Below are 57,671 nucleotides of genomic sequence, written 5' to 3'. Positions count from 1 at the left end.
TCGTGAAAGGGTGCAGCATGTTAAGGCGGATGCAATATCTTGGCGGCACTGGCTTACTGACTATCTTGACCTTGTGCTACGGCGCGCCTCCTGCGTGCAGCGACGAGCCCGCCATCACGCAAGGCGACATTGAAGCGACGCTCGTTCAATTCGAGGCCGAACAGCGTGAGGGGCGTCCGGCCCGCGAAAGAGAATCTGCTCAGCCGCGGGAACGTGCCCGCGAGCGTCTCGAACGCGAACGTGCGGAACAGGACCGGCCCACGCGCGACCGACTACAGCGTGAACGCTCTGATCGCGAAGAAGCAGACCGAGAGCGCCTCGAGCGTGACCGCTCGAGCGAAACGGATCGCGAGGAGAGGCTGGACCGGATAAGAGAGTTTCGGGCTCGCATCCAGGGCCAGGCACGGGAGCGCGAGCGAGATGCCGGATCCCGGCGCGATGCCCGCTCACCGGAGGTCGCTTCTCCTCACCCCCGCATCGTGGCGGTGCTCCAATCGCAGCAAAAAGAGCTGCAAGCACTCACTGCCCGCGTCGAGCGGATGGAGCAGCAATTGCGCCGGCTCCAGTCGTTCCACAACCAGCGGGACCGCCCCCAGCCGCAGCGTGAGACCGACCGCCCCCGGCGTCCCCGAGACCTTGAAGACCGCGGTGGCGACCAGCAGCGCATCGCCCAGCGCAATCGGGACATGCGTGAAGCTCGAGAGCAGGCGCGGGCGCAGCTGCAGGAGCAACGCGAACGCATGCGGGCGCAGCAGGAAGAGTGGCGCGAGAAGAACCGCCACCTCTTACGGGAAGTCGACGAACTCTCCGAACGCCAGCGCGACCTGCAGATGGAGCGCGAACAAGCCGAACGGCGGCTGCATCAGGCCCAACAAGAGCTAATGGAGAAATCCCAGCAGCTTCAGGAAGTGGAAGTCTCCCTGGCGCAGATGAGAGCTCAAATGGCACAGCACGCCGCGGAGGTGCATCGCAGCGAACTGGAGCTCGACCAACTCGAGCAGCGGCTTGAGTTTATCGAGCGTTTGAGACCCACGAGCCGCGAGGTCGATCGTGCGGAGCGCGACTCGCCCAGGCCACGAGAAACTCGCAAACCGCACGTACCGGATGACGCCATCTAGCGGAACAGCGAAGGCTCGCGGGCTAAGTCGAAATCTCGTCGCTCGCCAGTGGGCGGCATCAATTGCCAGTTCGATAGCGGCAGATCCTGGTTCCACTGCTCACCGGAGGCGGGAGCCTCGCTGGCAGGGATCGGCAAGACGCCCGATGTTTGCGGTCGCATGCGGTGCACTTCGTCGGCCGCGGGCTCGATGACCGAAGTAATCGGTTTTTCGACCGTGGTGGTTTCCAGTCGCGGCGTATCGGCCGCCCCGGTCAGCAGTCGCAGCACGCCAAACCCCGATAGCAGCAGCACGGTAGTAACCAGTGCCAGCACTCGGGTGTGGTCGTAGACGCGGAACGGCCGCGCTCGCTGCGCGGTGGAAGAAGAGTCGGTCGTGCAAGCGGCGGGCATCGTCATGGCGGGGCGGGCGGTGGGCGTGTCGTCGGTTGGATGGGTTGGATTCAAGGTCTTACAACTTCTATCGGCACATTCGGCACGTCCGCTACGGAGCGACTCGCTCAGCTACACGCAATTTTGCACTTCTTGATCTGGGATTAACAGCTTGCTCGGCGGCCGTGGCTACAAGTGGCTTACGAGTGACCACTTCCAACTGTTCGCTGTCGCGAAACGCTAGCTTCACCATCCGATCTTCCAACGAATGAAAGCTGATCACCGCCAACCGGCCGTGCCCAGCTAGCACCGATGGCATCCGGGCGAGTGCCACCTCCAGATTGTGGAGTTCGTCGTTTACAGCAATTCGCAAAGCTTGAAAAGTGCGAGTTGCCGGGTCGATGCGATGGTTCTTCGACCTCGGTACACAGCTCCTCACGATCGAGGCCAGATCGGCGGCGGTCTCGATCGGCTCTTGCCGCCGCCGCTCCACAATCTTCCGCGCAATCCGCCGGCTAAGCCGCTCTTCGCCGTACTGATAAATGATGTCGGCCAGGTGCTCGGCGCTGAGTCGTGCTAGCAACTTGCTGGCCGGCTCGCCGCTAGTGGGATCGAACCGCAAGTCGAGCGGTCCATCGGCATGAAAACTGAAACCCCGCTCGCGATCGGCCAGCTGATCGCTCGACAGTCCCAGGTCGAGCAAGATACCGTCGACCGATTCGACCCCCAGTTCACTCAACACCTCCGGCAGGTGGGCGTAGCTGGCGTAAATCGGCGTGACGTGCTTGAGGTCGGCCAGCATCTCACTGGTTCGCTCCACGGCGCCGGGATCCCAATCGAGCGCAATCACCCGCCCGGTGGGTCCGACGGCTTCGGCAAACAACCGCGTGTGCCCCCCGCCCCCCATGGTGCCATCGACCACCGTGGCCCCCTCCCGCAGTGCAAGCTGCTCCAGGCATTCGGCGGGCATCACGGGAACGTGTTCAGTCGAGGGCATGGAACTAATTGGGAATGCGGAATTCGGAATGCGGAATTGTTGATTACCTGGCGGCAGGACTATGTCATTCTGAAACCCATGTCATTCTGAAAGGAGTCCAGCGACCGAAGAATCTCGCCCTGCCATGCGTTTGGGTTTTGTCGCAGGTAGTTTTGTCGCAGGTAGTTTTGTCGCAGGTAGTTTTGTCGCAGCGGGTTTTGTCGCAGTGCGCGGCAAAACGATTCGCTGCGGCAAAACTCCGCTTCGACCAAATCAGCCACTCCGCGTAAGGTGTTGATACTTCATAGGTTGCGACATTCGATTGTGTTACGCCGCAGCGAATTGTTGCGCGCCTTTCGCCGCAGGTGCGACAAAACTTGTTTGAGTTCGGAATGCGGAATTCGGAGTGCGGAATCACGCGCAAGCGATCCACTTAGCTGATTGCGCATTCCGAGTTCCGAACTCCGCATTCGCAACCCTGTATCTTCCCACACCGGGTGTAAAATTCCTACCACCGCGGCTGAGAAAGGCGGAATCTGCCGCGTATCCCCCAACGTCATCGAAGCTGGATTCGCAAGAATTCAGGGTGTCTCTAGCGCGTCCGAATTCTTGCGAATCCGGCTACCTGGAGAATTCACTGCCTAGCTGGCGGCAGCCCGAACTCGCAAATAAACTGGAGCCGTCAATTGGCAAGTATGTGAACCACACCATTGAACGTAAACCCATACAGCTCGCCGCAAACCTCTTCGGACTCCGCAGGAGTTGTCGGCGTCGATACAAACCTGCTGCCCATTACGGTGCGTTATGTATGGACGGCCGACGAACTGGTAAAGGCGACGCAGTTTCATCGGCGATCCATACTTCGACGAGGGTTCGCCATCGCGATAGAAATTTTCTTAGCAGTCCTCGCCCTTATCGGGCTGGCCATCGTGGTTAGCGGTCACTATGCAGGATACTTATTGCTCGTCGGTGGTGGCCTTGCGCTGCTTCTGTCTTTGGTTGGCACCACCTGGCTACTTCGCTGGCAGTTCCATCGACGGCCCGACAGGCATACCGAAATCACCTGGATCATCGACGCCATTCAACTGAAGAACCAACACGACTTGGGCCGCACGGAATTCACTTGGGCCGCTATCTCCAAGATGACACACACGCCCGAAGGCATACTGCTGTACCCGAATGACCAGGTGTTCTACTGGCTGCCGCGACACGGCTTCGCAGGCTGTCAGGAGTTCGAAACACTCGTAGAACTTGCGAAAACGAACGTCGCCAGATGCTCCGCTATCAAGTAACGACTACAGCCTGGTGCGGTTGCCGAATGATATAGCCACAAAGAGGAACAGAAGACACGAAAAGCGCTGACGATACTCCGCCAAAACAACCCTCCCTTTTCGTGCCTCTTCGTGTCTTCTTTGGTGGCGATCGTTTCTCTCAGTTTGCTCCTGTTCAAGAATGCGAAACTGCGAGGGACGGCCGAAGTAAGCCAGTGGAGTTCTCGCTAGCATATGACGCGACCACGGCCCTTACGGGCCCCGCTCGCCACAATTCGTTCTGTCAAAGTCTGCCGGTCAGGCGATCTTCTCTATGTCGGTAGTCCATCGGGGACATGCCAGTGGCAGCGGTTGAAACTAATTGCCCTTAGTTTCCGTGCGCAGCGAACCGATCGAATGTGCTAAGTACCCTGCAACAGATCGAGGGGAGCGAGACGGGGCCGCCGGCGCCCATCGCCCCACGGTTAACGGCCGCGGGCCAGCGAGCCGTACTTTCCGACGGACTCCGCTTGGCAGACCCCGTACAGTGAGGAATTTGACGATGTTGTCCACACAATTACTGCTCTCGAAAAGCTCGACGTTAATTGTAGCCCTCGTGATGGTGTCTGGATCCGATGCGCCGCTAGCACAGGCCCAGAACTATATCGCGGTGCTGCAGGACTCGTTCGCCTTGGCGCCGGAGCCGATCGAGGCCGACGCCATTAAACCGATGGAAGGCAAACCCAAGATCGAAGTGTTCCGCGAACGCTATCCCAACGGCGCGATTCGCATCGAACGCGAAGTGACGCTCGACAAAAATGGCAACTACGTCAACCACGGTTCGTGGCAGATGATGAATCAATCGGGCACGTTGACCGCCAGCGGCCAGTACGACTTTGGCAAGCGGGTTGGTAACTGGACGTTGAGCCTGGATCGCAACGACGCGGCCATCCTTCGCGAGACGCCTTTCAACATGTTCAAGGCCCCCTTCACGTCGAATGCCAACTTCAATAACGACAAGATTGACGGCGACTGGCTGATCGTCGATGCCGAGCAACGCAAGGTGAGTCAGATCAGCTTCGACAACGGAGTGCGCCACGGTTTGGCCATGACCTGGCTGACCAACGGCAGCGTGCTGCGTCAGGCCGAGTACAACCACGGCATCCCCGTGGGCGAAGTGCTGCAGGCCAATACCTCGACCGGCGAACTGCAACGCAGCGCCACCTACCTGGATGGCCGCCGCATCACGACGAACATCGACTACTTCACGCGGGCCAAGCGGCAGAAGAGCCTGGAAGAGATGTACCTGGCGCCAAAGACCGTGCAGAAGACGCCTGACGACTTCTGGAACAGCACGTTCGCCACGTACGACCACGAAGGCGAACCACTTCGCCATGGCTTGAGCAAGACGTGGTTCAAGAATGGCCAGTTGGAGTCGGAAGGTCAGTACGAGTACAACAAGCGAGTGGGCCACTTCCGCTTCTGGCATCCCAACGGCCAGATTTCGTCCGAAGGCGATTTCAAGAACGACGAATACACCGGCCACTGGGTCTGGTGGCACGAAAATGGCCAGAAGGCCATCACCGGCCGCTACGATGAAGGCCGCACCATTGGCGAGTGGCGGTGGTGGAACGACAAAGGCCAACTCTCCGACCGCCTGAACTACGACGGATCGGAGTACGCGGACACTTCGGAAGTGCCGCACACCAGCCAGAACCAGGAACTGGAGCTACGTTTGACCAAGTAACGCAGCTACCATTAACTGTTTGAAAACCATCGCGAAGGGCAAGCCGGTGAGAACCAGCTTGCCCTTCGCGTTTTCTACCCTACACCGCCACTACTCGAGCATAAAGTCGGCGTAGTCCTGCACCGTGCCAGCCGCATCGGCAAGGTACACCCGGGCGATGGTGGGCTTGGTGAGTTCTAACTCGGGCAGTTGAATCGTGACGCGGCTGTCACTCCACTGCAGCGACCGGACCAACAACGCCCGTCCGTCCACCAACAACACGGCCCTGCCCTGTGCGTCGCCAGCACCGCTGGTATTGAGGTCGAGCGGCTCACCACTGCGAAGCGAAGCCAACTCGTCGACAGGTGTCGCCGGTGTGCCCCAGGGGTCGAGATTCATCCAGCGGCCATTGAAGAACCGGGCCGGTGCTGGGGGCAGCACCGCTTCGGCCGGAATTACTGTTTGCGGCCCCTGCGCTCCAAGCATCGCGCTCACGCTGCCAAAGAACGGATCGGGTGGCAGCGGAAATCGTGGTACCGGAGCCAGCGGTTCGACTTCTTCGGCTATAGCCTCTGCGACAACACGCTTGAGCACCGAACGTTCTTCGATGGGAAGCTGGGCCTTGGCCGGCTCGGGCAACAGCTGCTCGGCTGGAGTGGGCTCCAGGGCCCCCTGGTTGCCGAGCAGGCCGCCGGCCAGCGGATCCGGTTCGATCGGCAAATTCTCATCGTACTGAAACTCGAATTCCTCCTCGCTGAACTCCTCAGCGGGCGCTTCCACCGCCAACTCGTCGGAAGAGAGGGCATCCGGCTGCTCAGGTAGCTCTGGCAGTTCCGGCAACGTTGGCGTAGCCGCCAACTCGGCCTCGGAAAGGGCTCGATCCTCGTCGTCCGCCTGGGGAGACTGGGAGTCGCTCGGCGAGCGCTCGCCTACCAGCGCCCGATAGAGCACGCTGGAGGGTAGCAACCGCAGTAGTTTGGAACCTTCGGCGCGAGCCGCGCCCGGCGCCGAAAAACTGCCCAATATCGCGGCCAAAACCGCCAGCGTGAATACCGTTTGCGCCCGCATGGTGCACCTCGCAATTCCCGTATATGAAGTTAAAAGGCCACACCAGCGGTGGCTTCAGGATCACATACGGGGGAGAGGGCGGGGTGTTACAGAATTTCTCGTCACTTTTTGTGCATCTCGTTCCCACGCTTTGCGCGGGAATAGAATGGTCGAACCGTCTGCGGTTATCGCCGCAGAGGGGCTCTTCAGCCTGAAGTTTTAGGTCCCCGCCTCCGAAGGCGTCGCTCCAGATATCCCAGCAAGATCGTGCCGGCCATTCCCAGCAGGAACCACACAACGATCAGTATGGCGATGGCCCCCTGTCCAATTTCGATCATCGGCTCCACGTCCTCGGGATGCCAAATGCGATAGAAGCGCGCCGATACCCATAAAGCTGCCAAGCCGCTGAGGATCCACACGCTGGTGAGCCACAGAATGCTAAACAGCCAACCCAAGGAAGGAACCGGCCATCGAGGGGCTCGTGGCACACTTGGACCGCCAACTGGCTCGCCCGACTCAGGAGACTCATAGGGGTTCTCGGATGCCATGATCGTCCTCGAGCGTTCCACTCTATCAGCGTCTTTGCTTCGCCCCGCTGCGTCTCTGCGTCGGCCCTTTTGCTTGCTGCTGAGCGGCACGTTGGCGTTTGACGAAGTTCTCGGCCTGGCCGGTCATTTCGAACAGGAACCGGCTGGGGATTGTCTCGCGCGGCTTGCCCCATTTACGGCGGGTGAGGGCCATGGTCATCGTGAGCTCGTCCTGCGCACGGGTCACGCCCACGTACGCCAGGCGGCGTTCTTCGGCAATGTCTTTCTCGGTGCCTTCAAGGCTCCGTTTGTGCGGCAAAATACCCTCTTCCAGGCCGACCAGGTACACAAAGGGAAACTCCAGGCCTTTCGAGCTGTGCAGTGTCATCAGGGCGATGGCGTTTTGCGAGAGCTGCTTTTCTTTCTCGCGGCTTTCGTCCTGGTTGCCAACCAACAGGTCATCGAGGAACGCGATAATGCGGTCGCGGGGTTTCTTTTTGCGCGATTTGCGGCGGGTGTCGTAGCTGGCCGCGGCGTTGGTGATTTCTTCCACCGTGGCCCAGCGGGCATCGCGGTCGTTGGGGTCTTCGTACAACCGCCGGATTTCCGCCTCGTACTTGGTGTCGTCCAGGATGCGATGGAACATATCCTGCAGGCTGAGCCGCTCGGCCAACTCCTGCCAGGTCTGCACCATGTTGCGGAACTCCAGCACGCCCTTCATCGCCGCTTTCGAAAGGCCGGTCACGCCCGTGGGACTTTCGATCATGTCCCACACGTGCTTGCCGCGGGCGGCGGCCTCGGTCACCAGGGCCTTCCGCGCCGCGTCGCCAATGCCACGCGGCGGCGTGTTCAACACCCGCAACACGGCGGGATCGTCACCCGGATCGGCCACCAGTCGCAGGTACGCCAACAGGTCGCGCACTTCGCGGCGATCGAAGAAGCTCATGCCGCCGATCAGCACGTACGGCAGTTGGGCCGCGCGAAGCTCGGTTTCGAAGGCCCGCGGCTGTTCGTTGGTGCGGAATAGAATCGCAAAATCCTTGGCCCCGCGGCCCATGCCCATCAGCCGCTGGATGTCTTTCACCACGCTAACGGCTTCGTCCTGCTCGTCCTTGAACTGCAGGATGCGAGGGTTCGGCCCTTCGTGCCGCGCGGGCTTGAGGACCTTATCGTGCCGCTCGGAGTTAAATGCAATCAGCGTGTTGGCGTGCTGGATGATCGAGGCGCTCGAACGGTAATTGTCCTCCAGCCGCACCACCTTGGCATCGGGCCAGTCCTTGGCGAACCGCAAAATGTGCGTCACCTCGGCGCCCCGCCAGCCGTAAATCGATTGGTCGTCGTCGCCCACCACGCACAGATTGCGATGCCCCATCGCCAGGCCGCGGACGATTTCGTACTGGCTGTGGTTGGTGTCCTGGTACTCGTCGATCAACACATGATCGAACCGCGCGGCCTCCTTGCGGCGGACCTCGGGATGCTTGGTAAACAATTGCTCGGTCAGCAGCAGCAGGTCGTCGAAGTCGACGACGCCGGAATTTTTCAGCGACTTTTGGTAACGCCGATACGCGGCGGCGGCAAGGTGCTCGCGGTCGGTCTCGGCGAGGCTCATCGCACCAGACGGTGAGACGCTGGCCATCTTCCAGCGACCGATGAAGCCCAACAGGTCGCTCGGCTTCAGGCTGTCGGCCGGGGCGCGAATCTCGCGGAGGGCGGCCCGGGCGGCGCTCTCCTGGTCGCCTCGGTCGCAGATGGCAAACCGCTCGGGGTAGCCCAACACCGGGGCGTGGCGGCGAAGGATGCGGACGCACAGGGCGTGGAACGTCGAAATCTCGGGCCGCGGTGCGTCGGCCTTGCGATACTTGCCCGGCAGCAGATCGGTGGCCCGCTCCTGCATTTCGCCCGCCGCTTTGCGGGTGAACGTCACCGCCAGAATGCGTTCGGGCTTCGTGCGGTGGCGAATCAGGTTCGCAATGCGGAAAGTCACGACCCGCGTCTTACCCGTCCCTGCGCCGGCCAGCACCAGCAGCGGGCCGCTGAGCGTGTTGACCGCATCGCGTTGTGGGGGATTCAATCCGTCGGACATCGGGGCATCATGCGGGGAGGGACAAAGGGGGCATGGCATAATACCCGGGAGAGCCCAAAGCGTCAGCGCCCGGAGCGAGCCATTCGAAGTCCGGGCGCCGACGTATGGGGCTCTCCAGCGGAAAATCCTCCGCTTGACGTTAAACCGCTACAAATTCTACACTTACGGTTTCTCAACTAATCCAGAACGTCCGCCCAGGCGAAAACGATGAAATCCGAAGAACGTCACGAGCTGGAAACCAACTCGCTTGCCAAGTTTCTGTCCGAAGGGAGCGACAAACTCGGCCCCTACGCCTCGTATCTTGTCTACGGTGTGCTGGCCGTGGTCGCCCTGTGGGCCATTATCAGCCTGACCACCGGCAATATGCGTGCGAAACAGGAGCGCGAGTGGGATTCCTACACCATTGCGACCCTGCCCGGCATGTACGACGCCGTGGCGCTCCGCTCCGCGGCCGAAGAGTACCCCAACCAGCCCGTGGGCGAGCTGGCCGATATCGCCTGGGCCGATGGGCAACTGACCGACGGGTGCAATACCTACTTCAGTAACAAGACGCAGGCCATGGAATCGCTCGATGGCGCCGCCGAGGCCTACCAGCGCCTGGCCAAATCGACCTCGAACAAGGTGCTCAAGAGCCGAGCTCAATTGGGCTATGCCAAGGCCCTGGAGGCCAAGGGCGAGATTAAAGACGCCATCGCCGCCTACGAAAAAGTGACCGGCACCTTCAGCGAGATAGCGGACGAACGAGTCAAGGAACTCGAAGCGGTGGATGCCGAAAAGTATGGCGATTGGCTGGCGCGTGCCACGGGTTCCACCCGCGCGCCAAGCTTTGGTGCGGGTGGCATGCCGGGCTTCTCGCCCGACTCCCTAGGCCTGCCGGGCGACGACACCGCTGCCCAGCGGCAGGAGACCGAGCGGCTGCTGAACGAATTCGACCGTCTGCAGGGCATGTTGCCCGATTCGCCCGCAGGGGATCGCTACGACGCCACGGAAGAAGGCGACGATGCCCCCAAAGCCGACCCCTTCGCCGACATCCCCTCGCCCGGCGCTGCAACGGAAACTCCTGCTGCCGAAGAATCGAGCAGCGAAGAGCCTGCCACCGAAGAGCCGATGACCGAGGAGGAGTCCACCACCGAAGAAGCCGTGGTTGAGGAGCCGACAGCGGAGGAGCCAGCTGCGGAAGAGCCTGCCACGGAATCACCGGCGGAGGAGACTCCGGCCGAAGAGCCTAAAGACGAGTAAGTGCTCGGGACATCTGCTGCCCCCGCTTCCAGAACCAAGATAGGCCGCCGGCCAGGGCCGTTCGGAACTCGTAGTGAGTCCACTGTCGCGATGACCGACGCCGCGCAACCCGAATGGCCGCAAGTGCTCGTGGTCGACGAGACCGCGGCCGGCAAGCGGCTCGACGCGTATCTCGCCGCCCAGCTCGATGGCTACAGCCGCGTCGCCGTGCAAAGGGCCATAGGCGCTGGTCAGGTAACAGTCGACGGCCATGACGTGAAACCGTCGATGCACGTCGAACCGGGCTGGACGATCCGCGTCGCCGGCATCGAAACGGTTCGCCCCGGCCCCGAGCCCGAGGAGATTCCGCTCGACATTCTGTACGAAGACGACTGGATGGCGGTCGTCAACAAGCCGGCCGGCATGGTCGTCCACCCGGCCAAGGGTCACTGGAGTGGCACCCTTGCCTCGGCCCTGGCGTTTCGCTTCGGCCAGCTCAGCACGACCGGCGGCCCCCAGCGGCCCGGCATCGTCCATCGGCTCGACCGCGACACGACGGGCGTAATCGCCGTGGCCAGGAACGATCGCTCGCACGAGGCCCTGGCCGCGCAGTTCAAAGAGCGGACCACCGAGAAGGAATACTGGGCCATTGTGCGCGGCGTGCCGGACCGCGACGCCGACGTAATCGACCGCCCCATCGGCCCGCACCCCAAACTGCGCGAAGCGATGGCGATCCGCCCCGGCCACCCCGACGCCCGCGAAGCCCTCACGACGTTCCAAGTGATGGAACGCTTCGAACGCTTCAGCCTGCTAAAAGTGCTCCCCAAGACGGGCCGCACCCACCAAATTCGCGTGCATTTGGCGAGCATTGGCTTGCCGATCTTGTGCGACAAGCTTTACGGCGGGTCGCTCCGCGTCAACCGTGGCGAACTACTTCCCAAGATGGCGGCGTACAATGAACGTCGAGAGGGAAAAGATCCCTCGGACGCTGTGATCCTCGAACGCCAAGCCCTCCACGCCCGGCGGCTTTCAATCAACCATCCCGGCACGGGGGAACGGATGACGTTTGAGGCGCCGTTGGCGAAGGATTTTGAGCAAGCACTGGAATGTTTGCGTTCTGCTTAGTCCCGTTTTCTCACGCAGAGACGCAAAGACGCAGATGTGACGCCGATTCTACAGAGCCACTTCGTGGATGAGCCTGTCCTCGGCTTCATCGTACTCCGCTGACACTTCGCAGCTGATCCGCACGGCAGTCCCCGCCTCTGCGTGACAACCTGCTTGCCAAGCCCCCGCTCCGCGGTACGATAGTCTCGCCTCACCTTTTGAGGTTTCACACAAGCTTATCTAGCAACGGAGGTACGAGATGGGTTTGCTCAAGGAGTTTCAGAAGTTTGCCATGCGGGGCAACGTGGTCGACATGGCCGTGGGCGTGGTGATTGGTGGGGCGTTTGGCAAGATCGTCACCGAGCTAGTGGGCAAGATCGTGATGCCGATCGTCGGCTGGATGACCAGCGGCGTGAATCTGGCCGAGGCCACCTACGACATCACGATCCCCGCCATCAAAGAAGGCGCTGAGCCTTCGACCATCGAAATCGGCTGGGGGGCGTTCGCGCAGTCGATTATCGACTTCATCATCATCGCTTTGGCAATCTTCCTGGTCGTCAAGCTGATGAACAAAGCCCAGGAGCAATTCGCCGCGAAACCTGAAGCTGAAAAGCCGGCCCCGCCAGAGGATATTCAGCTCTTGCGCGAGATTCGGGATGAGCTCAAGAAAGCATGACGCTCGTTCCCACGCTCTGCGTGGGAACAGACTGGATAGCCGCTCTGCGGCGAATGCCTGAGTGGCAGCTCGGACTTGGTATGGTAGCGGAGTGACCGCAGAGCGGTCGGATAGGTATTCCCACGCAGAGCGTGGGAACGAGGGAACACGCTACAACAGCCCCATCAGATCCTTCACCCCCACCGCTCGCGGGCTCGAAAGCCGCTCGCCCCAGTGGAAGCCGGCGGCTTCGCCGAAGTAGTGGGCCATGGCCTCCAGGCGGGCGAAGATGTGCTGCTTCTCGGGTGGGAACTGCGTGGCGTAGGCCTGCACCGAGGCGATTTTCTGTTCGTAGGTACTGCTGATGTCCATCACGAAGCTGTTGCCGTGCGGGGGTGGCTCGAGCGAGTAGAAGTTCAGCGAGTAGTACAACAGGCCGTCGATCTTGTGGGGCGGCAGGTGGTCGAACTCGTGGTCCCACTTGGTGAGCCGCGAGTAAAACATGGCCGCCTCGGTTAACTGCACCGCCTGCCAATGGTCGGGCGATGCCGTGGGGGTGCGGTCGCCCAGGGCCAGGATGAGCCGCGGCCGCCACCGCCGGAACTCCTTGGCCAGCGCCACCCGCGAGTCCCAATCGTCCATCAAGCGTCGGTTGACCAAATCGAGCGTCGTGCGGTGCTGCACCCCCAAAATGCGGGCCGCCTCGGCCGCTTCCTCGGCTCGGACCTCGGGCCCGGGCGACATGGGGGTCGGTTCGCCGTCGGTGAGATCGACGATGCCGACGCGGTAGCCCTGCTCCACCAGCTTGGCCAGGGTGCCGCCGCAGCCGATTTCCACGTCATCGGGGTGGGCCCCTACGGCAATCACGTCCAACGGATCGATCGAGAGTTCGTCGCTCATGAGAGGTCTATTGGCTGTTGGCTACTGGCTGTAAGCGAGCTGAATGGGGTCGGAAGCCTAAAGAATAGATCAAGAATAACTTCCGCTTACTCTCCTGGGCCCCCTCACCTAGCCTCTCCCCGCAAGGGGGAGAGGGAAGTATCGAGGAAGTTATTCTTGATCCATTCCTGCGTATCGCGGAAACTCCAAGCCCCCAACCACTTTACGCGCTTGACAGACCGCCCGGTGGCCCGTGAAAATCGTCGTTTTCCAGTTGTGCACCGTACTTCACCCAACATGTTTCCACAAGGTTGGCAGGAGGTGAGTAGGTTAGTAAGTGAGTAGGTGGGAAAGTCCCAATTTTACTTGCTCACCTACTCACTTACTCACCTACTACCCCCTTCCCCAGGCCCATGCTCATCGACTCCCCGCTTAATCCCCTCGAGAACACCATGCCGCTGGGCGACGAACCTTCCGCCGCGCCGTTTGGTCTTCCTGACAGTGTCCCTCCCCATGAGTCCGAGGTGGCGTCCGATCCGTTTGACGATTTCGACGACGACGACTTCGACGATGACTTCGACGACGACTTCGAAGAGGAATGGGACGACGAAACCATTGAGGACGAATTCGCCGACGAGTTCGAGCCCGATGAAGAAGAAGTGGAAGAAGAGATCGGCGAAGAAGAATACGAAGACGAGGACGAGAAGAAAAAGGACGGCGACAAGTTCAACGACGACGAAGACTTCGACGATTGAGCCCAAGGGGGAAGTCGGAAGGGGCAAGGGGGACGCGGAGCGAATTGTGTCATTCTGAAGGAGGCTCGCCGACTGAAGAATCTACTCGCTTCCAACTGAGATCCTTCAGTCGCTTAGGCTCCCTCAGGATAACATTCGCTCCAACCTCTAATCCACGCGATACAATCCCCACTCCCCTCCGCTATGTTCAAACCTGTTCCCGGTTCTGTATCTTTCCCCAAGCTCGAAGAAGAAGTCGGCGCGTTTTGGAAGGCGAGCGAGATCTACCATAAGTCGCTCGCCAAGCGCGAAGGGGCCCAGCCGTTCGTGTTCTACGAAGGCCCCCCCACCGCCAACGGCATGCCCCACCCGGGACACTGCCTGACCCGGGCCATCAAGGACCTGTTCCCCCGCTACAAAACCATGCGGGGCTATCGCTGCGAACGCAAAGCGGGCTGGGACACGCATGGTCTGCCGGTCGAGGTCGAGGTCTGCAAGCAACTCGGCATCCACAGCAAAGAAGAAATCGAAGCACACGGCGTCGAACCGTTCATCCAGCTCTGCCAGAAGAGCGTCTGGCGGTACATGCAAGAGTGGGAACGCATGACCGAAAGGCTCGGCTTCTGGGTCGATCTGGAGAAGGCGTACGTCACCTACCACCAAAGCTACGTGGAAAGCGTGTGGTGGAGCCTCAAAAACCTGTTCGATAGGGACCTGTTGTACCAGGGCCATAAGATCGTCTGGTGGTGGGCCCAAGGCGGCACGGCGCTCAGCTCCGGCGAAGTTGGCCAAGGTTACCGCGAGGTGGCGGATCCGAGTGTGTTTGTGAAGTTTCCGCTCTTGGATGACGACGGGAAGCAGACGGATACATCGCTGTTGGTCTGGACCACCACGCCTTGGACGCTGCCGAGCAACCAGTTTGCGGCCATCAATCCCAAGCTGAGCTACTGCAATGTCTTTGATGAAGAGACAGAAGAAACGTACATCGTAGCGACCGATTTGGTGGAGACGCTGGAAGGAAAGCTGAAGCGACCACTGAAAAAGGTCGCCGAGCTCGATACAAGCGGGCTGATTGGCTCCCACTATCGACCGCCCTTTGACTGCTATTATGACAAATCACGGTCGGATGAATGGAAAGTCGTTGCAGCCGACTTCGTCACGACCGATAGCGGATCGGGCGTCGTTCATCAAGCGCCTGCATTTGGCGAAGTCGACTACGACGTGCTCGTTCAGCAGCGAGAAGTGTCGGGTAGCGACATCCCGCTCATCAACGCTGTCGGTCCCGATGGCAAGTTCACCGACGAAGCGCCCGAGTTTGTGCGTGGTCGCTGGGTGAAGGAGTGCGACAAGGACATCATTCGCAACCTCAAGGAACGCGGACTGCTTTACCACCAAGAGCAGTACCTGCACGACTATCCGTTCTGCTGGCGGGCCGAGGACGATCCGCTGATCCAGTACCCGCGGGAGAGCTGGTTCATCAAGACCACCGCGTTCAAGGACGCGATGCTCGAGAACAATCAGCAAATCAATTGGCTGCCCGAGCACATCAAGGGCGGCCGGATGGGCAAGTTCCTGGAGTCGAACGTCGACTGGGCCCTCAGCCGCGAACGGTATTGGGGCACTCCACTTCCCATTTGGGAGTGCAGTAGCTGCGGACGGCAGTCCGCAGTTGGCGGCTACGATGAGCTCGAAGCAAAACCGAACGTTTCCGGCTTCGAGGTCTGGGAAGCGGCGAAGAAGAAGAATCCCGAGCTTCCCGAAGACCTGAAAATCCACAAGCCGTACATCGACGCGGTCGAATTCGACTGCGAGCATTGCGGCGAAGGTCGCATGCAGCGCGTCACCGAAGTAATCGACTGCTGGTACGACAGCGGCGCGATGCCGTTCGCCCAGTGGGGATACAAGGGCCAGGACATCGGCGAAGCGAAAGAGCGGTTCGAAAGCCAATTCCCCGCCGACTTCATCAGCGAGGCGCTCGACCAAACCCGCGGCTGGTTCTATTCGCAACTTGCCATCTCCACCATGCTGTTTGGGGAGGATCGAGGGTCGAGGGACGAAGGACGAGAATCCGACGCCAGCCCTCGCCCTGCGCCCCCTTACCCTCACCCCTTCAAGAACTGCATCGTGCTGGGCTTGATGCTCAGCGAGTGGTACGAGGACAAGAAGGACGCGAAGAAGCTGTATCTTACCGAGGAAGAAGCGAAGGCCGCCTGCGGCAAGAAGGGTTTCAGGCATGCCGTCGGCAAGATGTCGAAGAGCAAGCGGAACTACCGCGAGCCGAACGAGATCTTCGACCGCTACGGCGCCGACGCTTTGCGGTGGTACCTGTTCGCCAACCAACCGCCCTGGACTTCGATCCGCTATAGCGAAGAAGCGATCAAGGACAGCATCCCCGAATTCCTCCTGCGGCTGTGGAACTGCTACAGCTTCATGGTGATCTACGCGAACATCGACGAATGGGATCCGGCGGAGGAATGCGGAGTTCGGAATTCGGAATGCGGAATGCTTGACGCAAGCGTCTTTGCGAAGGCTGAGTCGTACCGACCGGTGTTCGATCGTGATGAGATCGATCGCTGGATCCTCAGCGAGCTGAATCGCACCGTGGCGCTGGTGACTGAGCGAATGGACGCCTACGACAACTTCGGTGCGTGCGGGGCGATCAACGAGTTCGTCGACGCCCTGTCCAACTGGTACGTCCGCCGCAGCCGCGACCGGTTCTGGGCCAAGGACAAACGGGCTACGGACAAGCTCGACGCCTACTGGACACTGTACGAGTGCCTGCTGACCACCACCAAGCTGATCGCGCCGTTCGTGCCGTTCCTGGCCGATGCGATGTGGCAGAATCTGGCTGGTGTATTTCAAGAAGGGGCTAGGAGTGAGGGGCCAGGGGCGAGTGCCAATGAACCCTCGTCCCTCGACCCTCGATCCTCGATCCTCTTCCCCGAATCGGTTCATCTGTGCGATTACCCCGAACCTCACACCGCGCTGGTGGACGAAGAGCTCTCGGAGCGGATGGCGCTGGTGCGTTTGATCTCGTCGCTAGGCCGCCGCGCCCGTGAGATGGAGAACCTGAAGGTCCGCCAGCCGCTCTCCAAGGTGGAAGTGATCCTGGCCAACACCAGGCAGCAAGCGTGGCTCGAAGAGCACGCTGGCGTGATCGCCGACGAGCTGAACGTGAAAGCGGTGGAGTACTCGGACCAGCCCGAGAAGTACGTCGACCACCAGGTGCTTCCGAACTTCAAACTACTGGGCAAGAAACTTGGCAAGTTGATGCCGAAGGTGAAGGCCGCACTCGACCAGGCCAGCGGCAGCGAACTGCTGGCCAATATCCGCGACAACGGCCGTATCAACCTCTCGGTCGACGGCCAAGAGATCGAACTATTGCCCGAAGAGGTCGAAGTCCGCATCACGGCCAAAGAAGGATACGCCTCGGCGAACGATAAAGGCGTCGTGGTGGTGCTGGCCACCGAGCTCACACCCGAGCTGGTGGCCGAAGGCACGGCCCGCGACCTGGTCCGCGCGATCCAGGACACCCGCAAGGAAAAGGGTTGCGAGTTCACCGACCGCATCGAGGTGGGCATCGTGTCCGACGACGAAACGGTCCTCGCAGCCGTGGACCAGTTCGCCGACTACGTCGCCGGTGAGACGCTTTCCGACTCGGTGAAGCTCGGCGAGATTGCTGGTGTGACGCCGATCGAAATTACCCACGGTGATGTGACGGTTAAGCTTTACATCAAAGTCAAGAAGTAAAAAGGAACACTAATAACCACTAATCTTCGCTAATTTCGATTAGTGTTTATTAGCGTCGATTAGCGTTCCCAAAAGAAGAACCAATCGAGTCTCCCTTGAAAATTGCCGTCCTTATTTCTGGCTCCGGCCGGACCCTGAAGAACTTTATCGACCTGGCGGCCGAAGGGTCGTTGGACGTGGAGATCGATTTGGTGATCTCCAGCACCCCGGCGGCGGGTGGACTCGAGTACGCCAAGCAGGCTGGCATTGCATCGGTCGTCTTGGAGCGCAAGGACTACCCCACGCACGACGCCTACGGCGAGGCGATTTTCGAATCCGCCCGTCAGGCAGATGTCGACCTGGTGGCGATGGCGGGCTTCCTGAAGCTGGCCCCAGTGCCCGACGACTTCGCGGGGCGGGTGGTGAACATTCATCCGTCGCTCATCCCCTCATTCTGCGGCCACGGCATGTACGGCCACCACGTACATCAGGCGGTCCTGGACTACGGCTGCAAGATTACCGGCCTCACGGTGCACTTTGTCGACAACGAATACGACGCGGGGCCCATCATCTGGCAGCAGCCGGTGCCGGTGTTCGACGACGACACGGCCGAGGTGCTCGCCGCGCGGGTGTTCGACGCCGAAAAAGAAGCCTACCCCCACGTGCTCGGCCTGCTGGCCGCAGGGCGGATCAAGCTCGAAGGGCGGAAGGTGACCATCGGCCGGCGGTGAGCCAGTGACAAGTGGCTACTTCACGTATTGCACGTCGTCCAAGTAAAACGTCACCGCTCTGCCCTGCCCCGCGAGCGAGAAGCCAAATCCGTTCTTGATGCGACCGGTATCGAGACCCGTCAGTGGCACACGGTAACGTTTCCACTCAGTGGTGAGCTGGACGCCGGAGAGCTCGGTCTTGCCTGAGTCATGATAGACACCGTCGGTTGTGTTGAGGCCAACGAGAAAGTTGACCTTTTCCGCACCGGTCTCTCCGCGAGCCCAGAACTCCAGCGCAGATGCCTGGCTCAAGTCAAAGCCGCCCGCCTGCTCGCCATCCCAATCATTGGCCGGCGACTGCCACGCCACACCGCCCCATTGATCGGCCGCGTTGTAACTCACGCGAAGGCACGTCTCGCCCGAGTGCGGCTGGTCGGTACAGTCAAGGTCGAACTCAATGGCCGCGATGTTACCCATGAAGCCGGATGGCGTGTACGGTGCGTTGGCCAAGTCGTCGGCGTAAATCACCAGCGGCAGTTTCGGCTTCGTCGCGGCAATCGCTTGGATTGGCGCATCGACATACAGTGGCACATTCGCCACAGCCGCACCACCATGGCCATCGCGGACGTAGACGAACAGCCGATACCCGCCTCCGCCCGTCGGCATATGAACTTCCACCTGATTGCCGGAACCAACAATCGCATCGGGTATTTCGTTCTCGGCACTCTGACTGTCGTTGCCGTTGGCCACCACCACGGCGTCGCTCCGCAGCACCCACTGATAGGCGAGTTGATCTGGTTCGGCATCTTCGGCCACGACGGCAGCCAGCAGCTCCTGCCCCGGCCGGACTTTGCCCACCCCACCCACATTCAACTCGTGAATCTCGGGGCAGCGATTTGCAACTGGGCGTCCGGTCCAATGCTCGCTCATTACGTCGGCGGCAGCCAAGCGAGTGCCGTCGGGCAGCAGCATGCCAAACCACGTGGCGGTGGTCTCCTGCTTGTTGCCCCACAGGAAGGAGTAGCTGCCCAAGCACTGGCTGGGGTTCTCGGCGACCGCACGGCGATACCCCAGGTCATAGTGCTCCGCCTTTTTGGTGCTGGTTGGTTCGATTGGCGCCCCCCAAGTGGTCTTGGGCGACTCCCACGGGCCGCGCGGGCCGTGCTCGGTGATGATGTACGGCTTGGTGCCACCCTGCTTGCGATACCGCTCGGCCACCGTGCCGATGCTGCCGTACGAATTGATACCGACGATGTCGACGTGCGGGCAGAAGCGGTGTAGGTTCTCGACCTTGTGCTCGCCAAGTTCGGCGATGACGGTCATGGTCGGATGATCGGGATCGATGCGTTTGATCTCGCGGGCGATGTGATCGACCGCGTACCAGACGGCCGGGTTGTCGCCGCCCTCCTCCATCTCGTTGCCGATGCCCCACAGCAATACAGCCGGATGCGACTTGTATCGCTCCACGGTCTTCAGACACGTTTCGAGCTGCCCGACAACAGACCGTCGATCGTTATAGTCGAATCCATGCCGCGGATGCCCGAGCCACATGCCGACGCACACGGTGAGCCCGCGTTGGTGAGCCGCGTCGAGCAGATGCCCCAGGTTGTCGGCACCCCAGGTGCGGATGGAGTTGCCGCCCAGCTGCTTGAGCAAGTCGAGCTTGACCTGCCCGCCGGCACCATGGATCGCGTAAGGCTGGCCGTTGCGGAGCAATTGGAATGTGCCGGTTTCGCTCTCTCGATCAAGAGAAACAGTAGTCTGCGCTGGGAGCTGGCTGGCACACATCAACAACAACGTACAGGAAAATATCTTGCCTGCAATAATGCTACGCACGACGTTGTTTCTCCCACTTCGGCAATGGAATCAAAGGCGACAGTTCGATTATACTTGCTCCGGGGCCCACTGGAAGAAATGGGCATGCAGCTCGCCGAAACACTTGGTCGGTAGTCCGTCCTGGGAGCATTGGATTGCAGGAATCAAATCCGTACGCATCGCCAACGTCTGCGCCATCGGCTCCTACGAAGGAAGCTCGGGAAGAGCGCGGCCCAGTCTTGTTATGGAGCTTGCGTGCGGCCACGGCCATCGCGTTCGCCGCCGGCTTCGTCAGCCGCATGGTGCGTCCAATGATCGAAGGGCCCGTCCACTACGAGGCCCTTGCCGAGTTGGCCTTCCTGCTGATGCTGCTTGCCGCACTGCTCGTTTTGTGCTGGCGGAGTCCACTGCGCAACGCGGACAAGCTCGCCCAGCTTGGCAACCTGGCATGCTGGGGCGGTTCTTGGCTGGGCTGGTCGGTGGCCAATCTCGCTCCGTGGGGCGATATGACCGGCCTGAAGCTGGGCTGGGGACTTGGATGTGCCGCAGCTATCTGGATCGCATTTCGATTCCGCCGGCAGCCTGCTTAGGCCGCGCGGCGTAGTCGCATCGCCTTGGGCAGGGCTACAATGTCGAAGTGCTTGGTGGCGGTCATTTCGTCGCGGTCCATCTTCCCGCCGGGGCCCTCTTCGATGCCCAGGTAACGTACGACGTCGTACCCCAAGTGGGTGAAGAAGTCGAACAGTTCGAAACGCTCGCTGGCCACGAGTTTGCGGAACACTTCGCAACGCACCACCGGACGGCGTTCGCTGAGCGTCGGCAGTAGTGTCTTGAGAATCTTCAGGTCATACCCCTCGGCGTCGACTTTGACGTAAGTGAGCTTCTTGAGCCACTCGGGATAGCGCGTCTTGAGCACGTAGTTCAGGTTGCGTCCTTCGACCATCAGCGGGTGGCGGCGGCGGAATAGCGGCCACTTCTGCTGTGTCTTGAAACCGCCGTTGCAGTACATGCCGTCGGTATAATGGAAGGTGAATTTGCCGTCGTCCTGCGTGGCGGCGAAGTTCAGTGCATCGATCCGCGTCGACTCGGGATTGAGCGAGGCGTTCTTCGACAGGATCTTGTAGACGAACGGATTCGGCTCCAGGGCCAGCGTCAAACCGCTGGGGCCAGTGGCCAGGGCCATAGGCAGCGTGGTGTCGCCGGTGTGGGCGCCGATGTCGATGACCAGATCGCCAGGGTTGACGAATTGCCGCACTGCGTCGACCATCGGCTGGGTGATCGACTTCTGCGTTTCCTTGGGGTGTTGCCACTGAGCGTATTCAACGCGTCCCGCGTGCTCGAGCTCGAACGACTTGAGTTCGTAGCCGAACTCCTGCACATTGCGCGGGGCGTCGCGGCGAAAAGGTAGCAGATTGGTTAGCGACATGACGAGTCCTGGGGTACGATGCTAGTATGGGCCGACAAGCGTGGCCGACATTTAGCAAAACTGCCCTGCCACGCCTACATCTATCGGACTCGAAACGACGATTTATCCACCTCGGGCACCCTACCTTGCAGACTCTCGCACAGAAAATTGCCGCCTGCGTCCCCACCGCGGACCGCCCGATCGGAGTGGTGGTGGTCGATCACGGTTCTCGGCGCGGCGAAAGCAACGATCTCTTGCTAGCGGTGGCGGCACTGTTCGGCGAACGGAGCGGCCTGGAGATTGTCGAGCCCGCGCACATGGAGCTGGCCGAGCCAACCATTGCGCAGGCGTTCGCCAAATGTGCCGAACGAGGCGCCAAGACCGTGGTCGTGTTTCCTTACTTCCTCTCGCCAGGCCGGCACTGGTCGGAAGACATCCCCCGCCTCGCAAGTGAGGCGGCCGAGAATTTTCCGGGCGTGAAACACCTGGTTACGGCGCCTTTAGGACTGCACTCGCTGATCGCGGACGTGATGGCCGAGCGGGTGGAGACTTGTCTGGTGCATCAAACGGCGGACGGCGAGACTTGCGACCTCTGCGACGGCGATTCGCGGTGCCAGCTTCGCTAGCAATCTTCGTGTACACAAGCAGGCCAAATCCGCTGCAGTGACGAACGATGCCTGAGTGGTATTCCAAAGTCTGGTGACTTCGGCGCTTGCAGACTGATGAGGTTGAACTACGTCTTCGATCTGGTCGATACGAGAAGTGCAATCATTTTTTCTGCTCCATCGCCTATGCGGCAAAGGAATGCTGTAATGCGTCGCTACTTCGCTATTGCCGGTTCGCTCGCTCTCGCCCTTCTGCTTGCTGCTCCGGTGACCGCAGACGAAAAAGATGACTCGATTGCCGACACCGCGACTGAGGAAGAGGTAAACGAAGAGCAGACCCGGGAACAGCAACGGCCCGTTGCACCGCGCAGCGCATTCGTTCCTGGCTCGGGTTGGTTCCTGCCTGGATGTAGCGACGACTTCGAAGACGAGAGCTGGAGCTATTCGCTCCGTCTGCCCAAGAGCAGCTACGAACAGGATGACAAACAGCGTGGCCCCGGCGGTATCTCACGCAACGGCCTGTGGCACGAAGGGGCCAAGCGAGGCACGCCTGACATCGTTCGCCGTATTGCCACGCCGCCGGGCGGCATCGACGGGAGCATCGGCGCCCTGTTGTTCCAGACCAAAGACTCCGGCATGCCGGGGCGGACCACGAACGAACAGATGCAGGACGACCTGCTAATGAAGTTCGACTCGAAACTGGGACGATCGATCCCGGTCGAGTGGGAACCGAGTTGCACCGTGCGGGTCTATCTGCCCGAGTTCGACAAGTGGGAAAATCGCACCGGGGCATCGTTCGGCATGCGAGCCGACTGCCGCGGCCGCACCCCACAAGGCGAAACCGACGCTTTCTGGCCGGGCATGTTCTTGCTGTTCCGCAGTTCGACCTCGCGGAATATCCAACAGGACTACGCCCAGATTTCGATCCGCTCGAACAACCGTGGTCAGGACATTCGCAGCTTGAAAATCACCGAACCCGGCTGGTGGACCATGGGACTTTCGTTCTCGAAGGACGGCATGGTGCATTACTACGCCAGCCCTGGCGTGGATGACCTGACCGAGGAGGATTACTTGGGTTCGAACTACCCGTACGGCTACAAGTGCCTGTGCATGCGGAACTTTTTCTTCAACGTGGCCAACTGGGACAATGGCCGCAGCTGGAGCACACCGTGGGTGATCGACGATCCGATGGTGTTCGTTACACCTCCCACCGGGATGGCGGCCGAAGACATCTACCGCAAGAAGGGCCAACGGGTGCCGACGTACCCCATTACCAAGAAGAAAGATAAGGAGCACGGCAAGTACAGCAACCGGGGCTTCTTCGGGCTGTTCCGGTAGAGAAGTCGTGGGCTGTACGCACTTAACACGTTGGGAGTGGCTGGGGTCGAGTCCAGCGAGCCCCCTGTGGCTGGAGTGCTGGGGGTTCGCGGAGCTCGACCCCAGGGCACCCTGCCATGGTGGTCGCCGGTAGCGGTTCATTCGTAACTAACCAGTTCGGTTCGCATGATTTCGCGTCGCCAATGGGGCTCGTGCACCGGCCAGCAGCGGACGACCGCCCGAGCCCCGTCGGCAAGATCGACTTGCTCGTCAGTCGCTGTGGCCCAGTGGTGACACTGCTGCCAGCAATCGTGCTCGGCCGTGAGCATCGCCGCGGCACTACGCCCAAGGTTGCTCCTCCGCCAGGTGACTCGGCCCTCGTCGAACAGGGTAATCACCACCGGCGGCGCGCAGTCCAGCAGCCGCCGAGCGATGAGTTCGTGACTGGCGGTCCAGTGCATTTCTTTCAGGACCGCCAGGTCCCACTGGCACATCTCACCCGACTTCTGCAGCCACCGCTGCGGCAACAGCAACCGTCCGGCCAGGGCATTGGCCACCTGCTCGCGACTGCCGAGTGGCATCTGACGGGGGTTGATCGCCAGATGTTCGCACACCCGTACGGCCGCGAACTCGCCGAGTTCGTGCGCCACGGCAAACTGCCGCCGCTCGAAGCGCAATTCCTGGCCCAGCACGATGGTGGGGCTGGCGGTCGCAAGCTCGACCTCTCCCCCTGCCCTGTTGGCCGCCGCCAGCCGATCGTCCAAACGCACCAATTGCGCCCGCCCCGGCAGGGCCACGTCCTCCGTTACCACGACGCCCAGGCGCATGGCGATCAAAAAGGCGTCGACTGGTGGCTCGTGAACACCTGCCTCCCACAGCAGCTCTTCCGCCACGGTGTCGAGAGCAGAGTTGTAGTCGCGTACAGGAACGTCGAAGAACATGGGTGCCCCCCTTCGGCATGACCGACACATGAACGTGCGTTTAGTATACACGCGACCAGTATCACTGCAAGCACTTTTGGGAAGAAACGGACAGAGTTTGCCCGCGGCGTATGCCTGACTTGTTCAACCCGTGCAGCTACAGGACGTTTCCCAAGAAGTGGGCGGCATAGGCGCCAGCGGGCTGCTATGCTCTGCACTTGCGTCGTCGCGGAGAATTAAGTTCGAATCCAAGAGCCACGAAGCTGGCACGAATCACTACTAGAATTCCACCCCCCGCGTGTGATTCGACTCGAACTGGAGGTCCGGCGATGTCCTACCAACACACCCAACATGGTTACTTCCATCTGCTCATGTATCCATTGGCGGCGGCCATGCTGGTAGCCGCATGGTGGACACGAGCGGAGATGGCACCAACCCTGATACTCGGACTGGCCAGCCTCCTCTTTGTGCTCGTCGGATTCTGCTTCCAGACGCTCACCACAGTCGATCTCGGAGATCGACTGGAGCTGCGTTTTGGTCCGCTGCCAATGTTCCGCAAGTCGATACCCTACGCGGATATCCAAACAGCGGAAGCGGGAAAGTCGCTGTGGATTGACGGCTGGGGCATCCACTGGGTGCCGGGCCGGGGCTGGACCTACAACCTGTGGGGCTTCGACTGTGCCGTGCTCCGCGTCGATGGCCGGACCGTCCGTATCGGAACCGACGATCCGGAGGGGCTGGTAACCTTCCTCCGCGAGCGGATTGGCCGACCTTAGCGGATAATACGCGCCTTTACCCACTCGCCTAAAGTGACGTTGTCGCGTAACTTAGCAGTATGGACGAATTACCCATTGCCTCTGGTTCGACGACGCCCCTGCAAGACGCCACGCCCGGCGAGAAGGGGAAGTACGCGTTCATCAGTCTCGGATGTCCGAAGAACCTGGTGGACAGCGAGCGGATGCTCGGGCTGCTGCAGCTGGACGGGTACGAATTGGTGCCATCGCCCGAGGACGCCGATTTCGCGATCGTCAACACCTGCGGTTTCATCGAATCGGCCCGCACTGAGTCGTTTGCGGCCATCGACGAGATGCTGGAGCGCAAACGCCAAGGACTGTTGCGGGGCGTGATTGTCAGCGGCTGCCTCGCCGAGCGACAGCAGGAGCAGCTGCTGACCGACCGCCCCGAGATCGACCATTTGGTCGGTGTGTTTGGCCGCGAAGAAGTCACCAAGGTGGCCGACCGCTTGATCGCCGGGTTGGATGAGCAGCGGCTGGTGTTCAAGCCGGCTCCTGTGCGGGCCTTGGCCGACACGATGCGGATGCGGGTCACGCCGCGACACTTTGCCTACCTGAAGATCTCCGAAGGCTGCGACCGGCTCTGCACGTTCTGTGCGATCCCCAAGATGCGGGGTAAGCACGCCACGAAGCCGATGGAAGACGTGCTGACCGAGGCCCACGAACTGGCCGCCGATGGCGTGAAGGAACTGGTGATCGTGGCCCAGGACACCACCTACTACGGTATGGACCTGTACGCCAAACCGCGGTTGGTGGAACTGCTGAACGAACTGCAGAAGGTGGACGGCATCGAGTGGATTCGCTTGATGTACCTGTACCCGATGTACTTCACCGACGAACTGATCGACACGATCGCCCAGTCGGACAAGATTCTGCCCTACCTGGACATGCCGCTGCAGCATATCAACGACCGAATGCTCAAACGGATGCAGCGACGCGTGAATCGGGCGCAGACCGAAGAGTTGGTGGGCAAGCTTCGCGAACGCATTCCGGACCTGGTGCTCCGCTCGACCATGATCACGGGCTTTCCCGGCGAGACGGACGAGGAGTTTGCCGAGCTGCTGGAATACGTGGAGCGCGAACGATTCGAGCGACTGGGCGTGTTCACCTACTCGCTAGAGCCCGACACGCCAGCGGCACGGTTGCCGAATCATGTGGACGAGACGGTGAAGGATGCCCGCCGCAACGAATTGATGGCCCTGCAACAGGAAATCGCCTTTGAATTCGCCGACCGCCAGCTGGGCACCCAGCAACCCGTGATAATCGACTCGCCCGTGCCCGACGAGCCGACCGCCTGGATCGGCCGCACCGTGGCCGATGCCCCGGACGTGGACTGCGTCGCCTACGTGACGGGCGAGAATCTCGCCCCGGGAATGATCGTCGACTGCGAAGTCGTAGCCCGAAGCGACTACGATCTGGTGGCAGTGGCGCTGTAGAATCTCGCTGATTGCGTTAAACTGTCGGTTTCGACGCTCGTACGCTCCGCAACGCAGTGGTCAGCAAGTCACGATATGGCAACCGCAACAGACGGCATAGTTTGGAACGTTCCCAACCGGCTTTCGGCCGCTCGCATTGGGTTCTCGCTCTTATGTTTCGTGGCCATTTGCCTAGAGTGGTATCTGGTCGGACTACTGTTGTTTCTGCTGTCCGCCGCCACCGACTACGTGGATGGATGGTGGGCACGAAAGTACAACCAGATTACGCAGCTCGGGCGGATTCTGGATCCATTTGCCGACAAGGTGCTGATCTGTGGCACCTTCATTCTGCTGGGTGCGGCTCAGGATTCGCTGATTCCGGCGTGGGTCGCCGTGTTGGTGACGGCCCGCGAACTGCTTGTCACCGCGCTGCGGAGCTTGCTCGAGGGCCGCAGCAAGGACTTCTCGGCCAAGTGGGCCGGAAAAGTGAAAATGGCCGTCCAGTGCCTGGCCGTGGTGCTGAGTCTGTGGCGAATGCACCGACTCGAGAGCGGCCTCGACACCACCCCCGTTTTCGACAATCTGCTGGTACTGGTGGTTATCGCGGCCGTGGTATCGACCGTCTATAGTGGATGGGGTTACGTGAAGCTGGCCATCGGCATGCTCCGCGAGGCGAGCTAGGCGACTGTTTCGTCGAGTCGAAAGCTTGACGGACCACTAGTAGCTCCATCATTTCTCCTACCCACCCGCTCCCGTAGATGCGATGAACGACCCAGAAGCCCAGGTGCCGGTCCTCGCCGGGCTGCTATCGCTGTTTGTGGCGTTCGCCGCCATCGCCGCATTCGTGATGTGGATTCGACGCTGGTCGCGATTGGGCTACATGCTGGCCTACGAGCCGCGTCGTCGCACACCCTGGGGGCCTTTGGCCGGGGTGCTGGCGGTATTGATGACCGGACTGGGCGTCTGGAATGTCCTGATGCTGCGAACCACTCAGGGCGCCGCACCTCAATGGACGGCCGACGAGTTCGCCCGCGCTCAGCTAACAATGAGCGTCGTGCAACTCGGGTTCGCCATCGCGATCGTGGCGGTACTGGTATTCGTCAATGGCGCTAGCTGGCGAGACTTTGGCCTGCCCACGTCGTCCGATCAGGCCATGTACGACATCATGCTGGGCTTCTGGATTGCCTTTGCGGCAATGGTGCCGCTATGGCTGCTGCAGGTGGCCGGTATCATGCTGTTGGGAATTGAGCCGGGCCATCCATTGCTCGACCAGATGCAGCAGACACCCAACTTGTTGCTGTTCGCTGCGGCCATGGTCACGGCCGTACTGGCGGCGCCAATCTTCGAGGAGCTGGTCTTCCGCCTGCTGCTGCAGGGGGGATTGGAGCGTCTGGAAGACGAAATGGTCGGCTGGAAATACAGCCTGCCCCCTCTGAAGGAACAAGTGCTGCTGACGGATTTGGACTCGGAATCGACAGTTCAGCCAGCCGCTACGGATGCGTCGTATGAGGAGGCTCCGCTGGAAGACATTCCTTTGCAGCCCGATACCGATGTCCTCCACCGCAGCGTTGGCCCCCAGCGAGCGGCCGGCGAAGAATTGTGGGTCGATCGACTCGAGCCAGAAGACCTGCCGAAGCTGCCCCCCTGCGGAGAGAGCATCGCTCCCGGCCTGAACCATGGATGGACCCCCATCCTGATTTCATCGTTCCTGTTCGCGCTGGCACACCTGGGCAACGGCCCCAGCCCCATCCCGCTGTTCGCCCTGGCCCTGATGATGGGCTACGCCTACCAGCGAACCCACCGAATTTTGCCGTGCATTGTGGCCCATATGGTGATCAATGCGGTCTCCGTGGGAATCCTGATTCTCATGCTTTCCCAGGCAGGAGCCCCCGAGCAGTAATGATCCAGCTGACCGAACACCCCGAGGGCACCCTGCTGGCAGTCCGAGCCCGAGCCGGCGGTCGGGTGAACGGTGTAACAGGGATCCGCCAGGGCGAATTGATGGTGTCGGTCACCCAGGTGGCCGAGCGGGGCAAGGCGAATCAGGCCATTGTCGGCGTCCTGTCCAAGCTGCTGGGCTGCGGCAAACGTCAAATCGAGCTAGTCCGTGGGGCCACGTCCGGCAGCAAACAGTTTCTGTTGGTGGGAATCGATGCCAAGACGGCTGCCGAGCGCATTCGCGCCGCAGTGGACAACGCATAACGTCGTTGTCGAGTCGCCCTGAGCGGGCTATGATACACCTGTCGTATGCGCCAGATCTCCGGCCCTCTTTCGTGCTATTCCCGCCCCCTGTTCCCACCTTTCGAGCCACCTCATGCCCCAGTGGACGCAGCACGTCGCCCGCTACATCGCGCTGAGCGTCATTACGCTGCTGGCAATCGGCATCATGGCGTGGGTCAGCATGCGCGACGACTCGGCTGCCCGCCGGGCGCGCGAGCAGCTCACCACACCGGTTCCGGTCGCGGCTCAGATCAAACCTTTGGTGGCGGCCCAGGACGTTGAAGCGTCGGTTTGCGAGGTCACCTCCAAGTTCAGCGGCAAGATCAGGGCCTGGGAAACCTACTCGCTGGGCTTCGAGCAGCCGGGCCGCATTGTCGAGCTGGGACAAAACGAAGCGGGGCAGCCGCTGGACGACGGCAGCCGGGTTGCCAAGGGACAGGTGCTCGCCCGCCTGGACAACCGTGTGTTGCAAGCCCGTGTGGCCGAAGCCACGGCCAACCTGGAGCAGGCCTCGAGCGACTTGGGTCGCGCCCGCCAGGTAAAGAGCAATGGCTATGGCGCAATCACCGAAGCGGAGTATCAGCAATACCTGACTCAAGAGGCGCTGGCCAAGGCCGCGCTGGAGATCGCCGCCAAGAACCTGCAGGACGCGGTGCTGTACGCCCCGGTACAAGGAACCATCGCCCGTCGCCTGGCCGAACCGGGAGAATTCGTCTCCGCCAACTCCACCGTGTTCGAGTTGGTTGAGAACGACCAACTGCTGCTAGTCATCGATGTTCCCGAATCGCAAATTCGCGAGCTCCAGAGCCGCATGCGAGCGGTGAAGCAAGCTCAACAGGATGGTTTCACCGATCCGGAAGCTGGCGTCTTCCGAGCTCGCGTGAGCCTGGAATCTCTGGATCAATTTGGTCAACCGTTTCCCGAAATCGATGCCGAGGTCTACCGCATTGCCGAAATAGCTGATACTCGCACCGGGTTGTTTGAAGTCGAGATTCGAGTCCCCAACGAAAACCACCTGCTCCGACCTGGAATGGTCGCCACGGCAGAGGTGGTGACCGACCGGATCAGTGCCTACAGTGTTCCTGAAGCGTCCGTCCTGTTCCGCGATGAAGAAACGTACGTGTTCGGGCTGGAAGAGGTACAGGAACCGTTGCAGGTTATGTTCTGGGAGGTCGACGAAATTCCGCTCGCCACGGCTCGCAAGATCCACCTCACGCGGTGGATCGACCAGGGCGACCACCTGCTGATTCCTTCCACATCGGTCGATATGGACCGAATTATCGTGCGTGGCCATCAACGCCTGAACGATGGACAGCATGTCCGCGTTACCAATTCGGCGTCGACGGACGATTCGCAGTACGTGAGCCCCGAGAAGAAGAACGGCAAAGTGGCAAAGGCGGACTCTTAAGAGGCGTGGGGCGCGTCGTGCCGCAGGGTGAGTTCTCCAAAATTACGCCGGCATCCGTTCGGAGTGGTACAACGCAGGTTGGCTTTCCGTGAAAATCAGCAACTTCGCTATTGAACGACCGCGACTGGTTACCGTCTGCACGGGCATGACGCTGCTGCTCGCCCTGTTCGCGTGCCTGCTGACCCCGGTGCAGCGAGCGCCCGCTATTAGCAAAGCGGTCATCCTCGTGGCGATTCCCTATCCCGATTCGCAGCCCAGCGAGGCGGAGAACGAAATCGCCCGCAAGGTGGAAGAGGCGCTCACCGAATTGCAGAGCGTCGACTACATCGCATCGACGAACGTCCGCGGTTCTTCCGTCACGCAGATTATCTTCCTCGATGGTGTCACACCGGACGAAGGTCGTCGTGAGGTGAAGGACCTGGTCGATCGCATTCGCAACGAACTTCCCACAGGCCGGGAGGTTCAACCGGTCATCACGGATATCGACTTCGAGAATGCTCCGCTGATGCTGGTAAGTATCACCGCGCCAGATGCAGTGGACGATCGCACGCTGAAAGTCATCGCCGAGGACGTTCAGGAGCAACTCGAGACCGTCGATGGCGTGGCCAACACCCAGCTATTTGGTGGCAAAGAGCGCGAGATCCATGTCAACGTGTTGCCCGATCGCATGGTGCAGTACGGCATCACGCTCGGCATGCTGCGTCAGGCCTTGTCGGACTTTCACGCCGAAGTTCCCGCCGGTGCATTCACCACCGGCGAATACGACCGGCAGGTTCGCAACGAATCGAAGCTACGCGACGTAGACGACATTCGCGAGGCGGTCGTCTCCAGCCAGGAAGGTCGGGTGATTCGCGTCCGGGACGTCGCCCGGGTGGTCGACTCGCATCGCAAGGTCAGGAACCTGGCCCAACTGAATGGTCAAAAATCCGCCACCATCGTCGTCAACAAAGAAGCGGACATCAACACCCTGGGAGCCGCCGACAAAGTCAACCTAAAGGTGGAAGACCTGCGCAACCAGTACCCGGATCTCAGTTTCTATACGTCCAGAGATGCCTCGAACGAAATCTGGGTGATGTTCCGTGTGCTTGGCTCCAGTGCCTTGTTTGGCGCCATGCTGGTACTGATCATCCTCGGCTGGTCGATGGGCTTGCGGATCTCGCTGTTGGTGCTGATCGCCATTCCGTTCAGCACGGCAGTGGGCCTCGTTTTCCTGTTCTTCGCCGGCATTGCCATCTCGAACATGGTGGTCTTCAGTTTCATCCTGGTGCTGGGCATGGTCGTCGACGGGGCGATTATCGTCGCCGAAAACATCCACCGCCACATCGAGCGTGGTGAGTCGCCCATGGACGCCGCCAAGACGGGTATCGAAGAAGTGGGCATGCCCGTCATCGCAGCCGACTTGACCACCATTGCTGCCTTCCTGCCGATGGTGCTGGTGCCGGGCATCATGGGCGATTTCATGGGGGTAATGCCCAAGGTGGTCAGCGTCGCGCTACTAGGTTCGGTGCTCGTCGACCACTTTGTGATTCCGACACTCGCCGCCCGCTGGTTCAGTCGCCGCGAACCGGTAGCCAACGAATCGCAGTCGTTCGCGGTGCTCACTGCAACGCACGACAGCCACGAGGCCAACGAAGCCGCCCGAGTTCGCCCCAACGTCGGCATGTTCACGCGAGCATACGCCTGGGTCCTGCGGCAAGCCCTTACGGGTTTCACGCCCTTTTTTGTGCTCATCTGGTGCATAGTCGCGATCTTCGCGGCCGGCAAACTGATGGGCTACATCGGTTTCAACTTCTTCCCTGCCAGCGATCGTGGCCAGTTTATCGTCAAGTACGAATTACCGCTGGGGTACAGCATCGAAGAGACCCTGGCCGCATCGCATGTGATCACCGACAAGCTAGATGACTGGGAGGATACCGGCATCCTGGTCAACTATGTCACGTCGGTTGGATCGGCCTCGGGCATGGCGACGCGTGTGGACGACGATCCCGCCACGGGGCCGGAGTTCGGTCAGGTTCAGGTTGAACTCGTGCCGCCCATGGATCGCTCCATCCATACCCGCGAGGTGATGAACTACCTGCGCCGCAACGTGGAGTTGCTGCCCGGCATGAAGATGACCATCGCCGAGGTGCAAGATGGACCGCCCGGAGGAGCCAAAGTCTCCGTGCGATTCACGGGTAAAAATCTCGACCAACTGGGGTACATCGCCAAGTCCACCCGCGATCGGATGAAGCAAATCTCGGGCACGGTCGACGTAACCACCGACTACCGCGACGACGCCCCCGTGCTGATTATCGAACCTAAGCCGGACGTGGTGGGCTTGTCCGGCATGACCGATATGCAGATCGCCCGGGCGGTGCAAACGGCCATCGCCGGCGACACCGCGGTGCAGATTACGATGGACGACGAAGACATCAATCTTCGGCTGCAACTGGCCCCCGAATACCAGGAACACCCCGAAGACCTCAAGCGTTTGCTGCTCACGGGTCCGGACGGCCGCAGAGCTTCAATCGGTTCGCTGGCCGAAATTCGCCGCGATGTGGACTTGTTTAGCGTAAATCGTTACGACCGCAATCGAGCTGTTGTGACCAAGAGCGATGTGGACGACTCGAAGCAGCCTGCCGAGGTGTTTGAATCGCTGGCCAAGGATATCCTGCCCGACTTGGGCTTTCGACCGGTCGAAGGAGCCGAGAAAACGGTCGAAGGGTTTGCCAAGCAGTTCATCGGCAAAGCCGCCACTGATGCCGAAGGCGTGCAAGCGGAGTTTGCGGGCGAGAACGACGAACGGGACAAGAACTTTGGTTACCTGCTTCGCAGCATGATGATTGCTGTAGTGCTGATCGCTGCGATCTTGGTCATTCAGTTTAACAGCTTCCGGCAAGCCGCCGTGGTGATGATCACGGTGCCACTTAGCTTTATTGGCGTAATACTCGGCATGTGGGCCACTGGTTTCGCCTTCAGCCTGGCGACGTTTATCGGACTGGTGAGTCTGACGGGCATCGTGGTGAACGACGCCATCGTCTTGGTGGACTTTACCAATCAGGCTCGCAAGCGCGGCTTGCCAGTGCGACAGGCACTGGTCGAGGCGGGCGTCAATCGGTTGCGTCCCGTGCTGCTGACCACCGTTACGACCTGCGGCGGACTGCTGCCGCTGATGCTGAATATCTCCGGTGGCGCCGAGTTCTGGCAGCCACTGACTGGCGCGATTGTGTTTGGGCTGATATTCGCCACGATTCTTACGCTGGTCGTGATCCCCTGCGCGTACTACTTCAGCTACATGTTCCCCGCCTGGATGCAGACGATGTTCTTCACGCTGCTGGCCACTGGCATGGTGTGGAAGATACTGTCGAGCATGCCAGCATCGTCCAAAATGCAGATGCAGATCACGACGCTCGAGGGCACCCTGGCCGTGCTGGCGATTGGCTCGGCAGCGGCCGGGCTATTCGCCCTGCTCTCCTGGCGACGAGGTGAATCGCTCGTGCTGCTCGATCGCTGAGACGTTGTCCGCTGGTCCAGCGCACCCGGCGCTCCAGAAGTGCTTGCGGCCCCGCTGCATGGGGGCAAAATGTCGGAACCACACGATGAGATGGAGCGACTACTGTTCGTCGAAGCGGATTTCGAGAATCTCGAACTTGTTCAGACCGGCCGGTACTTCCACCTCGGCCACTTCGCCCACCTTCTTGCCGACTAGACCTTGGCCCAGTGGGCTGGCGACATTGATCTTGCCGTTGTCGTAGTCTTCGTCGCCCTCGCCTACCAGCGTGAACTCTTCCTTGTCGCCAAAGTCGAGGTCTTTCACGGCAACCGTGCAACCGAAGACCACTTCGTCCTTGGGCAATTTCGAGGTATCCACGATGTCGGCCCGCTTCAGCTTGTCTTTCAACAGGTTGATCTTCGCCTGCAACATGCCTTGCGACTCGCGAGCACCATGGTACTCGGCGTTTTCCTTCAAATCGCCTTCCGCCCGAGCTTCGGCAATCCGTTTCTCGATCTCCGGCATCTGCTCGTTTTCCATCACATCGAGCTCTGCTTTGATCTTTTCGTAACCCTCACGGGTCATGGGAACTCGGCCACTCATGGCGATCTTTCCGGTGTCTGGGCGATAAGAAGTTTAGGGGTGAACAAAACAAAGACGGGCACCCGGCCGGGGCGCCCGTCTTGAATAACCCCATTTTGGCGAGCCGGCCGGAAAGTGTAAACCCCTTCTTGCCCGGCAGTTTGCCCCATTTCCGGCCGCAATCAGGACGGCGCAGTCATCAATCAACAATGATGAAGCCGTTCTGAACAAACATCATCCAAACCACATAGCACCCGGCCGCCAGCCCGGCGGCGATCAGGTGATGCGGCCACTGGCGATTGTCGTGCCACCACCACACGAAGGCCCACAGCACCTGGTAAACCGCGACTCCCCAGCCCACCATCAGCCACAGCGAAGCGGGGATCGCCAGTACCGCTAGCGGGGTAGTGAGGACGCCCGGTCCGTGCCGAAATACCGCGGCGCACAACACGTATACCGCTGAGGATATCGCGAGACCGATCCCGTTGATATAGATCTTCCAGCGTGCGACCGGCATGACGACTGGCGACTTCGTGCGACTCGAGTTCGCTGCTTGCGGATGAGACGACGATTGATACGGGTTATCGCCGTCACCGCGCATGAGACACCTGCTCGCATTCACTCCGGCAGATACAGCAGCCGGCCACAGGCCTTACAGAAGGTGGGGCGATTCAGCAGCAGATCGTTCTGCATGTTAGGGGTAATCTTCTGCCCACAGCCGGTACACACCCCGTCTTCGGCTTCGCTGAGGCCATCGGCCCCCTTCATATTGACCACGCGGTTGTAGTCGCCGCGAAAATCGGCCGGCAGTTTTTTCTCGGCCTCGGCCAACTCGGCCTCCAAACGGACGATGTCCCCCCGGATCATCTCGGCGGCCGACTCCACCTGCTCCTTCACCTTTGCCATCTCGTCCTCGGTTGCCTTGACGGCCGACTCGGCGGTGGCAGTCTTTTCGCCCATTTTGTCGATTCGCTCCAAGCTCTCGAGTATCTCGTCGGCCAGGACGCTGTTGGCCATCTCGGCTGCCGCGATTTGTTCCTTGAGTGCCTGATACTCTTTATTGCTGCTGGCCAGATTGAGCTTCATTCCCCAATCGACCAGGCGTTGCTCGGAACTCTTGAGGTCGAGTTGCTGACGGTCAGCTTTCAACTTGGCTTGCTTTTCCGCTTCGCGTGCAGCGGCCAAATCCGCTTGCCGCGCCTCGACGTTCTTTTGACGCAGGGCGACCTGCTTGGGTCCTCGCTCCAAGCGGTCGCGAAGATCCGTTAACTGGAGATGCAAACGATGCAGCGTGCGAAGCAAGTCGGCGGTAATGGCCATAGAGTGCCCGTGGTGCGAGATTTATCGGCGATGTGCTAAAGAGCTACTTCCGTTATCTCGCCAAACCGCCACGTTGCCAAGCCCCTGAAGTTTCCTACATCCATGTCAATCGGTCATCCGTCTGCCATTGAAGAGCTGACGGTAGATTGCCGAACGCACAAAGAACGGCCGCAGGAGACTAGCTCCCACGGCCGTTGAAGTATTTTTCGGCGGGTAGATTTCCGGGGCAGCGTTACGCGGCGACGGGCAACTGTGGCACGAAGTTGGCCAGCATCTGGCTGCGGACCGGGTGCTGCAGCTTAGCCACCGCCTTGGCTTCAATCTGGCGAACCCGCTCGCGGGTCACCTTGAAGATGCGGCCCACCTCTTCCAGCGTGTAGCTGTAGCCGTCGTGCAGGCCGTATCGCAGGCGGATGATCTCCCGCTCGCGGAAAGTGAGCGTCTTCAATAGCTCTTCAATCTGGTCGCGAAGCAAACCATTATTGGCCAGCTTGTGCGGGCTCTCGGTGTGCTGATCTTCGACGAATTCGCCAAAGCTGCAGTCCTCGCCATCGCCCACAGGGCGGTCGAGGCTCACCGGGTGGCGGCCGATGTCCAGCACGCGTTCAGTCTCGTCCAGCGGCACTTCCGCAGCCATGGCGATCTCTTCGATCGAGGGTTCACGCCCCAATTGTTGCTGCAATGCCTTGGCCGTGTTGCGCAGCTTGGTGAGCACGTCAATCATGTGCACGGGGATGCGGATCGTGCGTGCCTGATCGGCAATCGCCCGGGTGATCGCTTGACGAATCCACCACGTGGCGTAGGTGCTGAACTTAAAGCCACGACGGTACTCGTACTTATCGACCGCCCGCATCAGGCCCGTGTTGCCTTCCTGAATCAGGTCGAGGAAGCTCAGACCGCGATTGCGATACTTCTTGGCGATCGACACCACCAATCGCAGGTTGCCGCTGGAGAGCTCACGCTTGACGTTCTCGAACGCCTTGTACTGTTTCTTCAACAGATCCACCCGGCGGTGAAGCGTCGAGGGGCTCTCGAGCACGTTGCTCAAGAGGGCTTTGAGTTCCGCCTTGACCGAAGCAATCTTGTCGGCCGGAGCGTTCTCTGCCTTCAGTTCGCGAAGCTGGTCGCGAACCAGATCGATCCGCTGGCAGAACTGTTCGAGTTCCTTGATCAATGGCTGCACCCGGCGAGTACGCAGGCTCAGTTCTTCGACCAGCACCAGCATCTTCTCGCGGCGACGCAGGAAGCGGCGACGTACCGTGCTTCGCTCGTCGTCAGTCAGGCCACGTCGAGTCAACTGAGCGAAGTCGGCCTTCTGGGCTTCCATTAGGTGACGCAGCGTGGCCAGGTTGCCCGGCATACGACCTTGAATCTGCTCTTTGGTCAGATTTTCGGTCAGCGAAACCTTGATCGTGCGATCGAACGGCAACTCTCCATTCTCGACGCGTTCCAGCGTCTTGACGGTGGCCTCGAGGGCGTGGAACGACCGCAGCAGATTGCGGCGGAACTGCCGGCGGGTCAGTTCAATCTTCTTGGCCAGCGAGATTTCCTCCTCGCGAGTCAGCAAGGGAATCTCGGCCATCTGCGACAGATACATGCGAATCGGGTCGCTCGTGTACTGCGGCATGGCGTCGGCCAGTGCCTTGGCCCGATCGTCGGCACCTTCGACAATGACGGGCTCGTCAACGATGTTGAACTTGCGGACGTTGGGATCATCGACTATTTCGATGCCCATCGAATCGAGTGCCTCGAGCAATCGGTCCACCGGTTCGGTGCCGTAAGTCTCGTCGGGAAGATAGCTGCTAACTTGCTCGTAGGTTAGAAAACGTTGCTCTTTGGCGATAGCGAGCAATGCGCGAAGGTCCTGGGCGGCCTGCGGGGTCATCGTCGTACTCCTTGCATGCTTCATGCATGCAGTTGGCGGGAATGACGTGTGGCGTGCCTGGTCGTACGAAGTGAAAAACCGAGGCAGCCAGTCGCCGGGCAACCACTCTAACCATCCGTGGAGAGAGACCCTGATTGCCGGCGTTTCAAATTGTCGAAGAATTTGCTAAGCAGTTGCTCCTCTGCGTGCTGGTCGAGATTGCCATCGCGAAGGTTCGCGATGTCGGCTCGACGATTTTGTTCCTCGTGGTGTTTCCGGTAGTGCTCTACTAAATCGGTCAGTCGTTGATCGTGGTCGCTCTCGCGTTTCTCTCCGGCCGACTCATCTATATCAATGAGCAACTTTTGTTGTCGCTCGTGTGTGGCCTTGGCCATCAGTTGGTCGAAGGTAACCGGTTGGTGAGCCGAATGCAATTGGTGGCATAGCTCGTACAACCATTGGGCGGGGCGACTCTCCATTGCCGTTTCAGGAATGTTATCAAGGATTGGACCGACGAGCGCCGAATCCGACAAGACCAATTCAAAGATTTCTTGCTCCCACCGTGACAGCACTGCTGGCATCGCATGATCGACGACAACGGGAGCTTCTTCCTCCGAAGCGTGCGTCAACCGAGTCGTTGCGCGGCGCAAAGTCTTCAAACGCTCGCGTAAATCGTCCTCGCGCAGATAAAATCGCCGCGCGATGCGCCCCAGCGCTTGCTGCTCTCGCAACAATGCCGACGAACTTGTCTGCCCGGCCGAAACTTCCACTTTTGCCAGCACCGCCAGAAGTTCTTCCACCGCTTCAGCGGCAATGTGCGTGGGGGGATTCATACCGACGCGTTGTTCGACCAGCCACATTTTGTGATCCAACGCATCGCGGGCTGTGGCGATCAATGCATCCCACGCCTCACGCCCATTGGCTTGCAAGTAATCGCACGGATCGAGCCCTGCAGGTAGCGTGAGCACACGCAAGTCGACCTGGTTGGCGACGAACAACTCCAACACTTCGCTGGTGCGCTTCTGCCCTGCTTCGTCGCCGTCGAGCACCAACACCACTTGGTCGGTAAAGCGACGCAGCAAATGCAGATGGCGTTCGCCCAACGCGGTGCCACAACAAGCCACCGCGTTGGTAACACCGTACTGATGTGCCATGATGACGTCGGTGTATCCCTCCATCACCACGATGTTGCCACGTTCGGCGACCGCTTCGCGTGCGATGTCCAGGGCGTACAGTTGTTCGCTCTTGCTATAGAGCGGGGTCTCGGGCGAGTTGACGTACTTGGCCGAACGGTCGTCGGCGAACTGGGGCAGCACCCGACCACCAAACGCAATTGGCCGACTGCGGACGTCGCGAATCGGAAAGATCAACCGGCCGCGAAACCGATCGTAGTGCCCGCCGCCGTCGCGACTGCCGATCAGGCCTACCCGTTCGAGTACGGCCGGCGAGAATTGCGTCGCGCGGGCCTGGCGGACCAGCCACTCCCAGTCGGGTGCGGAGAAGCCAATCTGGAAGTGGTCGCGCATCTGGTCGTTGATACCGCGATCGGCCAAGTACTGCTGGACGTCGCGAGACTCGGGAGCGGCCAGCAGATGTCGATGAAACACATCGGCCGCCCACGCCAGGGCGGCCAGTTGGGTCTTCTTATCGCCCGGGCTGCCGGGTTCGACCTTGGGTCCCGGCGTACTGGCGAGCTGAATGCCCGCGCGTTCGGCCAGCATCTCCAGGGCTTCGCGGAACTCCAGCCGCTCCATCCGCATGGCGAAACTAAAGACGTCGCCGCCGATGTCGCAGACCCAGCATTTGAAAGTCTGCCGCTCGGGATTCACCTGCAGACTGGGGCGGGTATCGTCGTGCCACGGGCAGTGGGCCACGTAGCCGCGTCCCTGCCGACGGAGCTGCAGATAGCTGCCCACCAGATCGACGATGTCGACCGCCTGGCGGACTTGCTCCTTCGAGTCGTGGGCCGATCCGTAATCCACCGCGGTGATCCGTCAATAATGAGTTGCTTGTCCCTCAATCGACATGACGAGAGAAACATTGCGGACCGGGTTCAATGCCCAGGAATCCGCGCGAGCCATATAGGACTAGCTTACTGCGAGAGCCGCTCGAGTCGAGGGGCGGCGCCGACTGTCACTTCGAGGTCCAATTCCTCGGGCTGGCTGCGTACCAGGCGGCAGATCTTCAGCCGGGCCTTGGAACCCACTGGCGTATCGGCAATCGCTTGGGTCAGCAGGAACGGATCGCTGGCGTTGTGCTCGTTCCACTTGAGGATCACATCGCCCCGTTGCAGGCCCGCGCGTTCGGCGGGGGTGAACGCCGACACCGTGGCAGCCAACACGCCTTCGCCATCTTGGAGGCCCAAACGGCGGCGAAGTCGATCGTCCACCGGCTGTGGCGAAACGCCCAGGTAGCCACGCTCGATCCAGCCATCGGTCTTCAAACGCTCATAGGTATCCTTCGCCAAATTGCTGGGGATCGCCAGGCTGATGCCCTGGTAGACCTGGCCAACAATGGCCGTGTTGATTCCTACGATGTTGCCATCGAGGTCCACCAACGGTCCGCCGCTATTGCCGGGATTCACCGCCACGTCGGTTTGCAGGAACTCCTGGAACGGATTGCTCTGTAGGCCCCCCTGCAAGGAACGTTGGGAGAGCGTGCGACGCTGCTTGGCACTGACAATGCCGAAGGTCACGGTGTGGTCGAGTCCGAAGGGGCTACCAACGGCCCACACCAGATCGCCCACCTGCAGTTGGTCGCTATCGCCCCAGTCGGCGGCGATCAGGTCGGACTTGTTGATCTTCAGTAGCGCCAAGTCGATCCGCATGTCCCCTCCGACGACCACCGGTTCGTATTCCACCCGGCCATCGGCGAGAATAACGTGCAGGCCCGTGGCGCCTTCGAGCACATGGTAATTGGTGACAATGTAGCCCTCGGGATCGACGATCACTCCCGAGCCCTGGCCTTCGATTCCCTGGATATCGGCGCGGTGAATGCTGACCACGCTGGGCGAAACGCGCTTGGCCACCAAGCGTGAGGCAGTGACCAGGTCGCTTAGTTCCGCGCGGACCTTGGTCAACTGCGTGGAAGCCACGTCGACTTCGGCCTGCATCCGGGCTCGGGTATCGGCGTACCGGAAGCGGCTGAGGAGATAGGGGCCGGCCAGAATGACTACCAAAACGGCTAACAACACCACCAACAGACGCAGACCGCGGGTGCCGTCGCCATTGCTCGGGTAGTTATGTCGTGGTGGTGGAGGGTCCGGCAGGGGGTCATAGTCGGAGGCGCTGGCAGACATAGGCGGGCATCTTGAGGACAAGGGGGCAGCAATGCGTCGCTCGAGTCCATTATAGCGAAACGTGGCCGCCGTGGCGATTAATTCGCTGCGAACAAGAAAAACACCCTGATATCCCGCTTTACCTAACCAGTCTGGATAACCCGATCCTGGCGTTTCAGAACTCTAGCAGCTCCACCCCACTGCGGCCCGCCGCGGAAGCTAGGGTTCCGTAACTTCCTGGTTTCCCGCAACCCGCCCCATTTCATGAGTGAGCAGATCCGCATGTCGACTTTCGATAAGCTGGAAGATAGCAATTCGGCCCTTCTCGATGCACCTGAACTCGAGGGCATGGAGTTCGAGTCTCTGGAGTACGAAGGTCCCGTCTGCTCGAAATGCGAGACTCCCATGGCGGACGACCAGATGGTCTGCCGCAGCTGTGGCTGGTATCCGAGCCTGGGAATCATGGTGGAAGTAGACTCGGAGTGGGAACGAGCGGCGGATCCGGAGTCGGTGGCTCCGGCGCCGGCCAAGAGTCCGATGGAAGAGGTATGTACCTCCATCCCCTCATGGACCTGGCCTCTGGCCGGATCTAATCTGCTGATACTAGTGGCCACCGTGGCGGGTCGCCTGCTGCTGCCGGCCGGCTCGGTGGTGTTCGAATTTTGGGGCGTATGGCAGTTGGTTGCTGGCCTGGCATTGGTAACGGTGCTGCACGTGTTGTGCTTTGTGATGACCGCCTCGAGCGACACCTCAATTGGGTTGTTCGATATCATCGTCAGCCCGCTGAAGGCCTGGTTCAAGGTGTGCTCGCGGCTGCCTGAGCGAAAATGGCTGGTGATCGGGGCCACCAACGGCGTGATGTTGTCCCTGACCGCCGTATTGGTGATTGGTGGCATCAACTGGGACCGGCTGTGGGATTGGAATATTGAAGCCCATACCAAGACCAGCCTGGTGGAAGCCATTGCGTCGGCCGCCGCCAATGGCCCCGTAGAGGGAGATCTGGAAGACTCGATCGAAGACTTCGCTGGCAAGGCCGGACAAGTCGATGGCGAACTGGGTGCAGTCGCCGACAACAAACCGGACGAGCCTGTGGAACGCCAAGAGACCGACTGCCTGATCATTGGTTTCGAACTGAGCGACTTGGACCAGATCGACAAGCTGTACCTGGCCACTGAAGCGAACGGCCGCCTGTACTACGCCGGCAACGTAGTGCCAAAGCTCGACCCCGAAGACGCAGCCAAGCTCAAGCGAGGCTTGATGCGGTCGATTACCGCCTCGCCACTGGTGAAGACCGGCCACGTCGCCACGTGGGTCAAACCACGTTTCCCGGTGCGTGTTACCTATACTCTGCAGGCCGACGACGGAAAGCTACGCGACTTGGAAATCGAAGAACTACTACCCGAAATCAGCCTGCCCTGGTAGCTCGCGGCTCGCTGGCCTGCGGCAAACTGGCCCCAGTCAATCGACGTCATAACTGGGCGGGCAAAATTGCAGATGTTATGGCGTTAGCAGGACGACACCGGCAAGTTTAGTCGCTATGCTCATAGTCTATGAGCGTCGATCCTCCCAATCCACGCCCGGCGCGGCGACCACGGTTCTTCCCGCCCCCCGAATCGGCCAGCCCCGAAGGGGCCCTGGTCATGGGAGGCGACTTGAACGCCGAGTTGCTGCTGGATGCGTACTCACACGGCATTTTTCCGTGGCCACACAGCGACGACGAGCCACTGGTGTGGTGGTCACTCGATCCGCGAGCCATCTTTGAACTCGGGGAATTCCGTCCCCAACGGCGGGTCCTGCGACGATTGCGCAGTGGCCAGTTCGTTCCGTCTGCCGATACCGACTTCGCAGGCGTCATGCGATGCTGTGCGGTAGGGCCAGGTCGCGAGGGAGGAAGCTGGATTACACCCAATATGATCCGCGGCTACACTCATATGCATCGACTCGGGCATGCCCACAGCATCGAGATTCGCTCCGATGGAGAGCTGGTGGGCGGCGTCTACGGCGTGGCCATCGGCGGACTGTTTGCTGCCGAGAGCATGTTTCATCGCCAGCGCGATGCATCGACGGCCGCCCTGGCTGTGCTGATTGCCCACCTCAGGGCTCGCGGCTTTGGGCTGCTGGACATCCAGCAGTGGACCCCCCACACCGGCCGGCTGGGGGCGATTGAAATACCGCGCCGCGAATACCTGGCGAGGCTTGCCCTGGAGGTCGACCGCCCCGTCACGTTTGGGCACCGCTTGGAAGGGGACGTACAATCGCTACGCGATTGAAGCTGCGCCCCATTACCTCTGGGTAACCGACCACAGCGATTCTACCTGGGCGGCCAACTCGTCGAGGCGATCGCGCCGCCACCAATGCAGAAACGCCTCGCTCTTGCCGCGATATTGCTCGCGTTCGTCGCGTTCGTACCGTTGCAGCAGTTCGCATTCTGCGTCCGACTCGGCTTCGGCACGCCACGCCGCAAGCTTATCTGCCGCCACGGCGTGGTCCTGAATCTCGCCCAACTGGGCCTGTAGTTGCTTGACCTGCGGATAGATCTGCTTGCGCGCCGCACCAGGCAGCCCGTTGCGAAGCAGTTCCAGGGCGTATCGAAAACGTTTGATCTCGATGCGAAACGCGTGCAGCTCGTCGGCCGTAGGTTGGTCGCCGGGCACCGCCGATTGGAACCGGGCCCAAGCCTGTTGTAGCCGCTCGGTGGCCCACTGGCCAAACGGCTCGCGGCGCAGCCGCTTGCGAGCGTGCTTCTTCACCTTGGAAACAAGTCGCGCCGCCCGGCGACGAAACTTCTCGTTGTACAACAGCGGCGAAGCGCACTGGATGATCGGCATCTGCACCTCGCGGCGACGATGCTCGAGCCGGTCATACAACGAACCAGCGGCCGGTTCCTCGGCAGCCCCAAACCGCTCGAGGTACACATCCAGGTCCCGCGCTTCGTCCATCGACTTGCGGAACTGCTTGAGCATGGCTTTCATCTGCTTGCATTTCGCGGGCGGTACGAATGCGCGGAACATGGCCAAGGCCGCCGCGGCACGCCGCGTGGCCACCCGCGCCTGGTGCACATACTCCATGTCCTCGTCGGCCAAATGCGCCGCCAAAGGGAGGAAGTGAATCACGTCGCGGAAACGCAACTCCAGGGCGCGCTGTGCCACTTTGCCTGTTGGCGTGTCGGCACTCGCTTCAGAAACCCATTTATCGATGGCACCCATGCGAGCTATTGTAGCTAGGCCGCGTCGCCACCACCAATCGGTGGGGGGTGGGCTAGCCGATGAATGTCCGCATCACATTCCGGGCGACCCGGAGCGACTGCTTCCGCAGTTCCAGGGTTTCAGTGAAGGCCTCGTCTTCGACTTCGATACAAACGGGACCATGATAGCCGGCATCGGTCAGGGTCCCGACCCAACGCCCCCAATCGATGTCGCCCAGACCGGGAATCTTGGCGGTCGAGCGGTCCATCGGCGGCATCAGGCAGCCCACGTCGTTCAGGCGGTGTTCATCGATCCGCATGTCTTTGGCGTGGGCGTGGAAGATGCGGGATCCGAACTCGCGAATCGGCGCAATCGGGTCCATCAACTGCATCCGCAGGTGCGAGGGATCGTAATTCAAGCCAAAATGGTCCGAGGGAATCAACTCGAACATCCGCCGCCAGATAGCAGGCGAGCGGGCGATATTCAGCCCCTGCGGCCACGTGTTGGCGTACATCATGGGGCAGTTTTCTATGCCCAGGTAGACGCCCTGCTCTTCGGCGTGGCGGACGATCGGCGGGAACACCTCGGCAAACAGGTCGAGGTTCTCTTCCAGCGTCTTGTATTGGTTAGCGCCGGCGAACGTGTTCACATTCTTCAATCCCAACATCGGCGCGGCGTCGATCACCTTGTGCAAGTGCTCCACAGCGGTCTTTGCCTGCTCCTCGTTGGCCGACAATGGAACCGAATAGTAGCCCAACGCCGAGATAGCCACACCGTACTTGTCGAGCAACGCCCGGGTGTCGTCGGCCATTGCCTGGGTGAATTCCGTCAGGTCGATGTGCGTCACGCCACCGTACTTGCGATCGGGTCCGCCGGGCGGCCAGCACATGACCTCCACGCAGTCGAAACCTTCGTCCGAAGCGAACTTCAGAACTTCTTCAAAACTCAAATCGCCAAAAATGGCGGTTACAAATCCGAGTTGCATGGGGAACCTCGAGCGCAAGAAACGTAGTGAGTACGCCAGAGTTCAATTTAGCGGCGGCAGCACCAGAAGGGAACATGCCGGCAGAGTGGCTCGAAGCCCGGCAGAATACGGCAACCGAAACGATGCATCGTTTCAGATCTACTTGTCCCGACGCAGGTCGATGTGGACCAAGGTGGCCTGGGTGGCGTGCCACTTCTCCCACGACTCCTTGTTGTACCCAAAGTGCTCGCCGGTGATGCGAACCAGGGCACTCAGGACGGCCGGATTGCGAAGCTCGCCGGAGACGACCTTCGGACCGCCGCCGCCAAACGAGGAGACACCGCTACTCGGGCTAACCGAGTACGTGCTGCCACCGCTGCCGCTACCAACCACTCGCTTGTGTTTGGTCACCAAGGCGTCGATCAAAGGGCCGATCGCCGTCTCGTCTTCCAGGCTACCAAGAGCTACGCCGGCGCGGTTCACCACGTCGTTGTCATTGCTACTCAAAGCTTTGACGTACGCCTCGGCCAGGCCGGGGCGCTCGGCATCGATCAACCACCCCAGGCAGTTGAGTCGCAAATCCTCGTCTGGATCGTTCAGCGACAGCAGCACCAGCGCGTTGACGGTTGATTGGTGATCGATCTGCGAAGCCGCCTTTGCCATCAAACGGCGGGCGGCAGGATCCTGCTCGTCCTTCAGCATCTCCACAATCGGCGGGCCGGCCAGGGGGTCGGTCACGTTGTTGAAATTGGCCACCGCTTCCCGTACACGCTCGGGTCGACGATCGTTGAGCCAGCGCCTCCACTTGCGAATCTCGGACGACCAATGAGCCGACAATTGCTTGTGTTTCTCCGATCGCTGCAAGAGGGCAATTTCCTGCCGCGTGCGATAGCTGCCGTCGTACCACACGAGTCCGCGCGAAGCCATCACCTGTTCGCGAGTCATCCACTCGCCGTCGACATTGCGAAAATTCAGCATCTGCCGCGCTTCCACATTGCCCGGCTCCAGTTCAATCACCCGTTCGGCGTGGCGGCTGGCACGTCCGTTCAACTGATGCTCGCGGCACCACTTGGCCAACGCCAGTTGGGCCTCGGCCGTGTCGGGCGCCGTGCGGGCGCGGGCATCGTAGCTCTGTGTTTCGGCCGAGGCGTCATCGATCTTAGAAATCTGAGATCGCTCCAGTGCGATCACCGTGCCGGCGGACGTGGTGATACGATAGTTGCCGTCCTCTTGCCGTTCGACCTGCCCGGCAATCTGCCCACCAGTGCTCAGATGCACCAAATCGGCCCAGGCGGGCGTGGAGAGCAGCAGTAGTGGCAGGACCAGGCTTCGCATCGTGCTTTTGTGCGGGGAATAGACAACTGCGATAGTTCTACTCGCTATTATAGAAGCCTGACCGCTGAGGGGACCAGCTGACCGCGGCGGAATTCGATGGCTTCGCGGGGAATCTATCGGTTTTGCGGGGTGGTTCACTTGTGGGGAGCCGATAATATGCCGTGGAGGGAAAGCCCCTGTTCGGCCGCCGCGACCCTCTAACTCCAATTGCAGGTCCATGTCCGTTCGCCAGCACCAACAATCCGCCCCATCGTCGCTTGCTGTGGCTGTGCTCACGGTGAGCGACACGCGCACGCTCGAAACCGACAACGGCGGCGGGCTCGTCGCCGAGTTGCTTGCCGGTGCGGGGCACGCGGTCGCAGACCGCGAAATAGTGCCCGACGAGCCCCTCCTGGTGAAGGAACTCGTCGAGCGGTGGATCGCCGACGTTGCGGTGGACGCCGTGCTCGTAACCGGCGGCACCGGTATTTCGGCCCGAGACACCACCTGCGAGACGGTGGTAAGCCTCATGACTAAACTTCTGCCAGGCTACGGCGAATTATTCCGCATGCTCAGTTACGAGGAGATCGGCGCGGCCGCCATACTCAGCCGCGCAGTGGGTGGGGTGTGCGATCAGACAATTGTCCTGACGATGCCCGGGTCCACCGCGGCGGTGCGGTTGGCGATGGAAAAGCTGATCCTGCCCGAGTTGCCACATTTGGTGCATGAGGCAACGAAGTGAATTAGCTAGCGTGCTTTACCTGCTGGCTGACCCTGCGGATTATCCAGCCAATCACCAGCACATTCGCCACGAAGAACAACAAAAACACGCCAAAGCCGCCAAACTGGGCCGACTCTTGGGTGGCCGCGACGGCCGGCTGCCAATGGTCCACTTCCGTCAGGGCCACGTATCGGCGGACCTCGCGCAGCAGCGTGGCACAGGGAATGGCGATCGCCAGGCCGACCGTGGCCAACCATAGCAGGCGAGCTTCCATACGACCGCTGCGAGCCATCTTCACCCAAGCGGCCACGAACGCGGCAAGCCCCAGTCCGCCCACGATGACGACGACTAGATTCGCCGACTCGCCAATCGCCGTCCGCACGGCCCCGGGAAGCGCCAACCAGTACCACCCGGCGGCGACCACCGAACCAATCGCCCCGCACAAACCGATGAGGGCCAGACGGTGCACCGTAGTGCTGGAGGCCTGACTGCGCAGTTGCCAGGCAACGATTACCGAAAGCGTAGCCAGCGAGCCGATCATCCAAAGCGAGAGCCGGGGAAAAGTCTCCGAAGTCAGATACCACATCCGTCCCTGGGCGTAGTGCTCGGTCCACTGCTGCTGGCTGGCAAGCGAAAGCAAATGATTCTCCGACCAACTCCAGGCAACGAACAGAAACATCGCCAGCACACCCACCGCCACTGCCGCGCGAACTACCTGAGCCCGTCGTTCGAGCCACTCCGACTTTTGCAGGTAAAGCAAGTAGAACGCCACGATCAGCACCGGCAGGATGGCCATCCAGCGATGAAACAGCAGCAGGTTTGCCGTGTAGAAGGCATGCTTGTAGAGCATCTGCACAAAGAGAATCGGCGCTACCCCCAGCGTGATGGTCACCCCCAGCGCCAGCGGCAGCCAGTCCTTGATTACCGCCACAATCGACCGTGTGGCGTCGCAGTAGTTACCCACCAGGCGATAGACGGCTGCTCCGGCCAGCACCATCGCCCCGCCGACTACGTAGTTCATCGCCACGACATGCAGCACCAGCGTCACCAGGTAGAGCACCAGGTACAACAGGTTTTCAGTGGGTAGATCGAGGGCAAACATTTATTGAATGACGGACTTCCGAATGACTACTGACGAAATGTATCCACCTCACTGTTCTGGCCGCGACACCATCGACTGCGTGCCTGCAGCTTTCATGTATTCGGCAATGCCCTCCAGCACTGCTGGGTCACTGGTCTCGCCCCACTGTTCGGGTCGGTGCTCGCCCTCCCAGCGGATCAGTTGGACCAAGGCTTCCAGTTCTTCTGGCGTTCCAGCGAATGGCGGCATGAACGGTTTGGTGTGTTGCAATTGGGCGATGTTCAGCCGTAGTTGGTCGACGCTCCACGTACCCGCCAGATGCACCAGTCCGTTGGCGCCGTCGATCGTGTGGCAGATACCGCACTGCATGCGAAACACCTTGGCGCCGAGCCCTAGTTGATCGCTGGGATATTGCTCGGGGGCGACCAAAGGATAGGGATCGTTCGTCACGGAGCCCACTTCACGGAAGTGTGCCACCTCGTCTTCGGTGATGCTGTTGGAGTACAACGTGTGCCGCACCGTGTACGGCTTGCGGACTCCCTCGCGAACGAACTCGCCACCGGCCGTGGCCCCGAAAGCCAGCGCACACAGCAGCGCCGCGGTCGCGCCGTTCACAAACAAGCGGGGTTTGACCAGCATCGCAAAAGCGTAGGCGCCGATCAACAGCGAAGATGCCGCACCCAGGGCAAAGAACAGCGTCATGGCAATGCTACCCCCCATCACCCAGCCGCGACTATCTTCCGGCAGCACCGCCAAAAACCAGCCGCCGATAATCGGCATCAGCGCCATCGGCGCGAGGAACCAGAACACCCGGCGGACCAGCGTGAGCTTCTCCTCCTGGTCGAAGCTGGGTGCCAGGTTCACCACCACGGCCGCCACCAATGCGGCGATCGCCATGCTGGCGAGTGTGCGGTAGATGAGCGAAGGCCAGAACGTCGCGTTAAAAAAGCCGCTCCATACACTGCCATCGTCCAACCAGCCGCCTGGGGTCAGTTGCCAGGACAGGATGCCGTTGATCCAGAACAAACTCATCCAGGCAGCAATCGCGTACAGCACTAAGAGCGCTAGCCGCGTACGGCCGTCCAGCACCTTGGCATAGCGGTAGAAAGCGTACCCACTGGCCACTTCCAGGCAGAAGAACGTCCACTCCGTGGCCCACAGCCAGTGGAACTCGTCGACCATCATGCCGATGGTCCGTGGGCTGACCTGGATGGTCGTGAACCACATGGCCACACCGGTGAGTGCCCCGGTGACGAAACTAACCAGCACCAGCCAGCGGAAATAGCCGTCGACAAAACGCCTGGCGAGCGTGTCGCCGTAGCGATTGTCGCGCCACTGAAAATAGCAGAGCAGCATGCCACCACCGATGGCAAACTGTGCCAGAAACACGTGAAAGATCCCCAGCCCTCCGATCACCATCCCCTTCATCACAGGGCCGAATTCGTTAATCGGGTAGTAAGGAAACACGTGTCGCCGGGAGGTGCGTGGAAGATGTCACTTAGACTCTGCACGCCCGTGGGCGTGCAGAACTTTTGAACGCTTAATCCTACCACGAATGTCCGCAACGTGAATGCGTCAAAACGTCGCACGCAAAAAAGCAGCCTGCGGACGTTCCGCAGGCTGCTACGAGTTTCGCGAAGTTATCGAGGGCCGCCGCTATCGACGGCGACAAGCTACTGCGGCAAAAGTGAGCGTCAGTCCAAGAAGCAGCACCGTGCTGGGCTCGGGTACGGCGCCAACGGTTTGCGTGGCGAGAGTAAACAGGCCCGATGTTCCAGGAATCTCCTGCGCCACTTCACCACCGAACGTGAGCATATCGCCCTCTGAGGTCGTAGTGAACTTCATGGCGGGTGCCGGGCCCATCTCGGTGATCCACTCAGACCCTGCCGGCAGGAAAATAGCATCTACGCTGCCGGTCGCCAGTTGGGAAGACGTTGACTGATAGACCTGAATTCCCTCGACAACCGCATTGCCAGAATAGGGATCAATCCCGGGAAACGCATCTCCAGAAATGTCGTCGGGATCGAATGGATTCAACCGCATGACACTGGAAGGAATCAAAGTTCCCTCAGGCACTTCGTAGCTGAAACCGACGGCCATGCTTGTTCCCACACCACGATCGGGCACATCGGTGGGCGGATCGAAGAAACCAGCCGCATCCGGAACGAAGTAGACGGTCCAGTTGATGAACTCACCGTCGAAAATGCCGACGGCCGTGGCGTGGGGGCCAGTTCCTGCATCAAAGCTCTGAACAACGGGGGCCGGCACGGTAGCGTCAGGCACCTCAGTACCAAAATTGGCCCGCCATACATCCAACGTTTCGATGTCGCCCTTCGCGGCCAGCCATCCGTTGTAGTCGGAAAGACCGAGATTGCCATCAGCGTTGTAGTCGGCATCGGCTAGAGTTGCCGACAAGGCCGCGCCAGACGCCGCGGCCCACATTGCCATGGCCAGCAGCCATAGCATCCCACAAACATTCTTCCTACTCATTAGAACTTACCTCACGGAATAAAGACGCGTAGCGCAAAGCTACGACTGCCCCTATTGGTGCAAACCCATTTGACAAGGAGGGTCAACTGGCCCGGGCTGCACAACATGTATGGCTAGAACTTAACGCCTGGCAACAGTCGTGGTCAAGAAACAACTGTAGCTATCCGTGGAATTTAATCGTCTGCGAAAACACTCCACCGTCCATTGAAGACATGACGGTGCAGCAACTGCCGAAATCTAATTCAACTTGGCGTCCACGATACTGCAAGCTTGAACCACGTTCAGTCCCAACTCGCGGGCTCGGGCCACTACTTCGGGGGCGTCGCTTCCTGGGTTGAGCCACAGTTCGTCGCAGCCCTTCTCGGCAATCTCGTCCAGCACGGTCAGCCCGACGGCTGGCGGCAGGTAGACGCTAATGCGATTGAGGTGCTCGACCGGCACTTCGGCGAGCGACGTGTAGACCGTGAGCCCCTCAATTTCGCCCCCCTTGGGATTGACGGGATAGACGTCGTACCCCGCGGCGTGGTGCGCTTGCAGTGACATGTGGCCATACTTCGAAGCGTCGGCACTAGCGCCAACGATGGCAACGGTCGGCTTGGACATGACGGAAAACCTCTGGATGAATTGTAGCTGGACTCGCTAAACATCAGATTCGCGACATTCGAAGTCTTGCGACTCCGGGTAAGTAGTCAACTACCCGATCGCTTGCGTCAGATCATCACGAAGGTCTTCAAAATCTTCCAGGCCGACACTCAAGCGGATCATACCGTCGGTAATGCCGTGCTTCGCCCGGTCCGCGGCGTCGTAGCTGGCGTGCGACATACTCGCCGGCTGTTCGATCAACGACTCCACCGCACCGAGGCTCACCGCCAGGTGGAACAGCTTGGTCGACTCGACCACTCGCTTGGTGTCGTCGAACGAGCCGTCCAGGTCGAACGACATCATTGCCCCAAAGCCACCCTCCATCTGCTTGGCGGCCAGGTCATGCCCCGGGTGCGTGGGCAAGCCCGGATAGCGAACGCACGCCACGCGAGGGTGGGTGTCGAGCCACTCGGCCAGCAGCAGGGCGGTCTTCGACTGCTCGCGTACGCGCAGTTCCAACGTCTTGAGACCCCGCGAGCAGAGGTACGACTCCAGCGGCGACATGATCGCGCCGGTGGCGTTGGCAACGAAGTACAACTCGTCGTACAACTCCTTGGTGTTTGCCACCAGCACGCCACCCATGATGTCGCTATGGCCACCGATATACTTGGTGGCAGAGTGCATCACGATATCCGCGCCTAGCTCGATCGGTCGGGTGAGCACAGGCGTGGCAAACGTGTTGTCGACACCTAACAGCGCGCCGGCGTCGTGGGCGATCTTCGCACAAGCGGCGATGTCGGTAATCGTCATCCGCGGATTGCCGGGCGACTCGATCCATACGAGCTTCGTGTTCGGCTGAATCGCCTTGGCAAATGCTACCGAGTCGGTGGAGTCGGCCAGCGAGGTCTCGATGCCCGCGCGGTTGGACACTTTGTGCAGCAATCGATAGGTGCCGCCGTAGATGTCGCTGCCGCACAGGACATGGTCGCCCGACTTGAGCATCGCCATCACACAAGTGGTGGCCGCCATGCCCGTAGCGAAGGCCATGGCTCCGGCGCCCCCCTCGAGTTCGGAGATGGTGTGCTCGAAGCACGACCGCGTGGGATTGCCGCTCCGCGAGTAGTCAAAGTCTCGCCACTTGCCGGCCTCGTGCTGCATGAAAGTGCTCGCCAGATAGATGGGCGGCACCACAGCACCAGTCTGCGGACAGGGTTCGTTACCAACGTGAATAGCGCGTGTTCGAAATTTCATCCGGCCAGTATGGACAGCCACCTCCACAAAGTCGAGGGTCGAAACGCACCTCGATTGAGGATCATGCCACGACCAAGTCGTGCACGTTCCCTTCGAAGGTTCGTCTCGCCAGTTTTCCTACCTGCTTCGGCTTGAAAGCGAAGAGCCGTCGCCCGCGACAGCGCAGTTCGTGTTCAATGTTGGCCCGCATATCATCAGCAAGTTTAGCAAGTTGCTCAACATCATGACCGCCACCAAACAGTTCGGGTTCGGAATTTAACTTGCCGGCCAATATGGCCAGGTCATGGTGGTCGCCCAGCGCACTGCTAACTTGCTTCACTTCGCGACGATACGGTTTGACCATGGCCGGCCATAGCTCCTCCAGAAGCCGGGCATGGTACCAATGGTATTTGGCTCGCTTACGCCACTGGTGAAACCGATCGGGGGTCGGGTCGTCGTAGGCGGCGGCCATCGCATTGGTAGCTCGGCCGTAGGTCTTGGCGACGCCTTTCTGAATCGACTTGCCGGGCGACTTTTCGAGCGACCAGTCTTCCACCCGCTGCTGGGTATCGACCATCTTTGCATGGAACGCGCACAGCCTCTCGCCCATTTCGTCGGTATTGACGATGTTCTGCTTCTCGATGGTCAGCGCTCGCCGAATGTGGGCAAAGTCGCTCCGTTCGACCTCATCTTCGTAGTGGTCCATTACCATGTCGTAGGTCTCGGCCATCGCCTCCCAATCGCGTGCTTCGGAAAGCGGCCGGGCAGCGTCGCGGAACGCGCGATTCTCGCCTTTGTAGAAATCAATGCCCGGCCGCACCAGCCGCAACAACCCGCGCAGCTTCTTGCAATGCTTGCGAACTTGGTGGATCGCATGGTTTCGATCCTCGGCTGCGTTGTTCACTTCGACCATCGCCCGCTCGATTTGTTCGTTGGCAATTCGCTTGATCGCGGGTCCGAGCGGTTCGCCCGGTTCAATGCAGTAACCCATCGTGCGCTCCGTGGTAACAGTTAGAAGCCCGTTACTGTGCATCGACGCAAGTTACATACCGCGGCGACGTTCGCCATGCCTCGCAGAGAAAAGCCCTTCACGGGATTGCCCGGGCGGATCGAGCGCGATCAGACTGGTCGTCGTACTGACAACCGGGGCGATTGGAATCACCACCCCACGACGCCGCACGCCTCTTGAGCTCGCTTCAAGACGGCACTGGCTTTACCCCGCGCCTTCTCGGCGCCGGCAGCCAGGATCTCGCGAACCAATTCGGGCTTGGCGGCGAACTCCGCGCGGCGCTCTCGTACTTCGCCCCAGTACTCCTGGGCCGCGTTGGCCAGGGCTTTCTTGACCTCGCCGTAACCGAAACCACCTTTGCGGTAGGTCTCGCTCATCTCGGCCACCTGTTCTTCGGTGGCAACCAGCTTGTAGAGGTCCATCAGCACGTCGCCTTCGGGATCTTTGGGATCTTCCATTGGGCGGCTGTCGGTCTGGATTCGCATGATCTGCTTACGCTGCTTCTTCTCCTCTTCGAACACGGCCAGCGTGTTGTTGTAGCTCTTGCTCATCTTCTCGCCATCGAGGCCCGGCACTTTGGCGCTCTGGTCGAGCACCTTGCCCTTGGGCATGACGAACGTCTCGCCGAAGTGATGATTGAACGAGCCGGCAATGTCGCGGCACACCTCGATGTGCTGCAGCTGATCCTCGCCCACCGGCACGATGTCGGCGTCGTACGCCAGGATGTCAGCCGCCTGCAGCACGGGGTAGGTGAACAGCCCTGCGTCGGCCTTCATCCCCTTGGCAATCTTGTCCTTATAGCTGACGCACCGCTCCAATAGCCCCATTGGCGTGCCGGTCAACAACAACCAACAAAGCTGGCTCACCTCCGGCACATCGCTCTGCACAAACAACACGGCCTTCTCGGGATCGAGCCCCAGGGCCAACAGGTCCGTCGCCCCGTCGAGCGTATACTGCTGCAAGAGCGCCTTGTCCCGCACGGTGTTCAGCGCGTGCAGGTTGGCAATGAAGTAATATGACTCGGTCGCCACGTCCTGCAGCTCGATGTACTGCTGAATGGCGCCGAAGTAATTACCCCAGTGAAACGGGCCAGTGGGTTGGATGCCGGAGAGTACGCGCATGGTTGTGGGAGGGGTGAGGATTCAGTGGTCGGGGGTCAGGGTGTGGATGGGCCACTGGGAGTCTACGGCCACGGTGGTGGAACCTTGCCTTCGAGGGCTTCGTCCAGGGAGCGTTTGAACTCGGCGGTGTCCAGCACCTTGGACGCCTTGTCCGCTAACTCGCTCGCTTCCTGCTTACGGTCATTGAGTACCAGCAGGGCCACGGTGGATGTCACTTCGTACGTGAAGCTCTTTCGCGCGAACTCTGCCAGGTTATCACCAAAATCAGGTTCGGCAGCCAGGCGAACGGTTTCCTCATAGTTGCGTTTGAACCCGGCAAAGTCCGTTTCCGGGTCCAGGAACTCGCCGCAAAGCTCGTATTCCTTCTTCGCCATAAGATCGTTCTTGGCAATGCTGAACAACTTCCGGGCCTTGGGACGACTCTTTTTGACTAGTACCTTGAACACATCGACGGTAATGGCAGATTGGCCCAGCACTTCGTTGATGCTCTGCAGGTCGCTAAACGCATTGAAAGGATCGCCCTGCGTCAGTGCATCAGCCTTCGCCTGATCGCGAGTTTCCAGCAGCTTCTGCTTGGCCGGAGGGTAGACCTTGGCGAGTTCGCTCCAGGCCTCCAACGCATACGAAAGCCGCACTCCATAGTAGCTTTCATCCACTTCCAAGGCGTGCTCGTGAAACCACACGTGCTTGGCAAGCGCATCCGCATAGCGCCCCGCACCAGCGTCGCGTCTCGCTTGGTGAAAAATCTGAAACGGGTCTGGCGAGGCAGGCGGAGTCCAAGTCGACTCTTGTTCGGCAACCTTCTTTGCTTTCGGCGATTCGACCTGCGTCTTTGGCTCCTTCGCTTCGGCAGCCGATTCTTGGCCCACCGCCATAGCCGGGAATGTCGTAGCGAACGTCAGCAATAATGGCAGGAACGTGTATCGCATGGTTTATGAGGAATCGTATTGCTAGTTGAGGTTGAGAACGACTGACAGCGAGTTCAACTCGCTCGCCATTCGGGAGTCGTTACTTCTTCTCCGTGTTCAGCGTACCAACCACCTCCGTCACCGAACCCGCACTTAGCTCTTCCAGAGCTCCCGGCAGCGCATCCAGCACTTCCATAGACGCCCGGGGGTGGTAAAAGTTCACGGTACCGAGTTGCACGGCGGTGGCGCCGGCCACCAGGAACTCCATCACGTCGTTGATGTTGGCGATGCCACCGATGCCAATGATGGGGGTGTCTGTCACTTGCCGGGCCTGGTAGACGCAGCGCAGGGCGATTGGCTTGATGGCCGGGCCGCTGAGGCCGCCCATCACGTTGCCGAGCATTGGGCGGCGGTTCCGCCAGTCGACCGCCATGCCCAGGCAGGTGTTGATCATCGACAGGGCGTCCGCTCCGCCCGCCGAGGCAGCCCGCGCCATATCGGCGATGCGCGTGACGTTGGGGGTGAGCTTTGCCAGGATCGGCACTTCGGTTGCCTCGCGGCAGCGGCGCACCAGGTCCTCGCACATTGCTGGATCGGTGCCGAAGTCCACCCCACCAGACACGTTGGGGCAAGATATGTTCAGTTCCACGGCCGCCACGCCCGTGACGCCGTCGAGCTGCTGAGCGAGCTCCACAAACTCATCCGCGCTGCGGCCAGCCACGCTCACGACGATCGGCACGCCGAGCGACGCCAGGTAGGGCATCAGCTTCTCGAGGAACGAATCGATGCCGTCGTTGTCCAGCCCGATGGAATTCAGCATCCCCGCGGGCGTTTCGATGGTTCGCCAGGGGGCGTTGCCGGGCCGGGGCTGCTTGGTGATGGTCTTCGGCAGGATGCCACCCAGCCGGCCAAGATCTACCAGACCCTGCATCTCGCGGGCGTACCCAAACGTGCCGGAGGCCACCATGACTGGGTTGGGTAGCCGCAGTCGGCCGAGCGATACGGACAGGTCCACGAGCGCAGTAGTCCTCAGCAGTGATTCGCGTTTAGTTGGTCAAACCGGCAATGTACCGCGCGCCTCGCAGCAACGCGAGCGGCCCAGTTGCCGGGATGGAGCCAAGCTATGCTAAATCACGCCGCCGTGCGTCACGAACGGCTTCAAATGGCTAGGCTGGTCGAGAAACCAGATGCGTTCCCATTCGTCCAGAATCGCGTTGAGGTCTTCGGAGGTGAAGATTAACTCGCGGGCGCGACGGGCCGGATCGCCGGAGTACAGCGGAATCAAGCAACCGACGTTCGATGTGAGGACACAGGCCAATAGACCTGTCATTAACCACTTACGCATGGGACTGGTACTCCTCCTTGAGTAACCACCGGCTCAGTGGGCGGGCGCCCTCGAAGCTCGGGGAGACGTGACTGCTACTCTGGTGCCGCCGAAACGGCTAGTTGATAAGTGCGGTGTCAAACGAATCTTTTCGGATGGCGAATTCGGTTGAAACCTTTGAATTTCGCGAAAACTCACCTTCGCCGTCCGAAAAGCTCGGCTTGGCAAAGAAAATTCATGGGTGATAAGTGTTTTGTGGCCAACGAGTTGCGCAGGTGATGAGTTTTGTCGCCGGCCGTTCTTCATTCCATTGAAGAATTCTGCAGCTGACTACTCTACTATTCGTAACTCGTTTGTTCGCTTGGTGTTGGCGTGGGTGGAGGTGGTGCGGGGGCCGTATGGCCCAGCGAACCATTCATCTCTGCTGCTTTTGCTTCCGCTTCCGCCCGCTCGCGGGCTTCGCGTTCCTCGTTGGCACGCCGTTCCAACTCGCGTACCCGTGCTTCCATCTCCTTGCCAGGCTTAAAGGTTACGACGAATTTCTCCGGAACCGATACCTTCTCGCCAGTGCGGGGATTTCGAGCCTTGCGGGCCGCTCGCTTCTTTACCTCGAAGACACCGAAATTGCGTAGCTCGATCCGATGGTCCTCGACCAGCGTCTCGACTATCGCATCGAATGTCTTCTGGACGATCTCTTTGGTCTTGAGCTGGGTGAGCCCAATCTCCTCGGAGATGGTCTTTACAATCTCTTTTTTGGTCACGACAGAATTTCCTCGTCCGAAGAGCTGTTGGGGCCCCAAAAATGGCCCTGTTGACGACGTGCTGTCTTGCTCCAAGTGTAATTGTAGCAAGCACTAGAGTCAAGATTGACACTTCGCAGTCGCCCGTCCTGGTACGGTATTCTGCCATGCTCTGTTCGGTGATTTCAATGCCAGCGGCAGGCCGAACAAAATGCACTTAAACCCAAATTGTCAAACAACTTACGAGTCCACCGAGGTGACGCCTACCGCACCGTTTCGGCGAAAATCGCTGCAAATCTTTATTTAACAAAGACTTGCGAGCATTCTCGCCTCACCGGTCCTATCGCTATCAGCGCGGTCCAATGGCGACTCACAACCATTCATCGACCGCTCGACCGGCAGACTTCATCCAATCGGCAAAGTTTCTCAGATCCGCAAGTTCGGACGCCCGCCGTGGTAAA

General features: G+C 60.4%; 51 protein-coding genes. 22 read left to right on the top strand and 29 right to left on the bottom strand.

What is annotated here, in order from left to right; all coding sequences use genetic code 11:
- Positions 1 to 17 precede the first annotated feature (17 nt).
- Complete coding sequence (locus NG895_RS11960) at positions 18 to 1,118, top strand: coiled-coil domain-containing protein (RefSeq protein ID WP_252852733.1); 1,101 nt, start codon at positions 18 to 20, stop codon at positions 1,116 to 1,118.
- On the opposite strand, the gene NG895_RS11955 is transcribed toward NG895_RS11960, so the two are convergent.
- Complete coding sequence (locus NG895_RS11955; RefSeq protein ID WP_252852732.1) at positions 1,115 to 1,564, bottom strand: hypothetical protein; 450 nt, start codon at positions 1,562 to 1,564, stop codon at positions 1,115 to 1,117. The two genes, NG895_RS11960 and NG895_RS11955, sit on opposite strands and share 4 nt — an antisense overlap.
- Positions 1,565 to 1,601: 37 nt before the next feature.
- Positions 1,602 to 2,486, bottom strand: a complete 885-nt coding sequence (gene rsmH / locus NG895_RS11950) for a 16S rRNA (cytosine(1402)-N(4))-methyltransferase RsmH (RefSeq protein ID WP_252852731.1) — start codon at positions 2,484 to 2,486, stop codon at positions 1,602 to 1,604.
- A gap of 689 nt (positions 2,487 to 3,175) precedes the next feature.
- Here rsmH and NG895_RS11945 point away from each other — a divergent pair.
- Together NG895_RS11945 and NG895_RS11940 are read left to right on the top strand one after the other, a co-directional pair.
- Positions 3,176 to 3,757, top strand: coding sequence for a YcxB family protein (locus tag NG895_RS11945; protein ID WP_252852730.1), 582 nt, complete (start codon positions 3,176 to 3,178; stop codon positions 3,755 to 3,757).
- A 520-nt stretch (positions 3,758 to 4,277) separates the two neighbouring features.
- On the top strand, positions 4,278 to 5,462 hold the full coding sequence (locus tag NG895_RS11940; RefSeq protein ID WP_252852729.1) for a toxin-antitoxin system YwqK family antitoxin: 1,185 nt from the start codon (positions 4,278 to 4,280) through the stop codon (positions 5,460 to 5,462).
- Between the two features lie 90 nt (positions 5,463 to 5,552).
- On the opposite strand, the gene NG895_RS11935 is transcribed toward NG895_RS11940, so the two are convergent.
- From NG895_RS11935 to NG895_RS11925, 3 genes are all read right to left on the bottom strand, one after another.
- On the bottom strand, positions 5,553 to 6,509 hold the full coding sequence (locus NG895_RS11935) for a hypothetical protein (protein ID WP_252852728.1): 957 nt from the start codon (positions 6,507 to 6,509) through the stop codon (positions 5,553 to 5,555).
- A 185-nt stretch (positions 6,510 to 6,694) separates the two neighbouring features.
- Positions 6,695 to 7,036, bottom strand: coding sequence for a hypothetical protein (locus tag NG895_RS11930; protein ID WP_252852727.1), 342 nt, complete (start codon positions 7,034 to 7,036; stop codon positions 6,695 to 6,697).
- 25 nt (positions 7,037 to 7,061) lie between these two features.
- Positions 7,062 to 9,098, bottom strand: coding sequence for an ATP-dependent helicase (locus tag NG895_RS11925; protein ID WP_252852726.1), 2,037 nt, complete (start codon positions 9,096 to 9,098; stop codon positions 7,062 to 7,064).
- A 207-nt stretch (positions 9,099 to 9,305) separates the two neighbouring features.
- On the opposite strand from NG895_RS11925, the gene NG895_RS11920 reads away from it, so the two are divergent.
- The 3 genes from NG895_RS11920 (at position 9,306) to mscL (ending at position 12,096) form a co-directional block, all read left to right on the top strand.
- Positions 9,306 to 10,337 carry a tetratricopeptide repeat protein gene (locus tag NG895_RS11920; RefSeq protein WP_252852725.1) on the top strand — a complete coding sequence of 344 codons (1,032 nt, stop codon included), beginning with the start codon at positions 9,306 to 9,308 and terminating at the stop codon, positions 10,335 to 10,337.
- A gap of 90 nt (positions 10,338 to 10,427) precedes the next feature.
- Positions 10,428 to 11,441: an RluA family pseudouridine synthase gene (locus NG895_RS11915; RefSeq protein WP_252852724.1), complete on the top strand. Its 1,014-nt coding sequence runs from the start codon at positions 10,428 to 10,430 to the stop codon at positions 11,439 to 11,441.
- Between the two features lie 238 nt (positions 11,442 to 11,679).
- Positions 11,680 to 12,096, top strand: coding sequence for a large-conductance mechanosensitive channel protein MscL (gene mscL, locus NG895_RS11910; protein WP_252852723.1), 417 nt, complete (start codon positions 11,680 to 11,682; stop codon positions 12,094 to 12,096).
- Between the two features lie 150 nt (positions 12,097 to 12,246).
- Here the strand turns inward: mscL and NG895_RS11905 are convergent, their stop codons facing one another.
- Positions 12,247 to 12,975, bottom strand: coding sequence for a PIG-L family deacetylase (locus tag NG895_RS11905; RefSeq protein WP_252852722.1), 729 nt, complete (start codon positions 12,973 to 12,975; stop codon positions 12,247 to 12,249).
- Between the two features lie 392 nt (positions 12,976 to 13,367).
- On the opposite strand from NG895_RS11905, the gene NG895_RS11900 reads away from it, so the two are divergent.
- From NG895_RS11900 to purN, 3 genes are all read left to right on the top strand, one after another.
- The gene (locus NG895_RS11900; RefSeq protein ID WP_252852721.1) at positions 13,368 to 13,709 is read left to right on the top strand and encodes a hypothetical protein; all 342 of its coding nucleotides are present in this window, start codon (positions 13,368 to 13,370) and stop codon (positions 13,707 to 13,709) included.
- A 183-nt stretch (positions 13,710 to 13,892) separates the two neighbouring features.
- Positions 13,893 to 17,438, top strand: a complete 3,546-nt coding sequence (ileS, locus tag NG895_RS11895) for an isoleucine--tRNA ligase (RefSeq protein ID WP_252852720.1) — start codon at positions 13,893 to 13,895, stop codon at positions 17,436 to 17,438.
- A gap of 95 nt (positions 17,439 to 17,533) precedes the next feature.
- Positions 17,534 to 18,148 carry a phosphoribosylglycinamide formyltransferase gene (purN, locus tag NG895_RS11890; RefSeq protein WP_252852719.1) on the top strand — a complete coding sequence of 205 codons (615 nt, stop codon included), beginning with the start codon at positions 17,534 to 17,536 and terminating at the stop codon, positions 18,146 to 18,148.
- A 15-nt stretch (positions 18,149 to 18,163) separates the two neighbouring features.
- On the opposite strand, the gene NG895_RS11885 is transcribed toward purN, so the two are convergent.
- Complete coding sequence (locus NG895_RS11885) at positions 18,164 to 19,963, bottom strand: glycoside hydrolase family 2 TIM barrel-domain containing protein (RefSeq protein WP_252852718.1); 1,800 nt, start codon at positions 19,961 to 19,963, stop codon at positions 18,164 to 18,166.
- Between the two features lie 218 nt (positions 19,964 to 20,181).
- Between NG895_RS11885 and NG895_RS11880 the strand changes: the two genes are divergently transcribed.
- The gene (locus NG895_RS11880) at positions 20,182 to 20,532 is read left to right on the top strand and encodes a hypothetical protein (protein WP_252852717.1); all 351 of its coding nucleotides are present in this window, start codon (positions 20,182 to 20,184) and stop codon (positions 20,530 to 20,532) included.
- Here NG895_RS11880 and NG895_RS11875 read toward each other — a convergent pair.
- Positions 20,529 to 21,368 (bottom strand): FkbM family methyltransferase, encoded by an 840-nt coding sequence (locus tag NG895_RS11875; RefSeq protein ID WP_252852716.1) that lies wholly within the window; start codon positions 21,366 to 21,368, stop codon positions 20,529 to 20,531. The two genes, NG895_RS11880 and NG895_RS11875, sit on opposite strands and share 4 nt — an antisense overlap.
- Positions 21,369 to 21,493: 125 nt before the next feature.
- On the opposite strand from NG895_RS11875, the gene NG895_RS11870 reads away from it, so the two are divergent.
- On the top strand, positions 21,494 to 21,973 hold the full coding sequence (locus NG895_RS11870; RefSeq protein ID WP_252852715.1) for a CbiX/SirB N-terminal domain-containing protein: 480 nt from the start codon (positions 21,494 to 21,496) through the stop codon (positions 21,971 to 21,973).
- Positions 21,974 to 22,159: 186 nt separating this feature from the next.
- A complete protein-coding gene (locus tag NG895_RS11865; protein ID WP_252852714.1) occupies positions 22,160 to 23,290 on the top strand; it encodes a hypothetical protein in 1,131 nt (376 codons plus the stop codon).
- 137 nt (positions 23,291 to 23,427) lie between these two features.
- On the opposite strand, the gene NG895_RS11860 is transcribed toward NG895_RS11865, so the two are convergent.
- Positions 23,428 to 24,210: an ImmA/IrrE family metallo-endopeptidase gene (locus NG895_RS11860; protein ID WP_252852713.1), complete on the bottom strand. Its 783-nt coding sequence runs from the start codon at positions 24,208 to 24,210 to the stop codon at positions 23,428 to 23,430.
- A gap of 308 nt (positions 24,211 to 24,518) precedes the next feature.
- Here NG895_RS11860 and NG895_RS11855 point away from each other — a divergent pair, with 308 nt between their 5' ends.
- The 7 genes from NG895_RS11855 to NG895_RS11825 all read left to right on the top strand — a co-directional run bounded on the left by NG895_RS11855 (position 24,519) and on the right by NG895_RS11825 (position 33,519).
- Positions 24,519 to 24,965, top strand: coding sequence for a hypothetical protein (locus NG895_RS11855; RefSeq protein ID WP_252852712.1), 447 nt, complete (start codon positions 24,519 to 24,521; stop codon positions 24,963 to 24,965).
- Between the two features lie 59 nt (positions 24,966 to 25,024).
- Positions 25,025 to 26,419: a 30S ribosomal protein S12 methylthiotransferase RimO gene (gene rimO / locus NG895_RS11850; RefSeq protein WP_252852711.1), complete on the top strand. Its 1,395-nt coding sequence runs from the start codon at positions 25,025 to 25,027 to the stop codon at positions 26,417 to 26,419.
- A gap of 75 nt (positions 26,420 to 26,494) precedes the next feature.
- Entirely contained in the window at positions 26,495 to 27,079 is a 585-nt protein-coding gene (pgsA, locus tag NG895_RS11845; RefSeq protein WP_252852710.1) for a CDP-diacylglycerol--glycerol-3-phosphate 3-phosphatidyltransferase, read from the top strand.
- A gap of 82 nt (positions 27,080 to 27,161) precedes the next feature.
- The gene (locus NG895_RS11840; protein WP_252852709.1) at positions 27,162 to 28,298 is read left to right on the top strand and encodes a CPBP family intramembrane glutamic endopeptidase; all 1,137 of its coding nucleotides are present in this window, start codon (positions 27,162 to 27,164) and stop codon (positions 28,296 to 28,298) included.
- Complete coding sequence (locus NG895_RS11835) at positions 28,298 to 28,600, top strand: DUF167 domain-containing protein (protein ID WP_252852708.1); 303 nt, start codon at positions 28,298 to 28,300, stop codon at positions 28,598 to 28,600. The genes NG895_RS11840 and NG895_RS11835 overlap by 1 nt, the downstream gene beginning before the upstream one ends.
- 112 nt (positions 28,601 to 28,712) lie before the next feature.
- Positions 28,713 to 30,026 (top strand): efflux RND transporter periplasmic adaptor subunit, encoded by a 1,314-nt coding sequence (locus tag NG895_RS11830; RefSeq protein ID WP_252852707.1) that lies wholly within the window; start codon positions 28,713 to 28,715, stop codon positions 30,024 to 30,026.
- Positions 30,027 to 30,114: 88 nt separating this feature from the next.
- Positions 30,115 to 33,519, top strand: coding sequence for an efflux RND transporter permease subunit (locus NG895_RS11825; RefSeq protein ID WP_252852706.1), 3,405 nt, complete (start codon positions 30,115 to 30,117; stop codon positions 33,517 to 33,519).
- Positions 33,520 to 33,618: 99 nt separating this feature from the next.
- On the opposite strand, the gene greA is transcribed toward NG895_RS11825, so the two are convergent.
- The 6 genes from greA to NG895_RS11795 all read right to left on the bottom strand — a co-directional run bounded on the left by greA (position 33,619) and on the right by NG895_RS11795 (position 40,562).
- Positions 33,619 to 34,101, bottom strand: coding sequence for a transcription elongation factor GreA (gene greA / locus NG895_RS11820; RefSeq protein ID WP_252852705.1), 483 nt, complete (start codon positions 34,099 to 34,101; stop codon positions 33,619 to 33,621).
- Between the two features lie 178 nt (positions 34,102 to 34,279).
- On the bottom strand, positions 34,280 to 34,597 hold the full coding sequence (locus NG895_RS11815) for a hypothetical protein (RefSeq protein ID WP_252852704.1): 318 nt from the start codon (positions 34,595 to 34,597) through the stop codon (positions 34,280 to 34,282).
- A 101-nt stretch (positions 34,598 to 34,698) separates the two neighbouring features.
- Entirely contained in the window at positions 34,699 to 35,400 is a 702-nt protein-coding gene (locus NG895_RS11810; protein WP_252852703.1) for a zinc ribbon domain-containing protein, read from the bottom strand.
- Positions 35,401 to 35,632: 232 nt separating this feature from the next.
- Complete coding sequence (locus NG895_RS11805) at positions 35,633 to 37,285, bottom strand: sigma-70 family RNA polymerase sigma factor (protein ID WP_252852702.1); 1,653 nt, start codon at positions 37,283 to 37,285, stop codon at positions 35,633 to 35,635.
- A gap of 107 nt (positions 37,286 to 37,392) precedes the next feature.
- Positions 37,393 to 39,246 carry a DNA primase gene (gene dnaG, locus NG895_RS11800; RefSeq protein ID WP_252852701.1) on the bottom strand — a complete coding sequence of 618 codons (1,854 nt, stop codon included), beginning with the start codon at positions 39,244 to 39,246 and terminating at the stop codon, positions 37,393 to 37,395.
- A gap of 110 nt (positions 39,247 to 39,356) precedes the next feature.
- Positions 39,357 to 40,562 carry a S1C family serine protease gene (locus NG895_RS11795; protein WP_252852700.1) on the bottom strand — a complete coding sequence of 402 codons (1,206 nt, stop codon included), beginning with the start codon at positions 40,560 to 40,562 and terminating at the stop codon, positions 39,357 to 39,359.
- 243 nt (positions 40,563 to 40,805) lie between these two features.
- Here NG895_RS11795 and NG895_RS11790 point away from each other — a divergent pair, with 243 nt between their 5' ends.
- Entirely contained in the window at positions 40,806 to 41,963 is a 1,158-nt protein-coding gene (locus NG895_RS11790; RefSeq protein WP_252852699.1) for a hypothetical protein, read from the top strand.
- Between the two features lie 128 nt (positions 41,964 to 42,091).
- Entirely contained in the window at positions 42,092 to 42,811 is a 720-nt protein-coding gene (gene aat, locus NG895_RS11785) for a leucyl/phenylalanyl-tRNA--protein transferase (protein ID WP_252852698.1), read from the top strand.
- Positions 42,812 to 42,823: 12 nt separating this feature from the next.
- Here aat and NG895_RS11780 read toward each other — a convergent pair whose 3' ends face one another.
- The 3 genes from NG895_RS11780 to NG895_RS11770 all read right to left on the bottom strand — a co-directional run bounded on the left by NG895_RS11780 (position 42,824) and on the right by NG895_RS11770 (position 46,025).
- Entirely contained in the window at positions 42,824 to 43,747 is a 924-nt protein-coding gene (locus tag NG895_RS11780; protein WP_252852697.1) for a CHAD domain-containing protein, read from the bottom strand.
- 52 nt (positions 43,748 to 43,799) lie between these two features.
- On the bottom strand, positions 43,800 to 44,711 hold the full coding sequence (locus tag NG895_RS11775) for a sugar phosphate isomerase/epimerase family protein (protein ID WP_252852696.1): 912 nt from the start codon (positions 44,709 to 44,711) through the stop codon (positions 43,800 to 43,802).
- Between the two features lie 138 nt (positions 44,712 to 44,849).
- Positions 44,850 to 46,025 (bottom strand): HEAT repeat domain-containing protein, encoded by a 1,176-nt coding sequence (locus tag NG895_RS11770; RefSeq protein ID WP_252852695.1) that lies wholly within the window; start codon positions 46,023 to 46,025, stop codon positions 44,850 to 44,852.
- Between the two features lie 217 nt (positions 46,026 to 46,242).
- On the opposite strand from NG895_RS11770, the gene NG895_RS11765 reads away from it, so the two are divergent.
- Entirely contained in the window at positions 46,243 to 46,746 is a 504-nt protein-coding gene (locus NG895_RS11765; RefSeq protein WP_252852694.1) for a MogA/MoaB family molybdenum cofactor biosynthesis protein, read from the top strand.
- A 1-nt stretch (position 46,747) separates the two neighbouring features.
- Here the strand turns inward: NG895_RS11765 and NG895_RS11760 are convergent, their stop codons facing one another.
- From NG895_RS11760 to NG895_RS11710, 11 genes are all read right to left on the bottom strand, one after another.
- The gene (locus NG895_RS11760) at positions 46,748 to 47,827 is read right to left on the bottom strand and encodes a hypothetical protein (protein WP_252852693.1); all 1,080 of its coding nucleotides are present in this window, start codon (positions 47,825 to 47,827) and stop codon (positions 46,748 to 46,750) included.
- Between the two features lie 48 nt (positions 47,828 to 47,875).
- Positions 47,876 to 49,273: a c-type cytochrome gene (locus NG895_RS11755; RefSeq protein WP_252852692.1), complete on the bottom strand. Its 1,398-nt coding sequence runs from the start codon at positions 49,271 to 49,273 to the stop codon at positions 47,876 to 47,878.
- 189 nt (positions 49,274 to 49,462) lie between these two features.
- On the bottom strand, positions 49,463 to 50,296 hold the full coding sequence (locus NG895_RS11750; RefSeq protein WP_252852691.1) for a PEP-CTERM sorting domain-containing protein: 834 nt from the start codon (positions 50,294 to 50,296) through the stop codon (positions 49,463 to 49,465).
- A 237-nt stretch (positions 50,297 to 50,533) separates the two neighbouring features.
- The gene (locus NG895_RS11745; protein ID WP_252852690.1) at positions 50,534 to 50,899 is read right to left on the bottom strand and encodes a CoA-binding protein; all 366 of its coding nucleotides are present in this window, start codon (positions 50,897 to 50,899) and stop codon (positions 50,534 to 50,536) included.
- Positions 50,900 to 50,989: 90 nt separating this feature from the next.
- Positions 50,990 to 52,129 carry a trans-sulfuration enzyme family protein gene (locus NG895_RS11740; RefSeq protein ID WP_252852689.1) on the bottom strand — a complete coding sequence of 380 codons (1,140 nt, stop codon included), beginning with the start codon at positions 52,127 to 52,129 and terminating at the stop codon, positions 50,990 to 50,992.
- A gap of 61 nt (positions 52,130 to 52,190) precedes the next feature.
- Entirely contained in the window at positions 52,191 to 53,099 is a 909-nt protein-coding gene (locus tag NG895_RS11735) for a CHAD domain-containing protein (protein ID WP_252852688.1), read from the bottom strand.
- 167 nt (positions 53,100 to 53,266) lie between these two features.
- On the bottom strand, positions 53,267 to 54,238 hold the full coding sequence (gene trpS / locus NG895_RS11730; RefSeq protein WP_252852687.1) for a tryptophan--tRNA ligase: 972 nt from the start codon (positions 54,236 to 54,238) through the stop codon (positions 53,267 to 53,269).
- A gap of 62 nt (positions 54,239 to 54,300) precedes the next feature.
- Positions 54,301 to 55,167 carry a hypothetical protein gene (locus NG895_RS11725; protein WP_252852686.1) on the bottom strand — a complete coding sequence of 289 codons (867 nt, stop codon included), beginning with the start codon at positions 55,165 to 55,167 and terminating at the stop codon, positions 54,301 to 54,303.
- 79 nt (positions 55,168 to 55,246) lie between these two features.
- Positions 55,247 to 56,161, bottom strand: coding sequence for a dihydroorotate dehydrogenase (locus NG895_RS11720; RefSeq protein ID WP_341871450.1), 915 nt, complete (start codon positions 56,159 to 56,161; stop codon positions 55,247 to 55,249).
- 111 nt (positions 56,162 to 56,272) lie between these two features.
- Positions 56,273 to 56,491 carry a hypothetical protein gene (locus NG895_RS11715; RefSeq protein ID WP_252852685.1) on the bottom strand — a complete coding sequence of 73 codons (219 nt, stop codon included), beginning with the start codon at positions 56,489 to 56,491 and terminating at the stop codon, positions 56,273 to 56,275.
- Between the two features lie 317 nt (positions 56,492 to 56,808).
- Entirely contained in the window at positions 56,809 to 57,231 is a 423-nt protein-coding gene (locus NG895_RS11710; protein WP_252852684.1) for an HU family DNA-binding protein, read from the bottom strand.
- Positions 57,232 to 57,671 lie beyond the last annotated feature (440 nt).

Source organism: Aeoliella straminimaris (assembly GCF_024054565.1).
Classification (GTDB): Bacteria; Planctomycetota; Planctomycetia; order Pirellulales; family Lacipirellulaceae; genus Aeoliella; species Aeoliella straminimaris.
This window is presented reverse-complemented; position numbering and strand designations above follow the sequence as displayed.

Excerpts from the sequence above, each read along its gene's own strand:
- NG895_RS11960 (WP_252852733.1), top strand. The coding sequence starts at position 18 with ATGTTAAGGCGGATGCAATATCTTGGCGGCACTGGCTTACTGACTATC.
- rsmH (WP_252852731.1), bottom strand. The coding sequence starts at position 2,486 with ATGCCCTCGACTGAACACGTTCCCGTGATGCCCGCCGAATGCCTGGAG.
- NG895_RS11940 (WP_252852729.1), top strand. The coding sequence starts at position 4,278 with ATGTTGTCCACACAATTACTGCTCTCGAAAAGCTCGACGTTAATTGTA.
- NG895_RS11935 (WP_252852728.1), bottom strand. The coding sequence starts at position 6,509 with ATGCGGGCGCAAACGGTATTCACGCTGGCGGTTTTGGCCGCGATATTG.
- NG895_RS11930 (WP_252852727.1), bottom strand. The coding sequence starts at position 7,036 with ATGGCATCCGAGAACCCCTATGAGTCTCCTGAGTCGGGCGAGCCAGTT.
- NG895_RS11925 (WP_252852726.1), bottom strand. The coding sequence starts at position 9,098 with ATGTCCGACGGATTGAATCCCCCACAACGCGATGCGGTCAACACGCTC.
- NG895_RS11920 (WP_252852725.1), top strand. The coding sequence starts at position 9,306 with ATGAAATCCGAAGAACGTCACGAGCTGGAAACCAACTCGCTTGCCAAG.
- NG895_RS11915 (WP_252852724.1), top strand. The coding sequence starts at position 10,428 with ATGACCGACGCCGCGCAACCCGAATGGCCGCAAGTGCTCGTGGTCGAC.
- mscL (WP_252852723.1), top strand. The coding sequence starts at position 11,680 with ATGGGTTTGCTCAAGGAGTTTCAGAAGTTTGCCATGCGGGGCAACGTG.
- NG895_RS11905 (WP_252852722.1), bottom strand. The coding sequence starts at position 12,975 with ATGAGCGACGAACTCTCGATCGATCCGTTGGACGTGATTGCCGTAGGG.
- NG895_RS11900 (WP_252852721.1), top strand. The coding sequence starts at position 13,368 with ATGCTCATCGACTCCCCGCTTAATCCCCTCGAGAACACCATGCCGCTG.
- ileS (WP_252852720.1), top strand. The coding sequence starts at position 13,893 with ATGTTCAAACCTGTTCCCGGTTCTGTATCTTTCCCCAAGCTCGAAGAA.
- NG895_RS11875 (WP_252852716.1), bottom strand. The coding sequence starts at position 21,368 with ATGTCGCTAACCAATCTGCTACCTTTTCGCCGCGACGCCCCGCGCAAT.
- NG895_RS11865 (WP_252852714.1), top strand. The coding sequence starts at position 22,160 with ATGCGTCGCTACTTCGCTATTGCCGGTTCGCTCGCTCTCGCCCTTCTG.
- NG895_RS11860 (WP_252852713.1), bottom strand. The coding sequence starts at position 24,210 with ATGTTCTTCGACGTTCCTGTACGCGACTACAACTCTGCTCTCGACACC.
- NG895_RS11855 (WP_252852712.1), top strand. The coding sequence starts at position 24,519 with ATGTCCTACCAACACACCCAACATGGTTACTTCCATCTGCTCATGTAT.
- rimO (WP_252852711.1), top strand. The coding sequence starts at position 25,025 with ATGGACGAATTACCCATTGCCTCTGGTTCGACGACGCCCCTGCAAGAC.
- pgsA (WP_252852710.1), top strand. The coding sequence starts at position 26,495 with ATGGCAACCGCAACAGACGGCATAGTTTGGAACGTTCCCAACCGGCTT.
- NG895_RS11840 (WP_252852709.1), top strand. The coding sequence starts at position 27,162 with ATGAACGACCCAGAAGCCCAGGTGCCGGTCCTCGCCGGGCTGCTATCG.
- NG895_RS11835 (WP_252852708.1), top strand. The coding sequence starts at position 28,298 with ATGATCCAGCTGACCGAACACCCCGAGGGCACCCTGCTGGCAGTCCGA.
- NG895_RS11830 (WP_252852707.1), top strand. The coding sequence starts at position 28,713 with ATGCCCCAGTGGACGCAGCACGTCGCCCGCTACATCGCGCTGAGCGTC.
- greA (WP_252852705.1), bottom strand. The coding sequence starts at position 34,101 with ATGAGTGGCCGAGTTCCCATGACCCGTGAGGGTTACGAAAAGATCAAA.
- NG895_RS11815 (WP_252852704.1), bottom strand. The coding sequence starts at position 34,597 with ATGCCGGTCGCACGCTGGAAGATCTATATCAACGGGATCGGTCTCGCG.
- NG895_RS11810 (WP_252852703.1), bottom strand. The coding sequence starts at position 35,400 with ATGGCCATTACCGCCGACTTGCTTCGCACGCTGCATCGTTTGCATCTC.
- NG895_RS11805 (WP_252852702.1), bottom strand. The coding sequence starts at position 37,285 with ATGACCCCGCAGGCCGCCCAGGACCTTCGCGCATTGCTCGCTATCGCC.
- NG895_RS11795 (WP_252852700.1), bottom strand. The coding sequence starts at position 40,562 with ATGTCTGCCAGCGCCTCCGACTATGACCCCCTGCCGGACCCTCCACCA.
- NG895_RS11790 (WP_252852699.1), top strand. The coding sequence starts at position 40,806 with ATGAGTGAGCAGATCCGCATGTCGACTTTCGATAAGCTGGAAGATAGC.
- aat (WP_252852698.1), top strand. The coding sequence starts at position 42,092 with ATGAGCGTCGATCCTCCCAATCCACGCCCGGCGCGGCGACCACGGTTC.
- NG895_RS11780 (WP_252852697.1), bottom strand. The coding sequence starts at position 43,747 with ATGGGTGCCATCGATAAATGGGTTTCTGAAGCGAGTGCCGACACGCCA.
- NG895_RS11775 (WP_252852696.1), bottom strand. The coding sequence starts at position 44,711 with ATGCAACTCGGATTTGTAACCGCCATTTTTGGCGATTTGAGTTTTGAA.
- NG895_RS11770 (WP_252852695.1), bottom strand. The coding sequence starts at position 46,025 with ATGCGAAGCCTGGTCCTGCCACTACTGCTGCTCTCCACGCCCGCCTGG.
- NG895_RS11765 (WP_252852694.1), top strand. The coding sequence starts at position 46,243 with ATGTCCGTTCGCCAGCACCAACAATCCGCCCCATCGTCGCTTGCTGTG.
- NG895_RS11760 (WP_252852693.1), bottom strand. The coding sequence starts at position 47,827 with ATGTTTGCCCTCGATCTACCCACTGAAAACCTGTTGTACCTGGTGCTC.
- NG895_RS11750 (WP_252852691.1), bottom strand. The coding sequence starts at position 50,296 with ATGAGTAGGAAGAATGTTTGTGGGATGCTATGGCTGCTGGCCATGGCA.
- NG895_RS11745 (WP_252852690.1), bottom strand. The coding sequence starts at position 50,899 with ATGTCCAAGCCGACCGTTGCCATCGTTGGCGCTAGTGCCGACGCTTCG.
- NG895_RS11740 (WP_252852689.1), bottom strand. The coding sequence starts at position 52,129 with ATGAAATTTCGAACACGCGCTATTCACGTTGGTAACGAACCCTGTCCG.
- NG895_RS11735 (WP_252852688.1), bottom strand. The coding sequence starts at position 53,099 with ATGGGTTACTGCATTGAACCGGGCGAACCGCTCGGACCCGCGATCAAG.
- trpS (WP_252852687.1), bottom strand. The coding sequence starts at position 54,238 with ATGCGCGTACTCTCCGGCATCCAACCCACTGGCCCGTTTCACTGGGGT.
- NG895_RS11725 (WP_252852686.1), bottom strand. The coding sequence starts at position 55,167 with ATGCGATACACGTTCCTGCCATTATTGCTGACGTTCGCTACGACATTC.
- NG895_RS11715 (WP_252852685.1), bottom strand. The coding sequence starts at position 56,491 with ATGCGTAAGTGGTTAATGACAGGTCTATTGGCCTGTGTCCTCACATCG.